This is a genomic window from Ruegeria sp. K3 (genome assembly GCF_056531845.1).
The window spans coordinates 1-55,626 of the sequence record NZ_JBQFMM010000002.1; the positions used below are offsets into that span (position 1 = coordinate 1).

Here is a 55,626-nt window from a genome sequence, read left to right on the forward strand (position 1 = left end):
CGCGTAAGTCGTAATAGGTTTCCGCCGCCGCCTGGTAGGTCGCGATTTTGCCGACATTGCTGTTGGGTGAAGCATTGCGGAACGCCGGGGCTGCTGCCTTAGACGCATTCAGGTTACGCAGCTTGTCCGCGCCATCGGGATCGGTGATCGCTGCAACAAGCGGGTCGCGATAGCGACGCTTGCTGGGCTTCTTACTGTCATAGTGCTTGGATTTATAATCTGTGCGAGCAACAGGTCGCGGGGAATACTCAACAGGAGCAACCGACGCCTTGCGATACGTTTTCGTTACGCGGTTCGCGCTTGACTTGGTTTTTACCGGCGAACGCTTGCCAAATAGTTGCTCGACATCGCGTTTAAACTCTCTTCCAAAGCCCGCCAGTGTGGTCTTTTGTACCTTGCCGTTCCGTCCCTTAGCTTTAGCAGAGGCTTTGGCTGACCGGTGGTGTTTTGCCTTTTGCTTCTTGTTAAACCCGAAAGCCTTTTCCACGCGGTGCGTTTTGGAGTTGGCCTTGCCGGCATCTTTACCCGCGCTTTTGGAACCCTTAGCTTTGCCGGATTTTCCCTTTTCGCCACTTTTGTTGCCGTCGTTGCCTTTTCCGGACTTACCCTTGCCTTTGTTACCATCGTTGCTTTTTCCAGAATTACCTTTGCCGCCGCCGCGGCCCTTTCCATTGCCATTATCATTCTTGGCATAAGCGGCGTCAGGGGAAAGTACCAATGTCACGGTCGCACCCGATGCAATTGCGAACGCTGTAATGGTCAAAACAGATGTCAGGATATTTCGTAGTTTTGAAATGGTCATCTCAGCCCCCCAGCTTCAATCCCTTTGTCGTATATCACGAATTCGAGAGAGGCAGGGAATTTTGCCGAGATTGTTTCTTTGGTGGTTCTTTTGACGCGAATATCTCTGAAAAATGGGCCTATTGTTTCCGGTTTCTGAAAAAACAAGGACTCCGACGGTGACTATCGCGTCAGTTCCCGCATACCTTGTTCTAAACCCGCCAGCGTCATGGGTACCATGCGATCTTCGAATATCTCACGGATCATGCCGATCGAATGGGTGTATTCCCAATACTTCTCTGGCACTGGATTGATCCACAGGTTCGATGTCCACTGTTCGCGTGCACGGCCCAGCCAGACTTGGCCAGATTCCTGATTCCAATGCTCATTTGCACCACCGGGATAAGCGATCTCGTAAGGACTCATCGAGGCATCGCCGACAAAGATGCATTTGTAGTCCGGCCCGTATGTGCGCAAGACCTCGTGCGTCGGAGTTTGCTGATCCCAGCGGCGGCGATTGTCGCGCCAGACGCCTTCATAGAGGCAATTGTGGAAGTAGTAGTATTCCAGATGCTTGAATTCGGTTCGGGCCGCTGAGAACAGTTCTTCGACAACCTTGATATGCGGGTCCATCGATCCGCCCACGTCCAGAAACAAAAGCACTTTGACGGCGTTGTGTCGTTCGGGTCGGGTTTTGACATCCAGATATCCGTGTTCAGCCGTAGCCCTGATCGTTCCATCCAGATCAAGCTCTTCCGCTGCACCTTCACGCGCCCAGCGGCGCAGGCGTTTCAAGGCAACCTTGATGTTCCGGGTGCCCAGTTCAACAGTGTCATCTAAGTTTTTGAATTCGCGCTTGTCCCAGACCTTTACGGCACGCTGATAGCGGCTTTCTTTCTGGCCGATGCGCACGCCTTCGGGGTTGTAGCCATAGGCACCGAAAGGTGAGGTGCCCGCGGTGCCGATCCACTTGTTACCGCCCTGATGGCGACCCTGTTGGTCCTTGAGGCGCTCGCGTAGCGTCTCCATCAGCTTCTCAAAGCCACCAAGCGCCTCGATCTCGGCTTTTTCTTCATCCGACAGGTGCTTTTCGGCCATCTTTGCAAGCCACTCGGCAGGAATATCGACCGCCTCGAGTACTTGATCGAAACTGATTTCACCCAACCCTTCGAAACTGGCGGCAAAGGCACGGTCGAACTTGTCGATGTTGCGCTCGTCTTTCACCATCGAAACGCGCGCGAGATAGTAAAACGCCTCGACATCGTATGTCGCCAAGCCCTTTTTCATCCCTTCCAGAAACGTCAGGTACTCGCGCAGAGATACGGGAATGCCAGCGTTTCGGAGGTTTTCGAAGAAGGGCAGGAACATCGTTCTATACCAGACGGACAATGACCAGTGAAATCACCAGCCCGACCAACGCAAAGGCAATGCCGTAACCTGCAGCGTATTGAGCCATATCCGCACCGCTTCCGTTACGTTTGCGTGCTGTCAACGCGCCCAGAATCGCGCCCAGAATAGCCATGCCCAGAACCACTATCATGTGACGTTATCCACCCGTGCTTGTGGCGGCTGACTGCGCGATGTCTTGTGTGACCGAGCGCACCACCAAATCCGAGCCGAAGCCGTAACGTGCCCATCCGATACTGTCCAGCCGAACGCGACGTGCCTGATCTAGTCGACCGGACTGCCGCAGTGCCTCGGATTTGAGCAGCAGCAGGGTGGCCAGAAGGGCGGCGTTCTCGGCCTTGGTCATGACATTGATTGCTTTGTTCAATTCGGGCAGGGCCTCGGTGCCCTGACCCTGTGCCAAAGCAAAGGCTGCGGTTTGTGCCGTGATATGAGCGCGCTGAATTTCCGTTCCCGGGGTGGCGTTCAGGTATTTCAGGGCAATTTCATATTGCTGCTGCGCCGCCTCGGGGTCGTCGAATTGCCCCATGCGCCCTAGCAGATAATGCGGATAGGCGCGGCGGTGGTCGGTCCAGCCTTGCTGTTGACCAATTCGCGCTGCCTCGTTCGCAGCGTTGACGCGTTTGGCCGTACCAGCGCCAGCCCCCAAAGCGCGTTGAACTGCGTTAATCCAGGCCCGAGGTGTCTCAGTAACCTGTTGTGGCGCAACCCGATCCCCTCTGGGGTTCAGCCGGCTGAGTACGCCGGGCAGAACCGCTGCCACCTGTTCGCGTGTCATGCCATTTTGCAGCTCAGGCGCATAGGCTGCGCGCAGGATCAACATGTCGAATCCGGTCAGAACCGTGTGGAAATTGTCGTCGTTGAATACTGAATCGGTTAGGCGATAGAGGTCGTTCAGAGGTCCAAGTGCCTGAGCCAATTCTTCATGCAGGCAGTCCCGAATTTCCTGTGGGCTGGCATCGTAGGGGATGAATATCCCGATCCGTTCACGTTTTCGCAGTTCGGTCCAGTTGCTTTTGCTTTTGCGCCTGTCACGGCGGTATTCTTCCAGACTTGAAGAGTTGGGCACGACGAAACAGGCGGCCTGCGGCAGGATGCGGCGGATCTGTTTCTGGCTTACAGCCTCGATCGTGATGTTCGCCTGACCCTCTGGAATCTGCCGGATGTCGATCTTCGCCTCACGTTGCAACCGGGTCAGTAGCCGACTCAGGTCGGTCTGCATCGTTGGTGGCGGTGTCCCAGTCAGACGCACCGTGATCGGTCCATCAAACCGGGTGAAGACCGGCAGTTCCGCGCCGCTTTCAAGCGCGAAATGCAGTGAGAGGAAGTCGGCAGCGATATTCTTGTTCGAACGGGCAGGCGGGCTTGGACGAGCAGCGCCGAAGGATTTAGACGGCGGCAGCGAAGCTTCAATCACCTGGGTACGGGTCGGCGTCTCGATCCGGTCGACCGTGGTGCAGGCAGACAGCGCCGCCAGAAGTAGGGTTGCGCCTAAAAGCCTCATGGTCGCTGATACTTCAGGAACGGCGACAACTTGCCGATGCGGTCATAGAGTTTGCGTGCGGTATGGTTGTTTTCCTGCGTCAGCCAATAGACTGAGGGGGCTTTCTGCCTGTCCGCTTCTTCATAGACGGCCTCAATCAGGGCGCGTCCAACTCCGGTGCCTCGCGCTTCTGGGCGGGCATAGAGATCCTGCAGATAGCAGACACTTTCTTCCTTCCAGGCGTGGCGATGAAACAGGTAGTGGGTCAGTCCAAGCAGTTGCCCATCCAAATCCGCGACTATACAGGAAAAGTCATTCGGATCATCACCTAAGAGCCGCGCAAAGGTGCTTTGGAAAGTCGAATCCGGCACTTCGGTTTCATAAAATGCCAGGTAGTCACGCCACATTTCGGCCCATTGATCCTGGTCTTCTGGTCGCAAGGGGCGAATTGTGAGGGCGTTAGTCATTTTATTATTTCCTGCTCTGGAGGCCCGATTGGCGCGGGGTCTTTCGTTGATGTAATGCTGACACCCGACCGTACCGATGACAAGCTGTGATCACCGCTTGCTACGCGCCATAAAGGCCAGCCGTTCAAACAGGTGTACGTCCTGCTCATTTTTTAGAAGCGCACCATGCAGCTTGGGCAGTGCATTCACACCGTCGCGTTTAAGGTCCTCAGCGCTCAAGTCCTCAGCCAAGAGCAGTTTCAGCCAGTCCAGCACTTCCGAGGTCGAGGGCTTTTTCTTCAAACCCTGCGTTTCGCGGATTTCGTAGAACTGGGTCAGCGCGGTGGTCAGCAGCGCATCTTTGATGCCGGGGTGATGGACTTCGACGATACGGCGCATCGTGGCTTCGTCTGGAAAGCGGATGTAGTGAAAGAAGCAGCGGCGCAGGAATGCGTCAGGTAGTTCCTTTTCGTTGTTCGACGTGATTATGACGATCGGGCGGTTCTTAGCACGGATCGTCTCGCCGGTCTCGTAGACGTGGAACTCCATCTTATCGAGTTCTTGCAATAAATCGTTGGGAAATTCGATATCAGCCTTGTCAATCTCGTCGATCAGTAGCACAACCTTTTCATCCGCATCGAATGCCTGCCATAGCTTCCCCTTGCGAATATAATTCGAGACATCGTGCACGCGTTCATCACCTAGCTGACTGTCACGCAAACGGCTGACCGCATCGTATTCATACAGTCCCTGCTGCGCGCGCGTTGTGGATTTCACGTTCCACTCAATCATCGTCAGCCCCAGCGCGCCTGCGACCTGTTTCGCCAGCTCGGTTTTGCCGGTACCGGGTTCGCCCTTGACAAGCAGCGGGCGTTCCAGCGTGACGGCAGCGTTCACGGCAATGTTCAGATCGTCGGTGGCAACATATTCTGCGGTGCCTTGAAAACGTGCGGTCATGGGACCCCTCATGTGGTTTCCGCGGAATGCGGGCTGGGTTTGCTCTGCTCGGGTTACAGAGCGGCAAGGTTATTTACAAGCCGGGCCGCAGCGTCGCGAAAGGATGGGATGGGCTGTAAGTCCAATCTGTTTTGGGCGATTCGTTCGGGGCGGGGTATCGCAGGGGTTGAAGCTGCCTGAAAAACGCCTTGCGAGAACCACAGAAAAACAAGGTTTTGTTGTTACAAGTCTCAATATTAGAGCAGTCGGAGTGACGCGGCGGCGAGGCATACGTTTGTGTAGTGACAATCTCTGCCCCGTCGGATAAACGCTCCGCAGAAGGGGGTGCCGAATGTCAGGTAATACAATCGCAACCGACGTTTCAGGCCATACCGAGGGAGCAAATATGAAGCAGGAAGTTTTTCTGCCGGAAGATTACCGTCCGGCTGAAGATGAACCTTTCATGAATGATCGCCAGCTTGAGTATTTTCGCCGCAAGCTGATGGATTGGAAGACAGAACTACTCGCAGGCAGCCGTGATACGATCGAAGGTCTGCAGGACAACACCCGAAACATTCCCGATGTCGCTGACCGCGCAAGCGAAGAGACCGACCGTGCGCTGGAACTGCGCACCCGGGATCGTCAGCGTAAGCTGGTGGCAAAAATCGACTCGGCCCTACGCCGGATCGAAGAAGGGGAGTATGGATATTGCGAGAAGACCGGTGATCCGATCTCGCTCAAGCGCCTAGATGCGCGTCCTATCGCGACTATGACGCTTGAGGCGCAAGAGCGTCACGAGCGCCGCGAAAAGGTCCACCGCGACGATTGATCGCTGGGAAATTGCAACAAAACAACTGCGCCGGGGCCTGTCGCCTCGGCGTTTTTGCGTTATGGCAGGTCCATGAATATCAATGGTCTGAATTTCTGCGTCATTGGCGGCGGCATTGGGGGCATGGCGGCGGCCCTCGCACTGCGAAGTCAGGGTGCTCAGGTGACGGTTCTGGAGCAGGCCCCAGAACTGACCGAAGTTGGTGCTGGATTGCAAATCAGTGCGAACGGGATGGCGGTACTGCGTGCGCTAGGCGTTGCTGGTAAGGTCCCGGAAGCTGGACAAATCTCGGGTGGGACCGTTCTGCGCGATTACCGTAATGGGCGCGTGATCAGTCGGGTCCCGGTCCCTGCCGCTGGGTCGACTTACTATTATCACCGGGCAGATCTGCTGGACCTGTTACACAAAGCCGCCTTGCGCTCTGGGGTGGATATTCGGCTGGATGCACCTGTCGCGAAGGTTCATAAACACCCAAGCGAAGCCGAGATCGTTCTGGAAAGCGGCGAAAGGCTGCGTGCGGAATGCGCGATCGCCGCAGACGGTGGGCGCAGCGCTATCCGCCCGATCTTGAATGGCCCCGAGGTCCCGGTGTTCACCCATCAGGTTGCCTGGCGAGCAACGATCCCCTGGACCCAGCCAGAAGAACTGCCATGCGCGTCCTTGACGATGGGGCCAGGCCGGCACGTGGTAACCTACCCGCTGCGCGATCAACGCCTCGTGAACATCGTGGCCATAGAAGAGCGTTCCGACTGGCAAGAGGAAGGCTGGCGACGTCAGGGTGATCCCGACGACCTGCGAACCCGGTTCGCCGATTTTGGCGGACCGGTTGGTGACATATTGTCAAAGATTGACGAGGTTCACCTTTGGGCTCTGTTTCTGCGCCCCGTGGCGCAAATCTGGCAGAATGGGCGATTGGCCTTACTTGGGGATGCGGCGCACCCGACGTTGCCTTTTATGGCCCAAGGAGCTTGCCTGGCACTGGAAGATGCCTGGGTCCTGACACGCGCGTTCCAGGACAACTCAGGCGTCGCCCGCGCATTGGCTACCTATGAAGCCACTCGACGACCGCGTGCCAGGCAAGTGGTTGGCGCCGCAGGCGCAAATGCGCGTAATTTCCACCTTCGTGGGCCAATGAGGCTGGCCGCGCAGGCCGCCTTAATGGCGGTTGGTCCACGCTTGGCACGGCGCTACGAGTGGATCTATAGCTACGACGCGACCGCGTAAGCGTTCACAGGTCGAGATCAACCCAGACCGGCACATGGTCCGAAGGTTTTTCGTGCCCCCTCACTTCGGCATCGATCCTGCAATCACGCATCAAATCTGCAGCTTGCGGCGTCAGAAGAAAGTGATCGATGCGAATCCCGTCGTTTCTGTTCCACGCGCCGGCTTGATAATCCCAGAATGAGTAATGACCGGGGCCTTGCGTTCGTGCGCGAAAGGCTTCGGTGAAGCCCAGATTCAATACCTTACGGAATGCAGCGCGACTTTCGGGTCGAAATAGCGCATCCTCGCGCCAGGCGTCGGGGCGCTTGGCATCTTCGGCCTGCGGGATGATATTGTAATCCCCGGCCATCAACGCGGGTTCCTCTGATGCCATCAAATCGCGGGCACGATCATAGAGGCGCTCCATCCACTCAAGCTTGTAGTCATATTTCGGCCCCGGCACCGGATTGCCATTTGGCAGATACAATCCGCAGATGCGCAGTGCTCTCTTTCCTATGACAGTAGCTTCGATCCAGCGCGCCTGCTCATCACTTTCATCACCGGGCAACCCACGGGAGACATCCTCAAGCGGCAATTTCGAAAGGATTGCAACGCCGTTGAAGCTCTTTTGCCCGTGGGTTTCAACGTTATATCCGCGCTCCTCGAAAATCTCGCGGGGGAAATTCTCATCAATAGATTTGATTTCCTGCAGCAACACAACATCGGGCTGCGCCTCATCCAACCAGCGAGGTAACGCCTCGGCCCGTGCCTTGATACCGTTGATGTTGAATGTGGCGATTTTCATGCGTGATCCTCCGGTGCCATTGGCAACCTATCGCGCAGAATACACGCTACGGCAAGTTGCCGAACAAGTAAGCGAGGCTCTGCCTCGCGCTCCGAGGTATTTTGGGCCAGATGAAGAAACGGATTCTTAACCATATTCGTCAAAACTGAGTATGCGGTACAGGCGGAGGCGCCGATGACCGCGCCAGGTGAAGTTCTCTGACTTTGACTGTCAGAGAGCGGATCCCTCTTCATCTGGCTAAAAATACCTTGGGGGTGTGGGGGCAAAGCCCCCACTTGGCGCTACATCGAGAACGATGTGCCGCAGCCGCAGGAAGACGTGGCGTTGGGGTTCTCAATCACGAAGCGCGCGCCGATGAGTTCCTGTGTGAAATCAATTACCGCGTTCTCCAGAAACGGCAGAGAGATCGAGTCGACGATGACCTTTTGGCCTTTGCCCTCTAGCACCAAATCGTCCTCTTTCGGCTCATCCAGGGCGATCTCGTATTGAAAACCGGAACATCCGCCACCCTCCACAGCGACACGCAGGGCCTGGCCCTGATCTGCGGCACCGATTTCGGCCAGGCGTTCAAAGGCGCGTTCTGTGACTGTTGGGGGCAGATTCATGCCGGTCTCCAAAGGTTTATTTCCTTAGCATCGTACAATATATGGAACCTAACGACAGGCGACAAGGACAAGACCTTTGGACAGAGCGGGTTTTGCCTCGGACCCAGGCCGCGCAAGGGGGCGGCTTGTACCTGAGGAGGAAAGCAGTTTTCGGTCATGCTTTCAGCGCGACCGGGACAGGATTATTCACGCTAGCGCATTTCGGCGGCTCAAACACAAAACCCAAGTGTTTGTTGAGCATGAGGGTGACAGTTATCGAACCCGCCTGACGCATTCCATAGAAGTGGCTCAGGTGGCCCGAACGATTGCCGGGGCCTTAGGCCTGAACGGCGAATTGACCGAAGCGGTCGCGTTGGCGCATGACCTCGGGCATACACCGTTTGGTCACACGGGCGAGGACGCTCTGCATGCGTTGATGGAGCCATATGGTGGCTTCGATCACAACGCGCAGGCCATTCGGATCGTAACCAAACTTGAGCGTCACTACGCCGAGTTCGATGGGTGCAACCTGACCTGGGAATGTCTGGAAGGGATAGCCAAGCACAACGGGCCGGTCACTGGTGCATTGCCTTGGGCATTGGCCGAGTGTAATCGGGGCTTTGACCTCGAACTTCACACCCATGCGAGCGCCGAGGCGCAAGTCGCGGCGTTGTCAGACGACATTGCCTACAACAACCACGATCTGTTTGACGGATTGCGGGCGGGATTGTTCAGAGATGAAGACATTCAGCAGCTTCCCATAATTGATGCCTGTTTCGCCGAAGTGGATGCCAAATTTCCGAGTCTTGACCCTTATCGCCGTCGGCACGAGGCGCTCAGACGGGTATTTGGCGTCATGGTTTCGGATGTTATCGACACCTCACGCGCGTTGATAGCGGTCTCGGGGGCGCAGTCGGTCGAGGATATCCGCCATCTGGGTTATCCGGTCATTCAATTCTCGGATGATCTTTGGGCGAAGCTCAAACAGATCCGCGCCTTCCTGTTTTCGCGCATGTATCGCGCACCGAGCGTGATGGAAGTGCGCGTCAGTGTCAGCAAGGTGGTTGAGGAACTGTTTCCGATTTACCTGTCCGATCCCAAACAGATGCCGCGCCATTGGCACAGCGATATCAAGGCGGCAACGGATGAAACCGCGCTGGCCCGCATCGTCTCGGATTATATTGCGGGCATGACCGACAGGTTTGCGCTGCAAGACCATGCCCGGCTGACCGGAGATCACTCGATCGCAATATAGGCGATGGCCCAGACCTGTTGGCTGGCTTGTGTTTGAGCCAGTTCAGCATCATCCGTGGGCGGGAAAACGATCATCGTGGGGCCGTAACTACCAATGCCCATCGGCACGCCATCCGCGTGGGTGGCCACGATGGGTTGATGTGTCTCGATGCTTTCCCATGGAATTTCAGCCTGATAGCCATCCATAGCCATGGGCAGAGCAGATTTGCCCCTCGCACCTGCCATCGTCATCACGTCAGATAACAGCGGACCAGCGAAGGTATAGTCGCGCTGGTTCTCTGGCGGGCCATAGCGGATGGTTATTTCGATCTGATCCAACCCGTCCAGCATGGCAGCGTCAAAGCCTGCTGCACCGTCATGTGTGACTTCGAGAAAACCCAACAGCCCACCGTCATTCTCAGCGCGCGCGGGCAGATTGGTTTCGGTGATGGCGCCACCGAGCGTCAGCAATACGTGGCCTTGAGGTGAGGGCATCTCGGCCCATGTGGGCAGGGCGGTGGTCAGCAGCAAGGCGAAGGGCAGGGTAAGGCGCATTCAGGGGCTCCGGTCACGGTTTTCCCCGACCTTAGCCCTGATAGCGGTTAATCCAAGCGCAAAATTTAGGCGTCCATTGACCTTGGCGCTTTGCGTGGTAAACCCCGCGGCAAGCAAAAGGACATCCGAAATGAACCTGTTTTCCGAGATCCGCGGCCTGGTACTGGACGCGCTGGCGCAGATGCAGTCCGAAGGCGCGCTGCCTGAGGGGCTGAGCTTTGACAACGTGGCGGTTGAGCCTCCGCGCGATGCGGCGCATGGCGATATGGCGACCAATGCGGCGATGGTACTGGCGAAACCAGCGAAGATGAAGCCGCGGGACATTGCGGATGTGCTGGCAGGCAAGCTGTCTGCGGACGGTCGGATCACCAGCGCCGAGGTGGCAGGTCCGGGCTTTCTAAACCTGCGGCTTGCGCCTTCGGTTTGGCAGGGAGTGTTGGCTGCGGTGCTGGAAAAGGGCACCGATTATGGCCGTTCGACCATGGGACATGGTCAGAAGGTGAACGTGGAGTATGTCTCGGCCAACCCGACCGGCCCGCTGCATGTGGGCCACACGCGGGGGGCTGTGTTCGGTGATGCGCTAGCAAGCTTGCTGGCCTATTCGGGCCATGAGGTGACCCGCGAATACTACATCAACGATGGCGGCGCGCAGGTGGATGTGCTGGCGCGGTCGGCATATGAACGGTATCGCGAGGCTAACGGGCTGAGCCCCGAGATCGCAGAAGGTCTCTATCCCGGCGATTACCTGATCCCGATCGGTCAGGCGCTGAAAGAGAAATACGGCGACAGCCTGATCGACAAGCCTGAAAGCGTATGGCTGGAAGAGCTGCGCGAGTTCTCGACCGGCGCTATGATGGACCTGATCCGCGCCGACCTGAAGGCGCTGGGTGTTGAGATGGATGTGTTCTTCTCAGAGAAGTCGCTCTACGGCACAGGGCGGATCGAGGCTGCGCTTCAGTCGCTAACCGACAAGGGCCTGATCTACGAAGGCGTTCTTGAGCCGCCCAAGGGTAAGAAACCCGAGGATTGGGAACCGCGCGAGCAGACCTTGTTCAAGTCGACCGAACACGGGGATGACGTCGACCGCCCGGTCAAGAAATCGGACGGCAGCTGGACCTATTTTGCCCCGGATATCGCTTATCATTATGACAAGGTGAGCCGTGGGTTTGACGCGCTGATCGACGTATTCGGTGCGGACCATGGCGGCTATGTCAAACGGATGAAGGCGGCCGTTTCGGCCCTTTCCGATGGTAAGGTGCCGCTGGATATCAAGCTGACCCAATTGGTGAAGCTGTGGAAGAATGGCGAGCCGTTCAAGATGTCCAAGCGGGCAGGGAACTTTGTCACGTTGCGCGATGTAGTCGATCAGGTCGGGCCTGATGTAACCCGTTTCGTGATGCTGACCCGCAAGAACGACGCACCGCTGGATTTCGATTTCGACAAGGTGTTGGAACAAAGCCGCGAAAACCCGGTGTTCTACGTCCAATACGCCCATGCCCGCGTCATGAGTGTGCTGCGCCGCGCCGCTGAGGCCGGGATTTCTGCCGATGATGCTACGCTATCTGGGGCAGATCTGGGCAAGATCGACCACGCCTCTGAGCTGACCGTTGCCAAGAAGCTGGCAGAATGGCCACGTCTGGTTGAAATCACCGCTCGCACAAATGAACCGCACCGGGTTGCCTTCTATCTCTATGAATTAGCAGGAGATTTCCACGCGCTGTGGAACAAGGGCAATGACGAAACCCAGTTGCGCTTCATTCAGGATGGCGATGTTGCCACAAGCCAATCGAAAATCGCACTGGCCCGGGCTGTTTCTGTTGTGATTTCAGCGGGCTTGGGTATTCTTGGCGTTACTCCGGCGCAGGAGATGCGATAACAAATATCGCCCGAACCGCCGGTCTGAGGCAGACAAGAAATGACCCGCGCGCCACTTTTTACGGCGCAATCGGGCGGTGAGGCGGAAATGGCACGTTACGATTACTCGGGGCAGCATAGCCCCGAGCAGATGCATTACTCGAATCAATCGCATCCTGAAGATGCGTATGATTATCCAGATGAAAGCTATAGCTATGATGACGCCCCGCGCGCAGGCGCTGGGCTGGGCCGCATTGTCAACGTGCTTGGGGCGGTTGCGTCTTTGGCGCTGGTCGCCGGAGTCGGCGTTTGGGGCTACCAACTGATCATGCGCGACGTCAGCGGGGTACCGGTCGTGCGTGCCGCCGAAGGACCCATGCGCGTGCAGCCCGAAAATCCCGGCGGGACGCCTGCTGATCATCAGGGCCTAGCGGTGAATGCAGTTGCCGCTATCGGGACTGCTGCACCGCCGGCAGATCGTCTGATCCTTGCACCGCGCCCCGTGTCTCTGACTGATGAAGACACGCCCATGACCGCGCTTGAGGCCACAAATGCAGTGCAAGTGATTGAGGAACCCGCCACTGATCAGGCGATCGTGAACGCTCTGGCCGAAGGGCTCGCCGCCGAACCTCAGCTCGAACAGACGCCTGAGCAGGGCGTGCAATTGGCTTCCCTGGTCACGCCCGAAGAAGAGCCCGCGATTGATCCGGCTGATTACGCAGCGCAACAGCCCGACCCTAAGATTGCTGCACTGCCTGGTGTACGCCGGTCGCTGCGTCCGCATGTGCGTCCAGCCCGCGCTACGCCAAGTTCTATTTCGTCCAACAGCGCTACGGAAGCTGCGATCAATGCTGCAGTAAAGGCTGCTGTTGGTCTGGATGTTGATCCCGATACATTGACCAAAGGCACGCGACTTGCTCAGCTTGGGGCATACGAAAGCGCCGATGTGGCGCAGGCCGAATGGGCACGTTTGAATGGTCGATTTGGAGAATATATGGATGGAAAACAGCGTGTTATCCAGAAGACCTCAAGCGGAGGGCGAACCTTCTATCGCCTGCGTGTCATGGGGTTTGATGATCTGAGCGAATCGCGCCAGTTTTGCGCGGCCCTAGTCGCGCAGGGTGCAGACTGTATCCCGGTCGCCGTCCGGTGAGATTTGGCGCGGTTATCACCGATGCCGAAGGGCTGCGCCTGACGCCGGATGAGAAAGCTCTGTTCAAAGAGATGAACCCGTTCGGGTTCATTCTGTTTGCCCGCAACATCGAATCCGCTGATCAGACCCGCGCCTTGTGCGAGGAATTCCGCGAGGCGGTTGGCCGAAATTGCCTAATCACCGTCGATCAGGAGGGGGGCCGCGTACAACGTCTGCGCGCACCTTTAGCCCGTGAATGGTTGCCCCCTTTGGATCATGTCGCGCATGCCGGAGATCAGGCCGAGCGCGCGATGTATCTGCGCTATCGTCTGATCGCGCATGAACTGCTGGGATTGGGCATCGACAGCAATTGTGCGCCGATGGTCGATCTGGCCCGCGAGGGTACTCATGCGTTCCTGAAGAACCGCTGCTATGGGTCCGATCCCGAAAAGGTTTCCGCGATTGGTCGAGCCGTTGCCAACGGACACTTTGATGGCGGAGTGTTGCCGGTAGTAAAGCACATGCCCGGCCACGGTCTGTCGACGCTCGACAGTCATCACGAGTTGCCGCATGTGGATCTTTCTCTAAGTGCACTGGAAGCAGCAGATTTTGCACCATTCCGCGCGCTGAACGACTTGCCGATGGGGATGACGGCGCATTTGGTTTATGACCAGATCGATCCACGGCCCGCAACGATTTCTGCTGGAATGATGACGTTGATTAGGGAGTGCATCGGTTTCGACGGTCTGATTATGACCGACGATATCACGATGAAAGCCCTGAACGGCGCGCCCGCCGACTTGGCCCGACAGGCACTGGACGCTGGATGCGATGTTGCTTTGCACTGCAACGGGGCCTTTGAAGAGCGTGCTAAGGTGCTCGAAGCCGCTGGTGAGATGTCGGATGCGGCACAAGCCCGTGCAGATCGGACGCTGGCCCGGAGACAACCGCCACAGGAACTTGACATCCAAGCCGCCGAGGCGGAACTATCTGCCCTAATGGGCGGGCAGGTATATGCAGGATAACCTTTTCAGCGAAGACCCGGTCTCGGTTGCCGATCGGCTGGCCGCCGAGGCTTTGATTGTGGACGTCGATGGGTTTGAGGGTCCGCTCGATGTGCTTTTGACACTTTCGCGTACGCAAAAAGTGGACTTGCGCAAAATCTCGGTTCTGGCGTTGGCGCAACAGTATCTGACCTTTGTCGAAAAAGCGCGGCAGTTGCGGATTGAGCTGGCGGCAGATTATTTGGTGATGGCGGCCTGGCTGGCCTTCCTCAAATCACGCCTGTTATTGCCTCCGGACCCGGATGACGAAGGCCCATCGGGCGAGGAACTCGCCGCGCACCTCGCATTCCAATTGGAGCGTCTGCAGGCCATGCGTGATGCCGCCGCTCGGTTGATGGCGCGTGATCAATTGGGCCGCGATTTTTTTAAACGCGGGCAGGGTGAGGATGTTACGCGTATCCGCACCGTGACCTATTCCGCCACACTGCTGGACCTGATGCAGGGCTATGCGCGTATCCGCACGCGCGACGAGTTCCGCCCCTTCGTCATGGATCGCGACGCCGTTTTCACCATGGAACAAGCGCTTGAGCGGATGCGGCCCTTGATAGGCTTTGCCGGTGCGTGGACGGATATGGAGACCTACCTGCCCGAAGGCTGGGATGCCGATCCGGTGCGGCGACGCTCGGCCACGGCTGCAACCTTCGCAGCCTCGCTTGAGCTGGTGAAAGAAGGACATATGGAGATCAAGCAAAGCGAGACCTTTGCGCCGATCCATCTGCGTAAGAGGACTGAGACACGTGACTGACGCCAACGAAGAGACAGGCACACTGTTCGAAGCGCCACCCTTGGCGGAACAGGAACGTATGGTCGAGGCCGTGCTGTTTGCCAGCGCCGAGCCGGTGACGATTGGTGATCTTGAAGCGCGGATGCCCCATGGCAGCAATGCCGCGCAAGCTGTTGAATCGCTTCAGAAACGGTACGAAGGGCGCGGGGTGCGTGTGGTGCGCGTTGGTGAGGCTTGGGCGATCCGCACAGCCCCCGATCTTGGCTTCCTGATGCAGAAGGAAACGGTTGAGACCCGCAAGCTTAGCCGGGCTGCAATCGAAACACTGGCAATCGTGGCCTATCACCAGCCCTGCACCCGCGCCGAGATTGAGGAAATCCGGGGCGTGTCCGTTTCGCGCGGCACCATTGATCAACTGCTTGAGATGGAGTGGATCCGACTGGGCCGCCGTCGCATGACACCAGGCCGTCCGGTGACATTCGTCGTAACGCCTGAGTTTCTGGATCATTTCGGGCTGGAAAACGCCCGTGACCTGCCGGGCCTGAAGGAGTTGCGCGCAGCCGGACTGTTGGAAAATCGCCCACCCCCTGGTGCTGTGCCGCTGGGCGAAGGGCAGGGTGATGACGAGGACGAAGATCAAACCGAGCTGTTCGAAGAAGAGTGATCGGACGGCCCTTTTACTGCCGCAGATCGCACCTATCCTAGGGTGCACATAACGGAGTTGAGCCAATGAATGCCAATCGGATCATCGATATGATCGTGCGCCGGGTGATGCGTCGCCTGGTGAACCACGGTGTGGACAAGGGTATTGATATGGCCAGCAAGGTGGGCCGCAAACCGGGTCAGTCTGATGTTGAGAATGGCCCCGAGGCGGATCGCCAGATGCGCGATGCGACCAAGCGCCAAAATCAAAGCGCAAAGCAGATGCGGCAGGTGTCGCGTCAGATGCGTCGGTTCATGAAGTTCTGAAACTCAGCCCACGGCTTTGAAATGCTTGGACAGTTTCAGGCCTTGACCCTGATAGTTCGAGGCAATCCCAGCTCCATATAGCTGTGTCGGCATTTCGGCCATCTTCTCATAAACCAGGCGCCCGACGACTTGTCCGTGTTCCAACACAAATGGCGCTTCGTGGCAGCGCACTTCCAGCACCCCGCGTGATCCGGCACCGCCTGCTTCGGCATGTCCAAAGCCCGGGTCAAAGAATCCGGCGTAATGTACCCGGAACTCGCCGACCATAGCGAGATATGGGGCCATTTCAGCAGCATACATTGGCGGGATATGCACCGCTTCGCGGCTGACGAGAATGTAGAACGCGCCGGGGTCGAGGATGATGCGACCGTCCTTGGTATGCACCTCTTCCCAGTATTCCTGCGGGTCGTATTCGCCGATCCGATCCAGATCGATCACCCCGGTATGGGGCTTGGCGCGATAGCCGACCAGATCGGTATCGGGCAGTTGCAGATCGACCGAAAACCCCAACCCGTCCTGAATGACGGCTGGCCCATCAACCAACGGCGTTTGACCATGCAACGCGGTCAGCTCGGCGTCGCTGAGTACCGCCTGACCTTTGCGGAAACGGATCTGATTCAGACGCATTCCGGGGCGCACCAGAACCGAGAACGATCGCGGGCAGATCTCGGCATAAAGCGGACCTGTGTAGCCTGCGGGAACCCGATCAAACTCGGTTCCGCCATCGGTGATCGTGCGCGTGAGCAAGTCGAGCCGCCCGGTCGAGCTTTTGGCATTGGCCACCGCACTGACGTCATCGGGCAGGGCGAGTGATTCCATCAGCGGCACCAGATAGACACAGCCCTTTTCCAGAACAGCGCCTTCAGTGATGTCGATGCGGTGCATCTCAAACTCGGCCAGCCGGTCTGCGACAGAACGCCCTTCGCCCGCCAGAAAGGACGCGCGCACCCGGTAAGCCACTGTGCCCAAACGTAGATCAAGGCTTGCCGGCTGCACTTGTGCAGGGATGATATCCGGGCTTGCGGCGATCTCAGCGCGTGCAATCATCACCTCAAGCTGTTGGTTTGGGCAAACACCTGTCATCTCGATCCCCTCTGCTGCCAGAGCGGGATCTGGCCTATGTGCCATAAACGTCGGTGTGATTTGGTCGGGCTAGCAGGACTCGAACCTGCGACCTTCCGTCCCCCAGACGGACGCGCTACCAGGCTGCGCCATAGCCCGACGTTGAGGTGTTCATAAAGACTTTCCCGGCGGGGGCAAGAGGAAATCATCGCCTTTTTTGCTATCCCGCCGTGTGGTGTTCGACGCGATCCAGCCACCTGCGCAGGTCCTTGGCGATGGGTGCAATCTGGTGCAACAGCTCATCGTCATACTCGTCACGATTCCATGCCAGCGAGGCAATACCACCCATCAGCGGCGCTGCATCCAGCTCAGCCGGTATCGGGTTGGGTTCGGGGGTTGCGACGGGTTTCGGAGCCCTCGGGGCAGGGGAATGGGCGGGTTCGCCCAAATCCATGTCGATCTGGTTTGCGGATGGTTCCGGCGCTGAAGCAAACGGAACCACAGTATCGTCGATGCTGGGTACGGGCGCGTTTTCATCCAGGCTAGGTGACAGCGAAGCAACATGCGCAACGCCCTGTTCCCGAAGGATACGCTGAACACCTTTGATGGTAATCCCGTCCTCGTGCAGCAGTTTCTTAATACCGCCCAGCAGACGCATATCATTGGGGCGATAATATCGCCGTCCACCGGCGCGTTTGACGGGTTTGACTTGGGCAAACCGGCTTTCCCAGAAACGCAGCACATGAGCATGAACTCCGAGCCAGTCCGCAACTTCACTTATGGTGCGAAAGGCATCGGGGGACTTACTCATAACCTGGATGTCCTGAACTTACTTGCGGTTCCCTGCGGCGACGCGATCCTTCATCAGGTGCGACGGACGGAATGTCAGTACACGACGGGGCTGGATCGGAACCTCTTCACCGGTTTTAGGGTTGCGACCGATACGGGCAGTTTTGTCCCGAACGCTGAAGGTGCCGAAGGACGAAATCTTGACCTGTTCGCCACGCACCAGCGCGTCAGACATGTGGTTCAGAACGCTTTCGACCAGCTGTGCGCTTTCATTGCGTGACAGGCCAACCTCACGAAAGACGGCCTCGCTCAGATCCATTCGGGTCAGTGTTTTGTCGCCCATGCTTTTTCCCCTGTTGATGTCTGAGCATATGGCTATGCAAAATTCGCTGTCAATATCAATGAATTGCAGGAGGCTCTGTAAGCCGGATTGTGCCGGTCACCAACGCAGTGCGACCGCACCCCAGGCCAGACCGCCACCAATCGCCTCTGTAACGATCAGATCGCCGGTTTTGATCTGGCCGTTTTGCTTGCCCACCGACAGGGCCAGAGGGATGGAGGCTGCCGATGTGTTGCCATGGTCCTGAACGGTGACCACAACGTTATCCATCGGCAGGCCCATCTTCTTGGCGGTGCCCTGAATAATGCGGATATTGGCCTGATGCGGCACGATCCAGTCAACATCGTCGCTGGACAGACCTGCACGCTCCAGCGCGACTTCTGCGGTTCGGGCCAGTTTTTCGACCGCATGACGGAAGACCTGATTGCCCTGCATCCGCAAGTGGCCGGTGGATTGGGTCGAAACCCCGCCATCAACATAGAGAAGGTCTTTGTAGCGTCCGTCCGAATTCAAGTCGGTCGCAAGAATACCGCGATCATCCGAAGTGCCCTGACCTTCTTGCTCTTCCAGAACCAGTGCGCCCGCGCCATCGCCAAACAGCACGCAGGTCGAGCGGTCGGTCCAGTCCATGATTCGTGAAAAGGTCTCGGCGCCGATCACCAGTACGCGCTTGGCCTGACCGGACAGGATCAGGGCGTTGGCGTTGCTGAGGGCAAAGACAAACCCAGCGCAGACCGCCTGTACATCGAAGGCAAAACCTTTGGTCATGCCCAACCGGGCCTGTACCATGGTTGCCGCCGAAGGAAAGGTCAGATCAGCTGTGGAGGTTGCCAGTACAATCGCGTCGATATCATCCGCCGTCAGTCCGGCATCAGCCAGTGCAGCTTCGGCCGCTTTGGTGGCCAGATCGGATGTGGTTTCGTCCTCGGCCGCGAAATGTCGCCGCTCGATCCCGGACCGGGTGCGAATCCATTCGTCCGTTGTATCCAGCGTTTTCTCGAACTCAGAGTTCGGTACAACGCGCTCTGGCAAATAATGCCCGACACCTACAACAACTGAGCGGCCTGCCATGCTGGGGTACTGCCTTTTTTGTTATTATTCCGATTGAGACACGGAATGGGCCGCATCTTGTGCAAGTGCGGCTGTTGATGCAACCCGTGCCGCCAATTTTTCGGCGAAACCGGATTCAGCCAGAGTGAAGGCCAGCTTAACCGCTGCGGAAACGCCGGTTGCGTCCGCTCCGCCGTGGGATTTCACCACGGTTCCGTTGAGTCCCAGGAACACGCCGCCATTGACTCGGCGCGGGTCTATCCGCTTTTTCAGACGATTCAACGAGGTGATTGCCAGGATCGAGGCCAGCCGGGATAGGGGCGAGTATTTGAACGCTTCACGAAGCAAATCACGGATAAGGTTCGCGGTGCCTTCGCCGGTTTTAATGGCGACATTTCCAGTGAAGCCGTCGGTCACGATCACGTCAGCTTTGTCGCCGGGGATATCGCTGCCCTCGACAAAGCCCACGAACTCGAAATTCGCCTGATCGGCAAAGTCCGAGATCATCGCGTGGGCTTCCTTCAGTTCAGCGCGGCCCTTGTGTTCTTCGGTGCCGACATTCAGCAACCCGATCCTAGGGCGGCTGAGCGCCATACCGTTGCGCGCGTATGAAGCCCCCATCAGCGCGTATTGCAAAAGGTCCTTGGCATCAGCGCGCACATCTGCGCCGACGTCCAGCATCACGTTGAACCCATGCGGATTGCGCGAGGGCCACAGGATCGCGATGGCAGGGCGGTTCACGCCGGGCAGCTTGCGCAGCCGCAACATGGACATGGCCATCAGCGCGCCCGTATTGCCGCAGGACACTGCGCCGTGCGCTTCACCTGCACGCACCGCTTCCAGAGCGGACCACATCGACGTGCTCTTGCCGCTGCGGACAACCTGGCTTGGTTTGTCTTCCATCGTGACCACGTCCGGGCAATCACGAAAAACGACGCGCCCATCAAGGACACGCCGTTTGGCAACCAGCTTGCGTAGTTCCTGTTCCTGACCGTGCAGGATGAACCCGATCTTCGGGTTCTTGTCCGCAGATTTTGCAATGCCCGCCACAACGACGGCAGGGCCCGAATCTCCGCCCATAGCGTCAACCGAGATGATGATCCGTCCGGTCTGCGTGGGCTGATCCGTCATGCCTTGGCCTGCGTCCAATCAGGCTTAGGCCGCGTCTTCGTCCAGGTCGATTTCGTCGGCCTGAGCGACGACTTCACGATCGTCATAGTGGCCGCAAGATGCGCAAACGTGGTGTGGGCGCTTCAGCTCGCCGCAGTTCGGGCATTCGTTCGGGTTTGCAGCAACCAGAGCGTCGTGTGCGCGGCGGTTGTTGCGACGCGACTTGGAAACTTTGTTCTGTTGGACGGCCATGGTCTCAACCTTTGTCTGATATGGGCTGACAGATTCGCTGTCAGCCGGGTTACGTACTTTGTTTTCTCGTGGTTTGACGCGCGTTTAAGGGGCTTGCCCCGCAATGTCCAACCCAAATTCCAATGAGCGCGCGAAAATACTGCGATTCTCGTCATGTTCAAGCGGTTTTTCTGACGGCCTGCTATGACAGGAAATCCCTCGCCTGTCACTCGTCTTTTTTCATCGCATCCCGCAGCCTCGCCAAACCAGCGAAGGGTTTTACATCCTCATCTGTGAGGGCCTGTTTGCCCGGTTCGGTATAGTCTATCTGGCCCAGCTCAACTCCATCCTTCCGTGGATATTGGGGCAGGGCCAGCGACAGCGCTTCAACCATGATCAGCGCAGGATCGATCTCGGGGCCAAGCGGTTCGGTCTCGTCATCCTCGGGGATTTCGAACTCGGGCTCTTCCGGATCGCTCCAATCGGCCACAAAAACGCGACTCACCGGGGTGTCGATGCGTGTGGTCACAGGTTCCAGCGTCACGACACAAGGTTGGATCACCGTTGCGCCCAGCTTGCCAGAAAGCATCCAATCCCGTTTGCCCTGCGCGCGCAATTCGCCGACAAAGCTGAGCTTGCGCAGGCCAAGCAGTCCGAGCTCTTGTTTTATGGCCTCCAGCGCGTCGCCGGTCGGGCGCAACTCAAACGGGGTCGGAGCGTTTTGCGGCAGGTCTGCGACGCGTAAAGATGTCTGGTTGCTCATTCGTGAGGTTTTCCTGTGTTGAACCGGAGCCTTGGTTTCTGTAATCGGATAGGGTCCGCAAGGGGCCATGGCAAGAGGATGTGCATGTTGAAGGGTTTGAACAGGTTGAAACCAGCGTCGAAAACGCTTGTCTTTGCGGCCTGTCTGGCGGTCGCGGGCGCATGTTCACCAATCTTCAAGAATCACGGCTACGTGCCTCCGCCAGAGGACCTGGCCAAAATCAAGGTCGGCGTCGATACCCGCGATAGTGTTGAAGAAACCATCGGCGCGCCCAGCTCGGCGGGCGTGGTGCGGGATTCGGGCTATTACTATGTCGCCTCGCGCGTCCGTCATTATGGGCCCAAACGACCCGAGGTCGTTTCACGTGAACTGGTCGCGATCAGCTTTGATCAGCGCGGCGTCGTTCGCAATATCGAGCGGTTCGGCCTGGAAGACGGCTATGTCATCGTGCTGGATCGTCGCGTGACCGATTCCAACGTGGAAGACAAAGGCTTCCTGCGTCAGCTTCTGGGTAACATCGGTAACTTCAACCCGGCAAATATTCCTGGCGCAAACAACTAAAGCGACCAATTCTCTTGCAGTGGTCACAGGACAGTCACACATTCTGTAGTAAGGACCAGACAGATGTGACCGGTCAGCAACCGCAGGAGGATGCGACCATGGCGGTTTTGTTGGACAAGGGCCGATATCGCGCCCGCTTGGCGCAAACCGAGCAAGACGTGGCGGCGGCGCAGACGCTGAGGATGCTGACCTTTGCTACTGATGGTCAGGATTGTGATGCTTTTGACGAACGCTGCGCCCATGTTCTGGTCGAAGATCTGCAGGCCGGTGGGGCGTTGGTGTGCTGTTTCCGTATGCTGACAATGCAGGGCGGCTTTGAAATCGGACTCAGCTACTCGGCACAGTTCTATGACCTGTCGGCGCTACGCGATTTTACCGGACCAATGGTCGAGATGGGCCGGTTCTGTATTCACCCGGACTACAATGATCCGGATATCTTGCGTGTCGCGTGGGGCGCAATGACGGCGTATGTCGATCAGAACGGGATCGAAATGCTGTTTGGTTGTTCGTCATTCGCTGGAACAGAAACTGCCGAATATCTTGACGCTTTTGCGATGCTCAAACACCGACATCTGGCGCCAAGGCGTTGGTTGCCACGAGTCAAGGCGCCGGATGTGTTTCGCTTTGCGGCGCGTTTGCGCCGACGCCCTGATGTAAAACAGGCGATGCTTCGGATGCCGCCCTTGTTGCGTACCTATCTGATGATGGGGGGGTGGGTCAGCGATCATGCGGTGGTAGACAGGCACATGAACACCCTGCATGTGTTCACCGGCCTTGAAATCGGAGCAATTCCCCCAGCTCGTAAACGGTTGCTGCGCGCGGTGGCAGGGTGATTTGAGTATCTGGGAAAAGGTGAAGTTGGGGCGTTGACGCCTTGCTTTGGCCGGTTTAGCTGGCGGGTATGGCGAGAATTCCTTTATTGCAGATGTCCGGTATCTCTCTGACGTTCGGGGGTGATCCGGTGTTTTCCGATCTGGAGCTTGTGGTTCAACCCGGTGATCGCGTCGCGCTGGTCGGGCGGAACGGGTCTGGCAAATCCACCTTGATGAAAGTGATGGCCGGGCTGGTCGAGGCCGATCAGGGTGAAATCGTCATCCCTCCTGGTAAATCAGTCGGTTATATGGAGCAGGATCCCGGAATGCAGGGATTCGCGACGCTTGGAGACTATGCCTCAAGCGGGTTGGAACCGGGTGAGCTGTATAAGGTCGAACGCGCGGGCGAAGGGCTGAAATTCGACCCTGAGCGTGCGGTCGAAACCGCTTCGGGTGGGGAAAGGCGACGCGCCGCCTTGGCCAAGCTGATGGCCGAAGCGCCGGACCTGATGTTGCTGGACGAACCGACGAACCACCTGGATATCGAGGCGATTGCGTGGTTGGAGCGTGAGTTGGGCTCGACCCGTGCAGCCTATGTTCTGATCTCGCATGATCGCGCATTCCTGCGTGCGTTGACCCGTGCGACGCTGTGGATCGATCGCGGAGTTGTGCGGCGGCAAGAACAGGGCTTTGCGGCCTTTGAAAGCTGGAGGGACAAGGTCTGGGAAGAGGAGGATCAGCAGCGCCACAAGCTGAACCGCTTGATCAAGTCCGAGGCGCGATGGGCCGTCGAGGGTATCAGCGCCCGCCGCAAGCGCAATCAGGGTCGTGTTCGGGCGCTACAAGCCTTGCGCGCCGAGCGTGCAGCGCAGATCAAACGTCAGGGATCGGCTGCCATGACGTTGGAATCCGGTCCGAAATCAGGCCGCAAGGTCATCGAGGCTACTGGCGTTTCAAAGGCATTTGACTCTCAGCAGATCGTGCGCAATTTCGATCTTCTGGTTCAGCGCGGCGACCGTGTGGCCTTTGTTGGGCCTAACGGTGTGGGCAAAACGACGTTGCTGAAAATGCTGCTAGGTCAGGTTGAACCAGACGAGGGTTCGGTGGTGCTGGGCACTAACCTTGAGATCGCCGTGTTCGATCAGGCGAGGGCACAGCTGGACCCGGAAATGAGCCTGTGGGACAGCTTGACCGGCGATCCCGAGATGCGGGTCTCGGGCAAGGCCGATCAGGTGATGGTCGGCGGGCAGCCCAAGCATGTGGTGGGCTATCTCAAAGAGTTTCTGTTTGATGATGCGCAGGCAAGAGCGGCTGTTAAGTCATTGTCCGGAGGGGAAAAAGCCCGGTTGCTGTTGGCGAAACTGATGGCAAAAACCTCTAACCTGCTGGTGCTGGACGAACCGACCAACGATCTGGATGTCGAAACGCTGGATCTGCTGCAGGAATTGCTGGACGACTATGATGGCACGGTGCTGCTCGTTAGCCACGATCGGGATTTTCTGGATCGTGTTGCGACCACAACCATCGCCATGGAGGGCAACGGGCGCGCGACCGTCTATGCTGGTGGTTGGTCCGATTACATCGCTCAGCGAGGTGATGTGATTGCGAAAAAGGAAGAAAAACCAAGGCCTTCAAAGCCGAAAGTGAAGCAAGAGGCGAAGCAGAAGGCGGGGCTTTCATTTTCGGAGAAACACCGACTTGAGAAGCTACCAGCAGAGATCGCGCGCCTTGAAGCCGAGATCGCCAAGCTCGAAGATCTGATGTCTGATCCTGAGCTGTTCACACGCGAACCGATCAAGTTCCAGAAGGCAACCGATGCCCTGGTCGAACGGCAGGTAAAACTGTCAGCGGCTGAGGAAGAGTGGCTGATGCTGGAAGAGAAGGCCGAAGCCGGTTGAGTCCGAGTTGTACAACCTCAATCGACTAGATTGTCTGAGTTGTACAAACCTATGCACCGGTTTGCGCGTGCTCAAATGGGGCGGGCGGGGTTACCGGCAACAGTTGCTCCGGCGGGGACGTCCTTCGTGACGACACTGCCCGCGCCGACGATGGCGCGGTCTCCGATAGTGACGCCGGGCATGATGATCGCGCCGCCGCCGATCCAGACGTTTTCGCCGATTGTCACCGGGTGGTCGATTTCCAGACCCTGTGCGCGCAGGGCTGGGTCTTTGGCGTGTTGGGCGCAATAGATCTGTGCCGTGGGGCCGAGCATCGAGTCACTGCCGATGCGAACAGGCGCGGTGTCGAGAATGACACAGCCCGCATTCAGATAAACCCGGTCGCCCAGCGACAGGTTCATTCCATAAGCGCAGTGGAACGGAGCCTCAAAATAGCAATCTTGCCCGATCCCCGCAAAGAGCGCCGCCAATTCGGGAGCTATAGCCCCTCGGTCATCGGGCGGGCAGGTGTTGTGGGCATGGACCGCGCGGCGTGCTTTCATACGAAGCACTTCCAGTTCGGGGTCGAGGCAGCAATACCACTCGCCTGCCGCCATTTTCTGCCGCTCGGTCATGAAACCCGTCTTAGCGCATCCGCAGGGCACCGTCGATGCGGATGACCTCTCCGTTCAGGTAGCCCATCTCGACGATGAACCCGGCCAGACGACCGTATTCGCGCGGGTCGCCGAGGCGAGCAGGGTTGGGGACGTCCGCCGCAAGCTGTTGCTGCACCTCTTCAGGCAGGCCGGCCAGCATCGGGGTCATGAAGATGCCCGGTGCGATGGCCATCACACGGATACCAGTCGAGGCCAGATCGCGCGCCATGGGTAGCGTCATGCCGACCACGCCGCCTTTCGAGGCTGCATAGGCCGCCTGACCCTTTTGCCCGTCAAAGGCCGCGATCGAGGCGGTGTTGATAATCACGCCGCGCGCGCCATCCGGTTCGGGGTCATTCTTTGCCATCTCTGCGGCAGCAAGACGCGAGACGTTGAAGGAACCGACCAGATTGATGTCGATGGTACGCTGGAACGCCTCCAGAGGGTGGGGGCCGTCTTTGCCCACAGTCTTAGCTCCAATCGCAATTCCGGCGCAGTTCACTGCGGCGGTGATGCGACCCATCTTGTCCATCGCATGTGCAATCGCTGAAGCGACCGAGGCCTCAACCGTCACATCGGTTTGTGCGAAATGTCCGCCGATTTCAGCCGCGACCTGCGGGCCACGCTCGGCGTCGCGGTCAAGGATTGTGACCTGCGCGCCGTTCTCGGCAAAGTGACGGGCTGTGGCTTCACCCAGGCCGGAGGCTCCGCCGGTGATCACCGCAGCTATGGTTGAGAGTTGCATGGCGGGTTCCTTCCTGATCTGAACACTTGTTCAGATAATCCCAACCATGGCCCTCTGTCCAGTCACAGCTTTGATCAATCAAGCCTGCTGCGCTGCTGCATCGGCGTGACGCCAAACGCAGCCCGGTACACACGCGAGAAATGGCCGGCGCTTTCGAAACCGCAGGCAAAGGCGACCTCGGTCACCGAAGATTCGGTCTGCAACAGCAGATTGCGGGCGCGGTCCAGCCGCAATTCCATGAAGTATTTCTTAGGCGAGGTGTTCAGGAATTTCCCAAACAGGCGCTCCAGTTGCCGGGTTGAGATGCCGATATCGCTGGCAATGACCGAGGGGGACAACGGGCTTTGGATATTGTCGGTCATGATGTGGATTGCCTTGGCCAGATGCGCGTTCCGCATCCCGTTGCGCGATTGCAGCGAAACGCGCTGATCGGCGGTGGCGTTGCGCACGGCGTTATAGACCATTTGATCGGCCACTGCGACTGATAGATCGTGACCGTGGTCGCGTTCGATCAGGTGCAGCATCAGATCGGCGGTTGCGGTGCCACCCGAGGCGGTCATGTGTTTTTCGTCGGCGACAAAGACGCTGCGAACAAGGTTTATCTCGGGGAAGGCCTCCATGAAAGCATCATGGTATTCCCAATGGATCGCTGCCTGCATCCCATCCAAAAATCCGGCCTCGGCCAGCAGCCATGCACCGGAACACAAGGCGCTGATATTGGTGCCCCGTGCCCGCTCTCGGCGCAGGGTTGCGAGCAGCGGACGCGAGACGTGATTGCGCATGTTTATTCCTGACAGAACAAACAGTTGGTCACATTTTGGGATAGATCCCAATCCGCCATGCACCAAAGTGACCGATCCGTTTGAACAGACCGCATGCTCTGCGTGTTCGGACAGGAAGGACCATCGATAAAGATCTTCCTCGGCCAGCAAATTTGCGATCCGCAATGGCTCGACCGCGCAGGAGAAGGCGAGATGCGAGAATTCCTCGACCAGTATGAAGGCGTAGTGCTGTGTTTGGCTCATCGATAGGACCGGAATCAGGGCGTTCTGACAGTTTTCTGCATGCTGCACGAAAACTAACTGTATACAACATGTATTTTTATACGATACCAGAGGGCAAGCTATCGATTCGCGGGATCGTGATGAAGGGGATCGGATGAGGGACGAAGGGAAATCACCAAAAGAGGCGTTGGCTGAGCATCTGAAGATGTCGGTTCTGACCCTGCGTTTGCGTCCCGGAGAGGATTTGGACGAGGCGCAGCTGTCGCAGGCCTTTGGCCTGTCGCGCACGCCATTGCGCGAAGTGTTCCGGCAGTTGGCCGGTGAGGGGTATCTGGACCTGCGCACCCATCGCGGGGCGCGGGTGTCAGAGATGTCTCATACCACGCTACGCGATTTCTTTCTGGTTGCGCCGATGGTCTATGGCGCGGTGCTGCGTCTGGCCGCGGCGAATGCGACGCACGATCAGATCGATCAGTTGAAAGAGGCGCAAGAGACGTTTCGGCAAGCCTTGCGTACAGGCTCGGCTGAGGAGCGGACGCTGGCCAATACCCGGTTTCACGAGGTGACCGGAGAGATGGCGGGGAATGTCTATTTATCCCCATCGTTCAACCGGTTGCTGATCGATCACGCGCGGATCGGGATGACATTTTATCGCCCGCAGACCGCACGAATGGCTGAGAACCTTTCAGAGGCGAGCGACCAGCATGACGCCATCATCGCCGCCATCGAGACGGGCGATGAGGCGGCTGCTGCGCAGCTGGCCGACGACCACTGGACCCTGTCACGCGATCAGATCGAGCTGTTCGTGATGCCCGAGGGGTTGGATTTTCCGCTGGGGCAGGTCCCCGGTAAGACTTCTGCATGAGGGACACATGACTCCGATCTTCAGATTTGAGGGTATTTATACGCCGGTGGTGACACCCTACGCGGCGGATGGTGGCGTGAACTGGGACGCGTTGGCCGAGGTGATCGAGTACCTGATCGCGAATGGTGTGCACGGGCTGATCTCGGGCGGGTCCACCGGCGAAAACTATGCGCAGACCGTCGATGAGCGGCTGGAACTGGCGCGCTTTACGCATGAACAACTAAAGGGGCGTGTGCCTCTGGTTGTGGGAACGGGGGCGATGCTGACCGGGGATTCCGTCGCTTTAGCCTCAGGTGCGCGAGACCTAGGCGCAGATGCGATCTTGTTGGCCAGCCCGCCGTATTCGGTGCCCACCGACCGCGAGAATGCGCTGAATGCGCTGGCAATCGACAAGGCGGCTGACCTGCCGGTGATGCTGTACAACTATCCGCACCGGACCGGCACGATGATGGGGGAAGAGTTCCTGGACCGCGTAGGCCGCAGCCGGAATTTCTGTGGCATCAAGGAAAGTTCGGGCGATATCAACCGGGTGCATCTGCTGGCGCGGGACTACCCGCATATCCAACTTGGTTGTGGCATGGATGATCAGGCGCTGGAGTTCTTCGCCTGGGGAGCGCCGTTCTGGGTCTGTGGTGGGTCGAACTTTCTGCCTGCCGAACACGTGGCGCTGTATCAGGCTTGTGTGATCGAGGGCAACTTTGCCAAGGGCCGTCGCATCATGAGCGCGCTGATGCCGCTGATGCGGGTGCTGGAGCAGGGCGGCAAATTCATCCAGACGATCAAGCATGGCGTCACCATGAACGGGATCGATGCAGGCGTGGTGAGGCCGCCTCTGAAAGGTTTGAACAAAGATGACAAACGCGCGCTGGAACAGGTGACGCGCGTTCTGAAACGCAAAATCGCAGATATTTTGGCGGAGGGTTAAGGCATGGGCTTGTTGACGAAAGACGAATACGAATCCATCGCTGCGCATCTGGATCTGCCGACGGGCGCTTTCATCGATGGCGGCTACCGCCCGGCGACCTCAGGGCAGGTGTTCGAGACTATCAATCCAGCCACCGGGGCTGTGCTGACCAGCATTGCTGCCTGCGGATCGGAGGATGTGGATTTTGCGGTCGAAAAGGCGCGAGAAGCCTTTGACGACGGGCGTTGGTCAAAGATGCACCCCTCGGATCGCAAGGACATTCTGATCCGCTTGTGCAAGCTGCTTACCCGCAACGCGCGGGAACTGGCGGTGATGGAGAGCATCGACAGCGGCAAGACGATCTTTGATTGCGAAACTGTTGATGTTCCCGAGACGATCCACTGCCTGAAATGGCATGCCGAGGCGATCGACAAGATCTATGATCAGGTCAGCCCGGCCAGTGATGACCACATCGCCATGGTCGTGCGTGAGCCCATTGGCGTGGTTGGGCTGGTCCTGCCGTGGAACTTCCCCTTGCTGATGCTGGCGTGGAAGATCGGGCCGGCGCTGGCGGCGGGGTGTTCAGTGGTGCTGAAGCCGGCGGCCGAGACTTCTCTGACCGCTTTAAAGGTGGCGGAGCTGGCGTCTGAGGCCGGGTTGCCGCGCGGTGTGCTGAACGTGGTACCAGGTGGTGGCGCCGAGGTGGGCGAACCCATCGGGCGGCATATGGATATCGACATGGTGTCCTTCACTGGCTCGACCGTGACGGGCAAGAAGTTCCTGAACTATTCCGCTGAAAGCAATGCCAAGGAGGTGGTGCTTGAGATGGGCGGCAAGAACCCGGCCATCGTGATGGAGGATGCGGAAAATCTGGACCGCGTGGCGGCGCATGTCGTCAATGGTGCGTTCTGGAACATGGGCGAGAATTGCTCGGCCTCGTCGCGGTTGATTGTGCATAAGGACGTGAAGGCAGAGTTGTTGGAACGGATCGCGCATCATGCGAAGCAATGGAATGTCGGCGAACCGCTGGACCCGGAAACTCGTATGGGCGCGCTTGTTAGTGAAGGGCATTATTCCAAGGTTTGCGGATATCTGGACAAGGCCGAAAACGTGCTGATTGGCGGAAAGGCCGAGAATGGATTCATCGAGGCCACGGTGGTCGAAGTGCCCGGAAACGATGCCACGCTGGCGCGCGAGGAAATCTTTGGCCCGGTTCTGTCGGTGATCGAAGTCTCTGGCTTTGACGAGGCGATCAGCATTGCCAACGACACTGAATATGGCCTGTGTGCTTCGATCTTCACAGCCAACGCCAAACGCGCCATCCGAGGCGCGCGGGCGATCCGGGCGGGTACCGTCACGATCAACAGCTTTGGTGAAGGGGATATCACCACACCCTTTGGTGGCTACAAGCAGTCCGGGTTTGGTGGCCGGGACAACTCGATTCACGCCCATGATCAGTATACCCAACTGAAAACCATCTGGATTGATCTGGCCGATGACGAAGATGAGGCGGTAGATTGACGATCTACACCGCCAAACGTTTACCCCGGCAAACCGGCGTGGCAGGATGGAATGCCATCCTGCCTCTGCAGCAGGACCTGCCTCGGCTTGAGCAAGACCAGACCGCAGATGTGACCATCATCGGCGGTGGTTTTGCCGGGCTGTCCGCAGCGCTGAGGCTGCATCAGCTTGATCCGGCGCTGAAGGTTGTGGTGCTTGAGGCTGGGCGCTTTGCGGAAGGCTCTGCCGGGCGCAACTCGGGGTTCATGATCGATCTGCCGCATGACTTGGCCTCGGACAATTACGCCAGCGATGGGCTGGAGGCAGATCGGGCCACAATCGCGCTGAATCGCCAGGCGATTTCCTTTGCGACCCGGGTAGCCGCTGAGTGCGACCTGTCGCCGGAGATGTTCGACCCGTGCGGCAAGATCAACGCTGCTGCGACCGCAGCGGGTGATCGGCACAACGCAGACTACGCAGTGCATTTGGCACGATTGGGAGAGCCCCACGAGCTTTATGATGCACAGCAGATGCAGGCGCTGACGGGCAGCCCGCATTACACATCTGGTCTGTTTGCGCCCGGGACGGTGATGATCCAGCCTGCAGCCTATGTGCGGGCTCTCTCAACGCATCTGGCTGGGCGGATCGGTGTTTATGAAAACTCTGCCGTGACCGGGTTTCGCAAACAAGGCGGTGGCTGGGCGGTCGAGACCGAACAGGCGCGGGTTTCGACGGGGCGGATCGTGATGGCAACAAATGGTCACCTGGAGAGCTTTGGGTTTTACCAGCGGCGTCTGATGCACATCTGCCTCTACGCGTCGATAACGGAACCGCTGACGCCAGATCAGATCGCCACGCTGGGCGGACAGCCACGCTGGTCAGTAACGCCAGCGGATCCGATGGGCACTTCGGTCCGGCGGGTTTCGGGCAGTTATGGGGATCGCATTCTGATCCGGACCTGTTCAAGCTTTCATCCTGAAATCCACAGCAGCGATAGCCATTTGAATCGGGCAGGCGCGGTGCACGATCGTAAGTTTCAGGAGCGATTTCCCAACTTGCCAAATGTACAGATGCAGCACCGTTGGGCTGGGATGCTGTGCCTCAGCCGCAATGGTTCGGCCGCGTTCGGTGAGATCGAGCAGGGTGTATATGCCGCCTGCTGTCAAAACGGATTGGGTATAGCGCGAGGAACACTGCAGGGAATGGGCGTGGCAGAGCTTGTACTGGGGAAAGACTCCCAGATTGCAGATCATTTTCTGGCGCAACCGATGCCACCGCGTTTGCCACCCGAGCCCTTCGCATCGGTTGGGGCCAATGCGTATCTGCGCTGGAAAGAGTGGCGATCAGGGGCGGAATAGCTTGCAGGCTGGTCAGGGCAGGCTGAGCTTTGCCATCCGTCCGCCATCGATCGTGTAAATTTGACCGGTGACAAAACCCGCTTCCTCGGCTGCCAAGAAAGCGACCAGTGCGGCGACTTCTTTCGGGTCGCCGGTGCGGCCAACGGGATGAATGCGGGCGATATCCCGGCGGAATGCGCCGGGGTCGTTCATGCTCTCGATGAAATCGATGTTGAGGTCTGTGTCGATCCAGCCCGGTGCCACCGCATTGCAGCGAATGCCTTCTGCTCCGTGATCCACGGCAACCGCGCGGGTCAGCCCATGCAGCCCGGCCTTAGAGGCGCAGTAGGCGGCGTGGCCGGGGTTGCTGCCCAACCCCTCGACCGAGCCGATATTGACGATGCTGCCCTTGGTTTTGCGCAGATGTGGCAGTGCAGCCTGGATCAGCAGGAACGGGGCGGTCAGGTTGACCATGAGGTTGCGTTGCCAATCTTCAAGCGGCATGTCGTTGACAGAGGCCTCCTGCATCATGCCTGCGTTGTTGATCAGTACGTCCAGCTGGCCCGCGCTGTCCACAACCTGCTTGATGATCTGCACCGGGCTTTCCGGGTTTGCAAAATCCGCCGGGATAGAGGGGAACTCATCATCTTTACCGCGCTGCGCAGTGTAGACATTAGCCCCTTCTTCGCGCAGCCGCCGGGCGATGGCTTGTCCGATGCCACTGCGGCCACCGGTCACGAGCGCTGTTTTTCCTGCGAATCTTTTCATTGCACCGGCTTGCCCCCATTCACTTCGACCAGAGCACCACACATGTAGCGCGCCGAATCCGAGGCGAGAAAAAGGATCACTTCGGCTATATCTTCGGGTTCGGCGATACGCCCTAAAGGCACCGACTTCCCAAGCTCGGCAATCGCCGTATCAGGATCGAACCCACGATTGGCAAAGCCCGAACGCAGCATCGGTGTGTTCACCTCGTTCGGGCAGACGGCGTTGATGCGGATGCCCTGATGGGCGTGATCGTGCCCCATGCATTGGGTGAGGCTGGCAATGGCCGCTTTGGTCATGCAGTACACCGCATGATCCGGGCCAGGTCGAAGGCCCCAGCACGAGGCAGTGTTCACAATAGCACCGCCACCCGCCGCCGCCATGATTGGAATCGCAGCGCGGCAGATACGGAAAGGGGCCTCGACATTCACTCCGACGGACAGGGCCCAATCCTCATCGGATGTTTCAGTCACCGGGCCGCGGGTGATCACGCCTGCATTGTTGATCACGATATCAAGACCATCCAGCGCCTGATGCGCGGCCAAGGCCAGCCCGTCGCAATAGTCGGGATCGCGCAGATCGCCGGGCAGATGCGCCTCGGCTTCAAGGCTGCCCACATCGCGGTCAGCAACAGCTACACGCGCGCCTTCGGCCCGCAACTGGCTGACGATGGCGCCCCCGATCCCGCCCGACGCCCCCGTGACGAGTGCGGTTTTTTCAGCGAACCTCATTCGTGTACCTCCCCGGGATTTAGTAGGACTGGTTCAGCTCATCCGCAGCCGGTATTTCACGCTCGCGCCGGGCGATGTAATCCAGCAGCTCTTCGTTCTTGGCGATATCGAGCGTTGGTTCCTGATACTCGGCCAACAGCTTGCGGGCGTGTTTGAGCGCGCGTTCGGTGATTTCAACACAACCCTCAGCCTGCCATTGTTCGATCGAGTTGTTGTCGAACATATCCGGCATGAAGAATGCGCTCTGGAAATTGTCCTGCGTATGCGGATGCCCAAGGTAATGCCCGCCCGGACCGATATCACCGACTGCCGAAACGGCCTGATCGAAATCGCCCCATTTCGGGCCCTCGGCCATGCGATAGGCCATGGCGCATTGTTCCGCGTCAACGATGAACTTGGCGGTCGAGCAGTGCATCCCGGCCTCGTTCCAGCCTGCCGAGTGCCAGATGTAGTTCGCACCAGCATGGATGACCGCCTGCAAGGTGGTGGCAGATTCATAGCCTGCCTGCGCGTCGAACGTCTTGGCTCCGCCCAGAGTGTTTGAGGTACGCCAAGGCACTTCGTAGTGCCGCGCCATCTGGCCGATCATGAAGTTCATTAGACTGATCTCGGGCGTGCCTGCCATCGGTGCGCCGGATTTCATCGAGACGGTCGACAGGTAGTGCCCGTAGATCGCGGGCGCGCCCTTGCGGATCACCTGCGTATAGGCCAGCGCGCTGAGCGCCTCGGCATTCAGTTGCGCCACCGTGGCGGGGACGCTGGCGGGCGTATTGGCCCCGCCCAGAACGAAGGGCGAGCACAGCACGGGCTGCTTCCGGCGACAGAAGGCGCGCATCGCGCCCAACATGGTTTCATCCCAGACCAGCGGCGAATTGCCGTTGCAATTGCCAGTGGTGACCGGGTGATCTTCAAGGAAATCCTCGCCGAACAGGATGGCACACATCTCCATGACATCTTCGGCATTCTTGGGGCTGGTGGTCATGCCCATGAAGGTTTTGTCAGAGTGCTTCATTGACGAATAGGTAATCCGCAGATGCCGCTGACTGATCGGGTGATCATAGGGCTCCACGATGTGATGGGCCGAGGAATGCAGCGCGGGCAACATATGGCTGAGCTTGTGGAACATCGCCAGATCGTCCAGCGTCGGGTTGCGGCGCACATCTTCCAGATCGCGCAGGAAGGGCGCTCCGGTCATCGGCACGAAGATCGAGTGTTTACCGCCCAGCCGCACGTTCTTTTTCGGATCGCGCGCGTGGTAGGTGAAATCTGACGGAATGGTCGCGATCAGCTCACGCACCAGACCGCGATCCAGATAGACGAGCTCACCTTCGACCTTGGCACCAGCCTTCTTCCAGTCTTCCAGCGCGATGGGATCACGGAACTGAACGCCTACGTTTTCCAGAATATCCATCGAGGCCGCATCAATGCGTTTTACCTGTGCGCCGTCCATAACCTCGCATAACGGAATGCCGCGGGTCAGGCCCGGCAACATCTCGAAGTTTGGAGCGGTGCGCATGGCGCGCCGGGCAGAGCGCCCTCCGGTACGTGTGGCTGTGGCAGTTCTGGTCATATGGTGCCTCCTTCCGGTTCAGAGTGGAACGGAAAGGGTGAGGTCCACATGCAGGAATGCGAAAGACTGTTGCGAAATGCGACGCCGAAATATCACAAGTGTAAATAACCACTCGAAGTCAGCCCATAGAGTAGTATTGTTAGTCTTACGCCCATTTGGGTTTCAGTACCATCAGACAAAAACGATTCCGAAAATGCCTTTGTCAGGACATTCGTGTATGACATTGCTCAATGTCTGCTCAGCGGACAAAGCTACCCTTCACTTGTTTGGTTTCAATGAACACTCGCAACCAAATGCGGACATACCCGATCCGCAGTTTGTACAGGGAGCAACTATGGCCGCTTAGGTAAACAAACGTTGGGCATGCGATGAAGTGGGCTTTTGTTCGCAGCCTATTCTACGCGGTTGCACCTGCATCCGGTCAATTTGCGCGCTTCGCAATTGACTAGTGCCCTGAGCCGATCTACCACCTCAACGATACCGAGGTTTAGCGCTTTAGAACCCACTTATGCGTTCTATGAGCCAGTACATCGATACCGACCCGATGCCATAAGCGGCAATCACAGTCGCCCTTTGGCTAACTGGACATGCCATCAATCGCCAGATCGCGACAGGAAGCGCCAAAGCTCCGACAAAGCTCAACTGACCAGCTTCGACGCCTAGGTTGAAGGCAAACAAGGCTGCAGGAATATCGTTGGAGGGAAGTCCTATCTCGGACAAAGCGCCTGCAAAACCAAGGCCGTGCAAAAGCCCAAATCCGAAACAAACGATCCAGGGCTTTTGTTTTGAAAGTCGAAAACGCCCGTCACCGCCCTTAACAATTTCCATTGCCAAAAAAACGATAGAAAGCGCAATGACGGCCTCGACCGGCGGGCCGGGGACATTCAGAAATCCCAGCGTTGCCAGTGCCAGTGTTATTGAATGTGCCAAGGTGAATGCCGTGATTGCTCCCGCCAGTCTCCACGGATCAGGGACCAAAACAAACAGTGCAAAGACAAACAGCAGGTGATCCCAGCCTTCTAGTATGTGTTCATAACCCAACTGAAAATAGGCTATGAAAACAGACCATGTTGTCTGTTCAAAAGGTATGTTTTGGATGGCAGCATCCGGGGTGAAACGAAGCGTGGCAGGCTCGGAGTGCAGAGGATGCACACGGACCAAAACGTCGTTCTTTTGTGCCGCCAGTCCGTCGACCTCGATGGATTGGCCCGCGATCTCAGCACGGCATTCGACAACCCAGGAAGAAACCCACGCTCGCCCATCGGAGATTGGGTCAGGGCCGTGTGAGGGTGTACAGCCATCCGGTAACACCGCATCAATCGCCATTGGTTGACCATAAACATCTGGTTTTCGCCAATGAACACTCCAAGTGTCCGTAGTGATTTGTCGAATTTCCAAGTATCCCGGATCAAGCGCATGCGCGTTGGCGTATCCCGTGGGCCACGTGAACAACAGAGCAAACATCAAGCCGAAGATGAAGTTCATTTGACCTGACCTGTGAGATCGGGTGCTGTGATCTCATAATTGTCGGCAAGAGCCTCGTATTGCGCCTGCGCCAAATCTTCGCTCATGGCGCGACGCCAATCACGAAGCACCACACTGTGGATCTCTTGCAAGCGAGGTATCCGGCTTGGTTCAATGGCAAGCACTTTCACCAGATGGATGCCGTAACCTGATTGGACCGGCCCCATCCACTGACCTTTTTCGAGATTGGAGAGACCATTGGAAAATCCGGTTCCAAAGACCGAGTCGATTACCCGTGTCGCGGTTAGGGGCATTGATGCAGGCAGTAGTGTCGCGCTTTCCAAGCCGGAAGTCTCCTGTTCCGCACGCAAGGCGGCCAGTGCCCTTTCAATCTCGGTCTCACTTGGTCCTTCACCAAGAAAAACTTGAGTGAACGCGACCTTATTGGGTGTCGCGTAGCGGTCCGTGTTTTGTTGGAGAAAAGCCTCTAGATCTTCGTCTTCTGGAATAACTGAAGCGGCGATGGCTTCGGTCAGAAAATCCATCTTTTGGCTCAGCCGCGACCTGATCACGCTATCTCCGCGTTCCAAGCCAAGCTTTCTTGCTTCCCTAACTAAAACTTCTTCGCGAATTGAAGCGTCGACCAACGCTTGTAGCTCGGAACCGCTAGGCTGGCGTTTCCACCTTGCTTCGAACTGTGAAGCTAACAGCGCGGCATCACTTTCGCTTATAGCTATCGTCTCCGGATCTGCAGCGGCGTCGTTATCTGGTGATATTATGTGGAACCAAATGAATATGGCAGCTCCGATCAAGAAGAAATGGAACAGAGGTTCTTTCACTATTCGCATGAAGGCTCCTGCGTGAAACGCGATACGGCATTATGTTTTATGCTGGCATCAGGCAGTTGAATAACACAAGGAATTGCAACTCAAGGCGCGCCGCTTATCATAAGAGCGTCCCGAGTTAGTGATTGCGACCTGGGTCCCCAAATCTGCACGAAGTAAGGTCACTCTGCCGGCGTGTACCAAATCGGCGAGGAATACGCGCGCTCCTGATGCGTAAGTACCGCATCTTCTGGCAGCTCCGCACCAAACCTCAGTTTGTCGTACAACACCCAGCGTGGGGTTGGGATTTCGAGCGCACGTACGTAATAGAATGCCCGCGCATTTGGATCGAAATCAGGATCAGACCAAACGGTTACCAGTTCGGCGGTTCCAATTGTATTGGTCCAGCTGGCGGTTTCCAGATCCACGGTATTCCCAACCGCAGGGATCTTGCCGTTTTGATCGGCAACACGGTTGTCCGACCATGCCACGTCATAAACGCTTTCCTGCAAAGCACCTTCGGAATCGAGCCATCCCTTTATCACCTGTACGCGATCCAGGTTGGCCCCGACCGGGTCGCGCAGAGCAGCGATCAGGAATGTGGGCGGACCTTCACCCTCGCGAGGTCGCAAATCCGAACCCATTGGAACACCTTTTGTGTAGCCCACATCTGCAAGAAAGCGAGTTTCAACATCAGCGTCGAGGAAATCCCATCCGCCAAAGAACCGTAGACCAATCCGCGGTCCAGTGCTCGCGTAGGTTTCGCGCCGCTTGAACGCATCGAAGATCGCAGCGCGAGTATTGTCGGTCGCCCAAACGGCCGTGTATCCAGAAGCTACAAGGAGGTCGCCAGGAATTTCGCCAAGATCGTTGGCGATGAAAGGATGCTTTATTCTCGTGGCCGAAGGTTCAACGCTGACGGATTTTCCGAAGAAGTTATCTTCCTCAGCAGTTGCTAGAGACGTATGGCTGTCCGTCGCGCCACCCATGCCAAACTTATATGGGTTCACGCCGAACTTCTCTTCCAACAACAAACCGCGCTTCAAGGCTTCTCGGGCGTACTCGCCGGCCAGCATGTCATCGGTTTTCAGCTCGGTTATGTCGAGATTGCCAACGTCCCAGTTTTCGTAATCCGCGAATTCGTCGTCGGGGCTCAGATAGGGGTGCGCTTCGCCGTCGCCCTTGATCTGAGTGACTTCGTAATGGGGCTCCCATTTTGCGCGGGCAGCCACATATTCCTCGTCGACCTTGCCACCGTGATAGGTGTCTTCGGTCGGGAACATCCATCCGTTCGAAAGGTTGCCGTTATGGGCGAAAGCTACCGCGCGACCACCCGTTTTTTCTTGATAGTCATCTAGCCATGCATACAGCGTTCTTGGGTCGGTATCACCAAATGGCGGTTGCGTGACTGGCGGCACCATCTGAAGCGCCCTGATGGGCCCATCGCGCAGCATAACATTCCGGTGCAGGTTGAAGCCCTTGGGTACAGAAGTCCACTCGAACCCTATGAACGCCGTGAAATTGCCGGGGTCGTTGTGTTCTTCCGCAGCCAGAACGATTTGCTCCCATGTAAAAGCAAAAGCGTCAGCACCCGGGCTGTAGGAGTCCAGAAGGACTTCTGGCAGGGTCATTTGCGAGAAATTGGTAATGATATCGAACGCCGCTTTGCCGGCCTCTTCGCCGCCTGCCTTGTAACCTTCGTACCATTCCAAACCTTTCGGATCGGCAAGAACGCCTGGCTTGCCAGCCTGAAGGTCAGGGGCGAATCCCATTAGGTCAGTGTGATCCGTAAGAACCATCCAGTCCAGGGGCCGGGCCAGTCTTACTGGTTGACCCGTTGAAGAAGTAACCTGTTCACCTTTTGCAAAACGCCATGCTTCATCAGGCAACAGAGTGTTCCCAAAAGCACCTGCGTCCAGCGAAAGCCCGGTGTGAAGATGCGTGTCTCCCCACAGCGGTCGCTCGGGGAAAGTGCGTTCGGCATACGGGGAATACGGTTGATCTGAGAACAAGCCTGCCGCGGCTTCTTCACTTGGAACAGCATCTGCAAGGACAGTCGATGATGCCAGCCCTAGTGAGATAGAACAAACAAAAGCTCGAAGCATATGGAACTCCTAAATCAAGATAGCGCGGTGGTGCCGATGACCTACAACTCAAGAATTAATATTCCTATTTCTCTATATAACATCAATTTTCCGTTTGTGGGGATATTCCGCTCTTGGCATTGTCACGATGGTACACTTAGGAGTTTGTCTGAAGAAGTTGGTCTAACGATAACTCCATAAGCCATCTCCTAGATTGTTGTGCTCAACATCGAGAAAGGAAGCTTTAGAGAAATTGCGACTCAGCACCGTTTGGATTGGCGAATGCCCATCGTCTGCCTGTATACACTTTGCAAAGTTGGCATTGCGGCGATGAGATGACATCCCGGGCTATCGCGACATGGATCATTATAGGCTCGAAGCGGAATCTCGCAGGATGTAGGCCAAAGTTGTTGCAGTTCGAGTTACTCGACGTGCAACATCTGCCATATATCGCTGGTGCCCGCAGGTGGCCGTCCGATTGTATCAACCCAATTGAACCAGTGCGTGACGCTTCTTGCCCGCGCTCAGCTTGATCGGCGATGACAACGCGCCTGCGTCGATCATCAAGCCCGCATCTGTCAGCGGGGCATCGTCCAGTTTGGCGCCGTTTTCGGCGATCAGGCGCTTGGCCTCTTTGCCGGATTTGGCGAGGCCGGATTTGACGATCAGCTGGACGATGGACATGCCGTCACCCAGCTCTGATGCGCTGAGGGTCAGGGTCGGGAGGTCTCCGCCAACGCCGCCCTTTTCGAACACCTCGCGCGCGGTCGCCTCGGCGGTTGCAGCGGCTTCTGCACCGTGCAGCAGAGTTGTGACTTCGTTGGCGAGGCGGATTTTGGCCTCGTTGATTTCGGACCCTTGCAGCGCGGCCATGCGGTCGCATTCGTCCACCGGAAGCTCGGTGAAGATTTTCAGGAAACGGCCCACATCGGCGTCGGTGGTGTTGCGCCAGAACTGCCAGAACTCATAGGCGCTCAGCATGTCGCCGTTCAACCAAACCGCACCGCCCTGTGATTTGCCCATCTTGCGGCCATCGCTGGTGGTCAACAGGGGGGTGGTGAGGCCATAGATCTCGTGATCCAGCACCCGGCGGGTTAGGTCGATGCCGTTGATGATGTTGCCCCACTGGTCCGAGCCGCCCATCTGCAGAACGCAGTTATACCGGCGGTTCAGTTCGAGGAAGTCATAGGCCTGCAGGATCATGTAATTGAATTCGAGGAAACTCAGCGACTGTTCACGATCCAACCGCGATTTCACCGATTCAAAGCTGAGCATCCGGTTGACCGAGAAATGCCGCCCAATATCGCGCAGGAAATCGAGGTAGTTCAGGCTATCCAGCCATTCGGCATTGTTCAGCATCAACGCGCCGGTCTCGCTGTCATCGTAAGACAGGTATTTCGAGAACACCTGTTTCATGCCTGCGATATTGGCGTCGATCTGTTCAGGGCCCAGTAGCGGGCGTTCGTCTGAACGGAACGAGGGATCGCCCACCTTGGTGGTGCCACCGCCCATCAGGGTGATCGGTTTGTGCCCAGTCTTTTGCAGCCAGCGCAGCACCATGATGTTCATCAGGTGACCCACGTGTAAAGACTGCGCCGTGGCGTCATAGCCGATATAAGCAGTCTGCACCCCAGAAATCAGAGCGTCGTCAAGGCCCTGATAATCGGTGCAGTCGGCGAGAAAGCCGCGCTCGATCATCGTGGCGATGAAATCCGATTTGGGGTGGTAGGTCATGACGCTCAACAGGCCTTGTGTTCTGGCCCTCTCTGCAAGGGCTGGTGTAAGTCATAGGTCAGTAGTTTCAAAACCAGACCCGCTTGGTCGCACGACGGAAGGTACATTCATGCGACTGGCTTTCTAATTCCCTAAGTCTCGCGGAATGTCCAGTCATTGGCGAGCAAGTGCAGTCCGCACAAAAAGAATCTTGCGGATAAGCTTTATGAGGGAAACGCGAAGAAATAACGCATAGCGAAACACAGAATTTCGCGTCAGTTTTTGAAGCGTACCAAGTCCTGCCGGATAACCTCTGGTTCTAGCGTGCAGTGTGTCTGGACAGAAGCGGCTTTTCATTCTTGATGTGGCGTTCAATCAGTTGCTTTTGCAGCTTCCCGGATGGGATCGGGCAGGCGGGCTTGGGGGCAAATTCCAGTTCTGCTATCTCGGGGAATATGCTCAGGATTTCTGTTCGTGCTTCTGGACTGATGGCCTTGAGCACTTCCGGTCCGGTAAACAGGCTTTCCGATGGTGCGCCTTCGGCATAGACTACCTCGTGCTGTCCAAAAAGAAGGTGAAAATACTCGACGCTCTGGGCATCCTGGTCGATGAAAATACCGGGCAGCGAAGTCAGATTGACGGCGGGTACCAGAACTTCGGAAGTCCTGAACATACGCTCGACAATCTTTGAAGACACCAGCATCCGGTGCTGCCGGGACACCACAAGATCACGCTGAGGCAAGCCCAGACCTAACGCTCCGGCGCTGATACGAACCGGGCGCAGTTTGGGGTTTGCAGCCAGTTCCGGGGCAGATATCGTACGGCGAAACACCCGCAGCAGGGTGGCAAATCCGGGCCCATCACCTGTGGGATCAAACACTTCGACGTCATCGCTGGCTTTCAGATCCTCGACCGCCTTATGACCACCCCTTACCCGAATATTCGTGCCACTGGTGAAACAGGGAACAAAGTCGTCAACGGGCAGATTAACGACTGGACTGGCGAAGGCACCGTCACCCAGCGCCGTGATCGTTAGTGTTGTGTTGAGCGGGGGGACATCCCCCAAAAAGCCGATGAAAAACCCTTGCTCGGCTCCGCCGCCAAACGCGCCGTTGCCGCTGGAATCATAATCGAAAACGCCAATCGTATAGGTATTGGTGCCATCCGTGACTATGTAGTTGTAGTCCCAGGCAATTGCATTCCCCAGATAGGTTTGCGTGGGGTCGTCGGGGAATTCGTTGGTTACACCGTCTCCTTCGATGGTGCCGGGGTCAACGCCATCGGTAATTTCGATCGTATTATATGCGGAGATCTCAAATGTCGTTCCAACGCCGCCGAATTGGGCCTGGTTCGTGGTCAGAGTCGTGTCCGTCCGAAATGCACCGTATATGTTTGGCATAAACCCTGTTCAGGCCAATTCACTGCCGCTTTTTACTAAGCGGTATGAACCTACTCACCCGTCCTCAATTTGTTGTCTGTGCTTTGCTGCATATTAATATCTCATCTATAAGCATTGGCGCAACATTTGCGAATATCCGGGGTTTTGAGCCTGCGCTTTTATTGCACTCAACATCCCAAAATACCTGCCATTATTCAGTCGCTTTGTTTCAATGAAAATCTGACGAAGCTGAGCTATATGGAATGATCGTAGGTGCTTCAGATCAAGTGGAACACTGAAACCGGCGACGGGCATTCTTGGGAGAGCTTGGCACCTGCTGTAGCGATCTGCGAACATGTGGTAATGGACTTTGTACAGCTCTTTCATGAGCACTCGGAACTGCGCTGCGTTTGGGAACGCCTTGTCGCCTTCATTCGCGGTCTCGTACCTTTCGGAATTCTGTAGCGGCGCACGGTACAGGCGGGGGCAGAGGCAAGGAAAAGGCACCTTTTCCAAGAAAAATGAAGCTCGCGCATGATGTGTCTTGCCTTGGCTTTGCATTACCGTGCAGGTTGTGCTCAGAACCCGGCGAAACGGGTGGAGAGACGCAATACGAGGTCGGCGTGGGCAGGGTCATCAGCAAATCGGGGGCGATCAGAGCGTTGGGGGCCATGTCGGGCACATCGCTGGACGGTGTGGACGCTGCGGTCGTTGAAACCGATGGGCAGCAGATATTCGGCTTTGGTCCCAGCGGGTATCGCGCTTATTCCGAAGAAGAGCGTGCCACACTGCGCGCGGCGCTGGGGCTTTGGCATGGACCAAAGGTTGATGTTTCGGCTGAATTGGTGACCCGGGCACATGCCGAGGTTCTTTCAGAGTTCGAAGAGGTCGACCTGATCGGCTTCCACGGTCAGACATTGGCACATGAGCCGCGTGGGCGTGGCACGTTGCAGGTGGGTGACGGGCTGGGTCTGTCGCAGGCTTTGGGGCTGCCGGTGGTCTGGGATTTTCGCAGCGATGATGTGGCGCTGGGCGGAGAGGGTGCGCCTCTGGCCCCGTTCTTTCATTTCGCCTGCGCCAAATGGATCGGGGCGGAAGAGCCGCTGTGTTTCCTCAATCTGGGCGGTGTTGGGAACCTGACCTATGTTGACCCGTCTTTTGACGGGCCTGAAGCGCCAGGGGCGTTGCTGGCTTTCGACACCGGACCTGCCAACGCGCCGGTTGACGATCTGATGCAGGCGCGGTTGGGGTTGCCGATGGATCGGGACGGCGCGCTGGCCCGAGAGGGTACGGTCGAGACCGGCGCACTGGAGCTGTTTCTGGCCGAGCCCTATTTCAACCGAATGCCGCCCAAATCGCTGGACCGGAATGATTTCTCGGAAATGATTGGTCTTGTGACCGAGCTGAGCGATGCGGATGCGGTGGCCACGTTGACCGGGATGAGCGCTGCGGGTGTGCTGCAGGGGATGGAGCATTGTCCGAAGCCGCCTGTGCGCATGCTGGTTACCGGTGGCGGACGTCACAACCCAGTGCTGATGGAAATGCTGCGCGTGTCGCTGGATTGCCCGGTCGAGCCGGTTGAGGCGGTTGGGCTGGACGGAGACATGCTGGAAGCGCAGGCCTTTGCCTACCTTGCCGTGCGTGTGGCGCGGGGATTGCCGACCTCTTGCCCGGGTACCACCGGGGTAAGTGCGCTGGTCGGGGGCGGTGTCGTGTCGTCTCCGGCGAGGGGTGTCGTGGTGAGCGGGTAGGGGGCTCTGCCCCCGTCGCTGCGCGACTCCCCCGAGGTATTTTTGGCCAGATGAAGAGGCGGATCTAGCGATTTAGGGCGCGGGCGTAATCCAGGGTGAATTCGGTGTAGCCGTCCGAGGTGGATTGCAGGTGTGCTTGGGTCCAGCGGTGGAAGGCTGGAAGGTGGTGGAAAGGCACGTTTGGAAAGGCGTGGTGCTCCGCGTGGTAGGGCATGTTCCAGGCCAGAAATCGGATCATTCGATTGGTAAAGGTGGTACGGGAGTTTTCGAGCATGTTTGCCACCGGCGGGCAGAGGCCGTGTTCGGCGAGCAGGTATAGGCGCAGGAAAGGCTGGCCGATAAGGGCGGGCAGAAGCCAGAGCCAGAACAACAAAGGGCTGAAGAACAGGCTGAGTGCGGCCAGGGCATATAGTGTGGACAATATTCGGGCTTCGGTTCGTATGGCGTGGTGCTGGCGGGTTGGCAGGTAAGCGGCGCCAATCCTGCCGCGCGCGTTGTCGGTCAACACACGGGCCATACCTGTCCAATATGGCCAACCGCTGAGATAGATCGCAAGGCTGCGCCAGTTTTCGGGGCGGGGTTTGCCGCCAAGTTCCGGGTCTTTGGTTGGGTGGTTTGTCCATTTGTGATGGGCAAGGTGAAAGTAGCGAAACCATGTGAACGGCAGGCAGATAGGAATTGAGACAAGGTGCCCAACCGCTTCGTTGATCCAAGGGGTTTTGAACGGCGTCTTGTGGGTGCACTCGTGGCTGAGCGTAAAGAGGAAAACCAGCAATAGGCCTTGCGGCAGGAGCAGTAGCGGCCAGAGGGGAACCTGTAGGATGATACCGGTGCTGGTTGCTGTCAAAGCGCCGAAATAGATCGCTAGATGTCTGAGACCTGCCATTTCTGACCGCTGTTGCAGCCTGTCCTTGGTCTCGGGCGGGATCGCGGCGATCAGGGCGCGGTGGTCCATGGAATTACACTCCTGGAATATCAAAGCCGGGTGGCGCGAGTTCAAACCCGTCAAATTCAAATCCCGGTGAAACAGTGCAACTGACCAGCGTGTAGTCTCCACTGCTGCGCGCCGCCTGCCAATGGCCCTTAGGTACAATAAGCTGCGGTGCGCCTTGGGTCAGATCAGGTGTGAGGGTGTGGTCTTTGGCAGGGCCTGTATCGGAGGCGCTGAGCGAGAGGATCAGCGGAGCGCCGGAATGGTAGAGCCAGATCTCGGTCGCATCTACCTTGTGCCAGTGGCTGCGCTCACCCTCTGCCAGTAGGAAGTAGATGCAAGTGCCGGTGGCACGTCCGGGATTGTCGGCGCGCCAGGTCTCTTTGAACCAGCCGCCTTCGGGGTGCTGCTGCAGGTTCAGGTGTTGGATGATGTCTTGCGCGGTCATGGAAGCCTCGGGTCTGTTTGTGGGATTATGCACGCACGCGCACGATCTGCTATGGCAATTGTGTATGCAGAGCATATGTTTGCCGCATGACTTTGACGATCCCGTTTGACAACAGCTATGTTCGCCTGCCGGACACCTTCTTTGCGCGGCAGGGGCCTGTGCCTGTGCGTGCACCGAAGCTTGTTGCCTTCAACAGTGATCTGGCGCGACTGTTGCGGATTGCGCCGGGCGACGTAGAAGAGATGGCGCAGGCTTTTGCGGGCAATACTGTGCCCGAAGGGGCCGAGCCGCTGGCGCAGTTATATTCCGGGCATCAGTTTGGCACCTATAACCCTCAACTAGGAGATGGGCGCGCGGTTTTGTTAGGTGAGACGGTCGGAACCGACGGGATTCGGCGGGATATTCAATTGAAGGGCTCAGGGCAGACACCTTTCTCGCGCCAGGGAGATGGACGTGCCTGGCTGGGGCCGGTTTTGCGCGAATATGTGGTTTCCGAGGCGATGCATGCGCTGGGCATTCCCACCACGCGCGCCTTGGCAACGGTTGAAACCGGAGAGATCGTGCTGCGCGAGGGTCCGATGCCCGGGGCGGTACTGACACGTGTGGCGCAGAGCCATTTGCGGGTAGGCACGTTTCAGGTGTTTGCAGCGCGAGGGCAGTTAGAGAGCCTGCAACGGCTAACTGAATATGCCATTCAGCGCCACTATCCTGAGGCGGACGGGGCCATGGGTTTGTTGCGCGCGGTTCGGGATGCGCAGGCCGGGTTGATCGCCCGATGGATGAGCGTGGGTTTCATTCACGGGGTCATGAATACTGACAACAGCTCGATCGCCGGTGAGACGATCGACTATGGCCCATGTGCGTTCATGGACAGCTATCACCCGAATACAGTCTATAGCTCGATCGACCGGATGGGGCGGTATGCCTACTCGAACCAGCCTGAGATTGCGGTTTGGAATCTGGCGCAGCTGGCAACTGCCCTAATTCAGCAGTTTGAGGACAAGGATGCAGCTGTCGAAGAGGCCACCGAAATTGTCCATGCCATGCCTGCGTTGATGCAGGCACATTGGCTGGAACGTTTCAGGGCCAAGATCGGATTGGTTCGGGCAGAGGAGGGGGATCTTGAAATGATCTCGGATCTTTTGACGCGGATGGCGCAGAATCAGTCGGACTTCACAAACACGTTCCGCGCGCTGGGCAGCGACCGCGCGCGAGACCAGTTTGCCGACCCGGCGGCTTTTGACGAATGGGCAAAGGGGTGGCAGGAACGCTTGGCGCGTGAGGATGCGCCTTTGGACGTGATGGATGCGGCCAATCCGGCCTTCATTCCACGCAATCATCGGGTGGAGCAGATGATTCAGGCTGCGGTGCAAGGCGATTACGCACCGTTCAATCGGCTGAATGAAGTGCTGTCACGGCCGTATGAGGATCAACCAGATTCAGCTGACCTGATGCGCCCTCCGGCGAAGAACGAGGTCGTACACGCGACATTCTGCGGTACGTAACAAAGAGACGGTTTCTTATGAAGAAACCGAGCCTGAAACTTTTGAAGTTTCAGGTTTCGAGGCTATCGGGGCGTGTCTGCAAAGGGCTCGGCGATCACCTGACACGCATCTTCATAGACAATGTAGCCGATCCGGTCTGATCGCAGAGTATCGATCTGATATCCGTTTTCTTTGAGCAGTGCGACCATCTCATACGACTTGCCCAAAACCTCATTGGCTTCGGGTTTGAACCAGCTGAGGCCTTTGGTGTTGCGCTGAAAGGCGCTTTTAGATTTTGTCCTGTTGAAACGATAGGGGATTTCAAGGTTTTCCCGGAACCAAACCAGCAGCGCCTCAATTCGATCGAATGTGTATTTATCCAGCGCGGCAGTGTCGCGCAGGTCGTAGGCCGCGCAGAAGAACCCCTGACGCGCGTCCATATCTTCTATCTTGATCGGGTGGACAAACCTTATGAACATGATCGTGAAGGTGGCCGAGGGGCTGCGCGGGCTCAAGGCCGTTTTGCACAAATGTTAGCGGAGCAGGCGGCGCGTTGCCATTCAGCGCTGGGTTCAGCTTGCACTTGTCCGACCAGTTGGCGATCTTGGGTTAAATCAGTTTAAGTGTGCCGATGACCTACCGCTCGACCTTGCGCCTTGCCAGTTACAACATTCAGAAATGCGTGGGACTCGATTTCCGGCGGCAGCCGCAGCGGATATTGCAGGTCATCGAAAGCATGCAGGCCGATATCGTTGTTCTGCAGGAGGCGGACAAACGATTGCCGCCCCGTCCTGCCGCTTTGCCACATTTCATGTTGGATGAGGCCGGGTGGCAGATCGTGGACCTGGGCGGTGCCGGTAGTCTTGGTTGGCATGGCAACGCGGTGATCTGGCGTGGGGACGCCATTCAGGTGCGTCAGGCAGGTCATCATGATTTGCCGGGTCTGGAGCCCCGCGGCGCCGTGCGGGTCGAGTTTGATACGCAGATCGGGCCTTTGCGGGTGATGGGGATGCATCTTGGGCTTTTGCCGGCGTCGCGACGTCAACAGATCAGTCATATCCGTCGATGTGATTCTGATCTGGAACACATGCCCACCGTCTGGGCCGGGGATTTCAACGAATGGTCACGCCAGCCTGTTCTAGATCATTTGGCCCCGGACATGCGGTTTCTTCCTCCGGTTCCAAGCTTCCCGGCCGCGCAGCCATTGGGGGCACTGGACAGAATCGCGGTGGGGCAGGGGCTTGAGGCTGCACTGCACGGGGTGCATGATGCGCGGCCCGCGCATATCGCCTCGGATCATTTGCCGGTCTGGGCCGATCTGCGGCGCATCGCCTGACCGCAAAATCGTCTGTGGCGCAGGGCGCGTAGACATATTAAGACAGAACACCGAACAGTCCCGGGGGTCACCATGTCCGACACGATTATCGCCCGTTGCGAAGCCAAGGGCCTGCGCATGACCGGCCAGCGGCGGACCATTGCACAGGTCTTGCAGCAAAGCGAAGATCACCCGGATGTAGAAGAGCTTTATGCCCGTGCTTCAGCCGAAGATGCGGGAATTTCGATCGCGACAGTCTATCGTACCGTGAAGTTGTTCGAAGAGGCCGGGATACTTGAGCGGCTCGAGTTCGGCGACGGGCGCGCGCGATACGAAGATGCAGAGCGTGATCACCACGACCACCTGATCGACATGCAGTCAGGCGAGGTGATCGAGTTTGTCGACCCTGAGATAGAAGCGCTGCAAGAAAAGATTGCGGCCAAGCTTGGCTACAGGCTGAAAGGCCATCGCCTTGAATTGTACGGCGTACCGTTAGAAAAAGACTGACACATCACGAAAATCGATCGGTCGGTGAACGCGATTTCATCGAACATGTCGTAATACTGCTTGCGACGTCGCAAAGGTTGCGGTTTTGCTGCCGGAAAGGTCCGCCTGTCAGCGGCCTGTTCCAATGGAAACGCGCATGAACAACGTAAACGGCATTTTGCTGATCATCGGCTCGATGGCGGCCTTCGCGCTTGAGGACATGTTCATCAAGCATCTCTCGGTCAGTGTGTCGATCGGGCAGATCATGATCGCATTGGGCCTGTTCTGCGGGGCTGTGTTTACGCTTATGTCTATGGCAACACGCAAACGCATCTTCGACCCGGTCGCGTGGCAACCTTTGCCGCTGATCCGTGCCGGAACCGAAGCCTTTGGTGCGCTCAGCTTCGTGACCGCGCTGTCACTTGTTGATCTGTCGACTGTGGCGGCGGTTTTTCAGGCGATGCCTCTATTTGTCACGATGGGGGCAGCACTGTTTCTGGGCGAGCAGGTCGGTTGGCGCCGTTGGAGCGCCATCGGGATCGGCTTTGTCGGCGTCTTGATGATCATCCGCCCCGGGTTCGAGGGATTCCAGCCGGAATCATTGTTTGTTTTGGTATCGGTCGTTGCGATCGCGGCACGTGATCTGATCACACGCAGGTTGGATGTTCGTGTGGCCTCGTCGGTCGTCGCATTGCAGGCCTATATCGGAGTGGCGCTGGCTGGTGCGGCCCTTATGGCGTTCACAGCACAGCCCGTTGTGCCGCTGCAAGCTGCGCAGATCGGGCCTTATCTGGGTGCCATCGGGTTCGGCGTTTTGGGCTATTACGGCATCGTAACCGCGATGCGGATCGGCGAAGCCTCAGCGCTGACGCCGTTTCGGTATACCCGGTTGGTGTTCTCGATCACGGCTGGGATGCTGATGTTTGGCGAACGCCCCGACAGCATGACGTTGGCCGGTGCCGGTCTGATTATCGGATCAGGTCTGTATACTTTCATTCGAGAACGCCAGCTGGCGCGGGCATTGGCAGTGGCCTAAGCGCCCGCGACCTGTTGGCGCAAACAGCAAACTGTTAGCCCTAAAGGCTGAAAAATATAATTGTTAGCGATAACGGAAACGGTTTACTTTTCGCCGCGTGCTGGTATGAGGCATGCAACCGTTGGCATCATTGGGACCCGTATCATGAGCACGATCATCGACATCCACGCACGCGAAATACTGGACAGCCGGGGCAACCCGACGGTCGAAGTGGACGTGATTCTGGAAGACGGCACCATGGGCCGCGCCGCTGTGCCTTCAGGGGCGTCGACCGGCGCCTACGAGGCGGTGGAAAAGCGCGATGGTGACAAATCCCGTTACATGGGAAAGGGCGTGCTGGAAGCGGTCGCTGCCGTTAACGGTGAGATCGCCGAAGAACTGGTGGGCTTTGACGCGACCGAGCAGGTGGCCATCGATCAGGCGATGATTGAACTCGACGGGACCGAGAACAAGGGCCGTCTGGGCGCGAATGCTATCCTGGGTGTCTCGCTGGCGACGGCCAAGGCGGCGGCGGATTTCACCACGCAGCCTCTGTACCGCTATGTTGGCGGTACCTCGGCGCGCGTGCTGCCGGTGCCGATGATGAACATCATCAATGGCGGCGAACACGCCGACAACCCGATCGACATTCAGGAATTCATGATCATGCCGACCTCGGCCGCGAATATCCGCGAAGCCGTGCGCATGGGGTCGGAGGTGTTCCATACGCTCAAGCGTGAACTGTCGGCTGCCGGACTGGCCACCGGAGTGGGGGACGAAGGTGGTTTTGCCCCTAACATCGCTTCGACCCGTGAGGCACTGGATTTCATCCTGCAGGCGGTCGAAAAAGCGGGCTACAAACCCGGCGAAGAGATCCATCTGGCGCTGGACTGCGCCGCGACCGAATACTATCGCGACGGAAAATATGTTCTGTCGGGTGAAAACATCTCGCTGACCTCAGAGGAAAACGCAGAGTATCTGGCGACCTTGGTCAAAGATTACCCAATTATCTCGATCGAAGACGGCATGTCCGAGGACGATTGGGATGGCTGGAAAGCGCTAACTGATGCCATCGGCAACGAAGTACAACTGGTCGGCGACGACCTGTTCGTAACCAACCCAGAGCGTCTGGCAGAGGGGATCGATCGTGGCTGTGCCAACTCGATGCTGGTCAAGGTGAACCAGATTGGATCACTGACCGAAACTCTGCGCGCCGTCGATATGGCCCACCGTGCACGGTATACCAACGTGATGTCGCATCGCTCGGGCGAGACCGAAGATGCCACCATTGCCGATTTGGCTGTGGCGACCAACTGCGGGCAGATCAAAACCGGCTCGTTGGCGCGGTCGGACCGGTTGGCCAAATACAACCAGCTGATCCGCATCGAGGAATCGCTGGGTGAGGTCGCAGAATACGCCGGCGCGTCGATCCTAAAGCGCTGAGTTTGGCGTACTTGGTAAAACCAGATCAGGCCCCGGCAGAACGCCGGGGCCATTTTTTTTCTTTGCGTCATTGCCGATCCGTCTAAGCTGGGCATCGAAGGCCAACATGGGAGAGGGCGATTTATGACAACATCAAACGCATCGTTGGCGCTGGGGCGCTATTGATCCTGCCTCAGCTTGCAGGGGCTGATCGTCCGCCTCAGGCAGTGTGCCAGAAAATGGTGGAAGGCGATCCCAGCGGGCAGGTCACGATGGAGGAATGCCTGTGCACCTATAACGTCGCCAACACGGTTTTGGACGATGACATCAAAGAATTATTGTTCGAGTCCTGGTACACTGGTGAGAACATAACTGAACAATTGAATGCGCTGCCCAAATCCAAACGCGTGCCCCGGCAGTTCAAGACCATGGAGCAGACGTTCAATAAGAACTGCCGCTGATCGTTAAGCTAAACAAACATAAATGTCGTTATGTGTGAACTTGTTCCTATTGCGGCGCTGTGACTCCCGATAGTCTGCAAACATTGCAGAAAGGGGGACGATATGTCTGCTTCAAAGGTCTTTCTCGTAATTTCAATGCTTTGCGCGGGGATGCTGGCCGCATGTTCAGAGCCTGGAACCTATCCGATCACAGGGATGCAGGTTTCGCAGGATGATCCGGTGCAGGAAATGGCAAATCCGGCGGTAATCTTCCGGGGGGAATCGCGCTAAAGCGATTTGCTCATCAGCATGTAGCGATCGCGCGGTTTAAAACCTGACCGCAGATATAGTTTCTGCGCGGTTTCGTTGGTCCGATCGACCTCAAGATGCAGGGCGGTCAGACCGGCCTCGGCCAGCGCCTTGGGGAGATCATGCAGCACTTCGGTGGCGATACCGCGTCCGCGAACGGCGGGGCGGATGTAAATCTCATCCACAAAGGCATCCATGCCACCAAACTCGACCGACCAGCCGAAGGTGAGGATGACATAGCCCAGCGGCGCGCGGCCCGGACCGATCAGATATATGCACCCATGGGGTATTCCATCCAGCAGAGGGGCCAGCGCATTGCGACGTTTGTCGTCATCCTGCGCGATGCCGGATTCCGAGTGAAACGCTGCGACCAGCGCCATCAGTCGGTCCAGATCGTCGGGGCGGGCAAGGCGGAGTGCGGCGGTCATAGGCGGGCAAGTCTTTCTGTGAGAAGGTCGAAGAAACCTTGGGCATCCACGTCACCCATGAACATGGCGTTTGGTGCGCGATCAGTGACCCGCCACCAGTCGGCCACTGTCATACCCAACGTCAATTCTGATTGGGTTTCGATCTCAACATTGATGTGGCGGCCCGAGAACAGATCGGGCCGGATCAGATAGGCGGTGACGCAGGGGTCGTGCAGCGGTGCGCCCTCCGAACCGTATTTTTCCTTGTCGAAACGTTCGAAGAAATCGGTCATCTCTGCCACTGCATGACCAACCTTGCTGTCCAATGCCCGGAATGCATCGTTGCGATGGGGCGTGACAAGCGCATCATGTGTGACATCCAATGGCATTACGACGATATGAACGCCGGATTTAAACACAATATCAGCGGCTTCTGGGTCGACATAAATGTTGAATTCGGCTGCTGGTGTGATGTTTCCAACCTCAAAATACGCACCACCCATCAGCACGATTTCCTGCACCCGGTCAATAATATCGGGAGCTTTTTTGAACGCTGTTGCGATGTTGGTCAGCGGCCCCAGAGGGCAGAGCGTCACAGTGCCGGGCTCATGTGCGCGTAGGGTATCGATGATAAAATCGACCGCGTGACCTTCGGCCAGAGGCATTTCAGGATCTGGCAAAACAGGGCCGTCGAGCCCTGTTTTACCATGCACATGCTCGGCGGTGACGAGCGGGCGTTTCAGGGGGCGATCGCATCCGGCGTAGACGGGGATATCGGTGTGCCCCGCCAACTCGCACACGACGCGGGCGTTTTTGGCGGTCAGCTCCAAAGGCACGTTTCCAGCGACGGCGGTGATACCCAGAACCTCGATCTCTTCGGGGCTGGCAAGCGCCAGAAGAATGGCGACGGCGTCGTCCTGTCCGGGATCGGTGTCGATTATGATCTTGCGGGGCATAGGGGTCTCCGGGGGCGGTGAAGGTCGGACACTCGCAAGTGTCGCGGGACTTGTCTAGCCGAATTACGTGCCTGCCGGAGCATCCACCGGCGGGAGTTTGCCGTTGGCGCGGTGTTCCTCGATTTTCACCTCGTCCCACAGTGCGTCCATTTCGGCCAGATCACTTTGGGTGGGCGTTTTTCCGCGTTCGGCCAGCCGGGCTTCGACCTTCTCAAAACGACGAGTAAACTTGGCGTTTGTGCGGCGCAGGGCGGCCTCGGGTTCGATGCCTAAGTGGCGGCCGAGGTTGACAATCACGAACAGCAGATCGCCGAATTCATCCTCAAGCGCGTCGGCATCCATGCTGTCGCGCGCCTCTTCCAGCTCAGCGGCTTCCTCGGTGATCTTGGCGAGCACATGGCTGGCGTCAGGCCAGTCGAACCCTACGCGCGCGGCACGTTTCTGCAGCTTATGTGCGCGTAGCAGGGCGGGCAGGTTGGCGGCGACACCGTCTAGTGCACCTTTTTGTTCTTTTCCCGCACGTTCGGCGGCTTTGATGGTTTCCCAGTCCTTTGTCTGTTGATCCGCCGACTTGTCTCGGGACTCATCACCGAAGACATGTGGGTGACGGTTAACCATCTTGTCCGACATGGTGCGCACCACGTCCTGAAAGGTAAAATGCCCAGCCTCTTCAGCCATTTGCGCGTGGAAGACGGATTGGAACAGCAGGTCGCCCAGCTCTCCCTTCAATTCGTCATAAGCCTCGCGTTCGATGGCATCGGCGACTTCATAGGCTTCTTCGATCGTATAGGGCGCGATGGTCGAAAAATCCTGTTCGATATCCCACGGGCAGCCGGATTGAGGGTCGCGTAAGCGGCGCATGATTTCCAGCAAACGCTCGATACCTGCGTCCGTGTCGTGGATCAGAGGATTTTCGGCCATTGCGAACCCTTTCGTTCCGGTGTCAGATGCATCCATCCCGCAGTCAGGATCAGGAGTCCACCCCAGATGCCCGTCGTCAACCGAATTGCCGATTACGCCGCTGATATGGCCAAGTGGCGCCAGCACCTTCACACCATCCCCGAATTGGAGTTCGAATGCTATGAGACCGCCGCCTATGTGGCCGAGCGTCTGCGCGAGTTTGGGGTAGATGAACTGCATGAGGGAATCGCCAAAACCGGCATGGTCGCGATCATCAACGGGCAGGGCGAGGGACCGACTATTGGTCTGCGCGCTGACATGGATGCTCTGCCGATTACCGAGGAGACGGGCGTGGACTACGCCTCGAAAAACCCCGGTAAGATGCATGCCTGCGGTCATGACGGGCATACAACCATGCTGCTGGGTGCTGCGCGCTATCTGGCCGAAACGCGGAATTTTGCGGGCCGGGTTGCGCTGATCTTTCAGCCTGCCGAGGAAGAGGGCGGCGGCGCGGGCGTGATGGTTGAAGAAGGCATTATGGATCGGTTCAATATCTCTCAGGTTTACGGCATCCATAACACTCCGGGTCGGCCCGAGGGGCTGTTCGAAACCACGCCGGGGCCGCTGATGGCCGCAGTAGATACGTTTGAGATCCATATTCAGGGCGTGGGCGGCCACGGGGCAATGCCGCATGAGACGCGCGACCCAGTGATGGCAGCTTGCGGGATGGCGCAGGCGATCCAAACTATCGTCAGCCGCAACCACTATGCGCTGGACGATCTGGTGGTGTCGGTGACGCAGATACACACCGGAACAGTGAATAACGTGATACCTGATACCGCTTATCTGAACGGCACCGTTCGCACCTTTGATCCGGCCGTGCAAAGGATGGTCAAAGAGAGAATGGCGCAGATCGTGGCGGGGCAGGCGGCCTCGTACGGTGTTGAAGCCAAACTGGACTATCAGGAGGGTTATCCCGCCACTATCAACGACGCCGACAAGGCGGCATTCGCGGCTGAAGTGGCGCGGGATGTATCCGGCGCGGAACGCGTGAAAGATGATGCTGGGCGTGAGATGGGGGCAGAGGATTTTTCCTACATGCTGCAGGCCCGACCCGGTGCTTACCTGTTCATGGGGCAAGGAGATGGCGCGGGGCTGCACCATCCGAAATACAACTTCAATGACGACGTCGCGCCGATCGGAGCGTCCTTCTTCGCACGGATCGTCGAAAAGGCACAGCCGTTGGGCTGACAGGGAAAAGACATGGCACTGGAAGATGCAAAGAACCAGGTGGATGAGGCATTCACCAACCCCGATCTTAAGGGGCTGTCCTATGAAAACACCTTTGGCGGCGCGACTTCATTCCTGCGGCGGCTTTATACCAAAGACCTGACTGGTGCGGATATTGCTGTAACCGGCGTGCCTTTCGATCAGGCGGTGACAAACCGCCCCGGAACCCGGCTTGGCCCTCGCGCGATCCGTGAGGCGAGCGCGCTGCAATCGCCGGATGCGCCTTATGGCTGGCCTTTTGATGCTCTGAGTGAGCTGGCCATCGTGGATTATGGCGACATGGCCTATGACTACGCCAATATCCCGGCCTTTCCCGACACGCTGACCGACCAC

59 protein-coding genes and 1 tRNA gene (1 of these 60 only partly in view) are annotated in these 55,626 nt (G+C 57.7%); 26 read left to right on the forward strand and 34 right to left on the reverse strand.

Translation table 11 applies throughout. The annotated features are described in order from the left end of the window. The 6 genes from ACR0MP_RS03740 to ACR0MP_RS03765 form a co-directional block, all read right to left on the reverse strand. On the reverse strand, positions 1-802 hold an 802-nt coding region (locus ACR0MP_RS03740), incomplete at its 3' end, for a hypothetical protein (protein ID WP_480886911.1). Between the two features lie 161 nt (positions 803-963). Then, complete coding sequence (locus tag ACR0MP_RS03745; RefSeq protein WP_170406394.1) at positions 964-2,148, reverse strand: vWA domain-containing protein; 1,185 nt, start codon at positions 2,146-2,148, stop codon at positions 964-966. A gap of 4 nt (positions 2,149-2,152) precedes the next feature. Further along, positions 2,153-2,320, reverse strand: a complete 168-nt coding sequence (locus ACR0MP_RS03750; RefSeq protein ID WP_170396648.1) for a hypothetical protein — start codon at positions 2,318-2,320, stop codon at positions 2,153-2,155. A gap of 6 nt (positions 2,321-2,326) precedes the next feature. Beyond that, positions 2,327-3,691, reverse strand: a complete 1,365-nt coding sequence (locus ACR0MP_RS03755) for a DUF2927 domain-containing protein (RefSeq protein WP_480886913.1) — start codon at positions 3,689-3,691, stop codon at positions 2,327-2,329. Further along, complete coding sequence (locus tag ACR0MP_RS03760) at positions 3,688-4,137, reverse strand: N-acetyltransferase family protein (protein ID WP_480886915.1); 450 nt, start codon at positions 4,135-4,137, stop codon at positions 3,688-3,690. The genes ACR0MP_RS03755 and ACR0MP_RS03760 overlap by 4 nt, the downstream gene beginning before the upstream one ends. Before the next feature lie 90 nt (positions 4,138-4,227). Next, positions 4,228-5,073 carry an AAA family ATPase gene (locus ACR0MP_RS03765; protein WP_170406386.1) on the reverse strand — a complete coding sequence of 282 codons (846 nt, stop codon included), beginning with the start codon at positions 5,071-5,073 and terminating at the stop codon, positions 4,228-4,230. A gap of 385 nt (positions 5,074-5,458) precedes the next feature. Here ACR0MP_RS03765 and dksA point away from each other — a divergent pair, with 385 nt between their 5' ends. Both dksA and ACR0MP_RS03775 read left to right on the forward strand, forming a co-directional pair. After that, a complete protein-coding gene (gene dksA, locus ACR0MP_RS03770; RefSeq protein ID WP_074736317.1) occupies positions 5,459-5,881 on the forward strand; it encodes an RNA polymerase-binding protein DksA in 423 nt (140 codons plus the stop codon). A gap of 72 nt (positions 5,882-5,953) precedes the next feature. Beyond that, complete coding sequence (locus tag ACR0MP_RS03775; RefSeq protein ID WP_480886917.1) at positions 5,954-7,105, forward strand: FAD-dependent monooxygenase; 1,152 nt, start codon at positions 5,954-5,956, stop codon at positions 7,103-7,105. A gap of 4 nt (positions 7,106-7,109) precedes the next feature. On the opposite strand, the gene xth is transcribed toward ACR0MP_RS03775, so the two are convergent. Both xth and ACR0MP_RS03785 read right to left on the reverse strand, forming a co-directional pair. After that, a complete protein-coding gene (xth, locus tag ACR0MP_RS03780) occupies positions 7,110-7,889 on the reverse strand; it encodes an exodeoxyribonuclease III (protein WP_170406381.1) in 780 nt (259 codons plus the stop codon). 281 nt (positions 7,890-8,170) lie between these two features. Continuing rightward, positions 8,171-8,494 carry a HesB/IscA family protein gene (locus tag ACR0MP_RS03785; protein ID WP_170406378.1) on the reverse strand — a complete coding sequence of 108 codons (324 nt, stop codon included), beginning with the start codon at positions 8,492-8,494 and terminating at the stop codon, positions 8,171-8,173. A gap of 76 nt (positions 8,495-8,570) precedes the next feature. Between ACR0MP_RS03785 and ACR0MP_RS03790 the strand changes: the two genes are divergently transcribed. Continuing rightward, positions 8,571-9,728 carry a deoxyguanosinetriphosphate triphosphohydrolase gene (locus ACR0MP_RS03790; RefSeq protein WP_170406375.1) on the forward strand — a complete coding sequence of 386 codons (1,158 nt, stop codon included), beginning with the start codon at positions 8,571-8,573 and terminating at the stop codon, positions 9,726-9,728. Here ACR0MP_RS03790 and ACR0MP_RS03795 read toward each other — a convergent pair. Next, positions 9,710-10,261, reverse strand: a complete 552-nt coding sequence (locus ACR0MP_RS03795) for a molybdopterin-binding protein (protein WP_170406372.1) — start codon at positions 10,259-10,261, stop codon at positions 9,710-9,712. The two genes, ACR0MP_RS03790 and ACR0MP_RS03795, sit on opposite strands and share 19 nt — an antisense overlap. Positions 10,262-10,391: 130 nt before the next feature. On the opposite strand from ACR0MP_RS03795, the gene argS reads away from it, so the two are divergent. From argS to ACR0MP_RS03825, 6 genes are all read left to right on the forward strand, one after another. Then, complete coding sequence (gene argS, locus ACR0MP_RS03800; RefSeq protein WP_480886920.1) at positions 10,392-12,137, forward strand: arginine--tRNA ligase; 1,746 nt, start codon at positions 10,392-10,394, stop codon at positions 12,135-12,137. A 39-nt stretch (positions 12,138-12,176) separates the two neighbouring features. Then, positions 12,177-13,268 (forward strand): SPOR domain-containing protein, encoded by a 1,092-nt coding sequence (locus ACR0MP_RS03805; protein WP_480886922.1) that lies wholly within the window; start codon positions 12,177-12,179, stop codon positions 13,266-13,268. After that, a complete protein-coding gene (gene nagZ / locus ACR0MP_RS03810; RefSeq protein ID WP_480886924.1) occupies positions 13,265-14,272 on the forward strand; it encodes a beta-N-acetylhexosaminidase in 1,008 nt (335 codons plus the stop codon). The genes ACR0MP_RS03805 and nagZ overlap by 4 nt, the downstream gene beginning before the upstream one ends. Next, the gene (locus tag ACR0MP_RS03815; protein WP_170509855.1) at positions 14,262-15,056 is read left to right on the forward strand and encodes a segregation and condensation protein A; all 795 of its coding nucleotides are present in this window, start codon (positions 14,262-14,264) and stop codon (positions 15,054-15,056) included. The genes nagZ and ACR0MP_RS03815 overlap by 11 nt, the downstream gene beginning before the upstream one ends. Next, complete coding sequence (gene scpB, locus ACR0MP_RS03820; protein ID WP_170396671.1) at positions 15,049-15,699, forward strand: SMC-Scp complex subunit ScpB; 651 nt, start codon at positions 15,049-15,051, stop codon at positions 15,697-15,699. Before ACR0MP_RS03815 ends, scpB begins: the two co-directional genes overlap by 8 nt. A gap of 65 nt (positions 15,700-15,764) precedes the next feature. Further along, positions 15,765-16,004 (forward strand): hypothetical protein, encoded by a 240-nt coding sequence (locus ACR0MP_RS03825; RefSeq protein ID WP_170396673.1) that lies wholly within the window; start codon positions 15,765-15,767, stop codon positions 16,002-16,004. Positions 16,005-16,007: 3 nt separating this feature from the next. Here ACR0MP_RS03825 and ACR0MP_RS03830 read toward each other — a convergent pair whose 3' ends face one another. The 8 genes from ACR0MP_RS03830 to ACR0MP_RS03865 all read right to left on the reverse strand — a co-directional run bounded on the left by ACR0MP_RS03830 (position 16,008) and on the right by ACR0MP_RS03865 (position 21,349). Beyond that, entirely contained in the window at positions 16,008-17,087 is a 1,080-nt protein-coding gene (locus ACR0MP_RS03830) for a 2'-deoxycytidine 5'-triphosphate deaminase (protein ID WP_480887045.1), read from the reverse strand. 61 nt (positions 17,088-17,148) lie between these two features. After that, positions 17,149-17,225 (reverse strand) — tRNA-Pro (locus ACR0MP_RS03835). A gap of 61 nt (positions 17,226-17,286) precedes the next feature. Continuing rightward, positions 17,287-17,877: a MerR family transcriptional regulator gene (locus tag ACR0MP_RS03840; RefSeq protein WP_480886925.1), complete on the reverse strand. Its 591-nt coding sequence runs from the start codon at positions 17,875-17,877 to the stop codon at positions 17,287-17,289. Positions 17,878-17,895: 18 nt separating this feature from the next. Further along, the gene (ihfA, locus tag ACR0MP_RS03845; RefSeq protein ID WP_008755922.1) at positions 17,896-18,198 is read right to left on the reverse strand and encodes an integration host factor subunit alpha; all 303 of its coding nucleotides are present in this window, start codon (positions 18,196-18,198) and stop codon (positions 17,896-17,898) included. 96 nt (positions 18,199-18,294) lie between these two features. Then, positions 18,295-19,266 carry a beta-ketoacyl-ACP synthase III gene (locus tag ACR0MP_RS03850; protein WP_170406350.1) on the reverse strand — a complete coding sequence of 324 codons (972 nt, stop codon included), beginning with the start codon at positions 19,264-19,266 and terminating at the stop codon, positions 18,295-18,297. A 24-nt stretch (positions 19,267-19,290) separates the two neighbouring features. Then, positions 19,291-20,376, reverse strand: a complete 1,086-nt coding sequence (gene plsX, locus ACR0MP_RS03855) for a phosphate acyltransferase PlsX (protein ID WP_480886927.1) — start codon at positions 20,374-20,376, stop codon at positions 19,291-19,293. Between the two features lie 24 nt (positions 20,377-20,400). Next, positions 20,401-20,607 (reverse strand): 50S ribosomal protein L32, encoded by a 207-nt coding sequence (gene rpmF, locus ACR0MP_RS03860; protein ID WP_008756996.1) that lies wholly within the window; start codon positions 20,605-20,607, stop codon positions 20,401-20,403. Between the two features lie 205 nt (positions 20,608-20,812). Continuing rightward, complete coding sequence (locus ACR0MP_RS03865) at positions 20,813-21,349, reverse strand: YceD family protein (RefSeq protein ID WP_480886928.1); 537 nt, start codon at positions 21,347-21,349, stop codon at positions 20,813-20,815. 84 nt (positions 21,350-21,433) lie between these two features. Here ACR0MP_RS03865 and ACR0MP_RS03870 point away from each other — a divergent pair, with 84 nt between their 5' ends. From ACR0MP_RS03870 to ACR0MP_RS03880, 3 genes are all read left to right on the forward strand, one after another. Continuing rightward, positions 21,434-21,910: an outer membrane protein assembly factor BamE gene (locus ACR0MP_RS03870; protein ID WP_170396685.1), complete on the forward strand. Its 477-nt coding sequence runs from the start codon at positions 21,434-21,436 to the stop codon at positions 21,908-21,910. A gap of 98 nt (positions 21,911-22,008) precedes the next feature. Continuing rightward, entirely contained in the window at positions 22,009-22,743 is a 735-nt protein-coding gene (locus ACR0MP_RS03875; RefSeq protein WP_170406340.1) for a GNAT family N-acyltransferase, read from the forward strand. A 68-nt stretch (positions 22,744-22,811) separates the two neighbouring features. Then, a complete protein-coding gene (locus ACR0MP_RS03880) occupies positions 22,812-24,620 on the forward strand; it encodes an ABC-F family ATP-binding cassette domain-containing protein (protein ID WP_480886929.1) in 1,809 nt (602 codons plus the stop codon). A 71-nt stretch (positions 24,621-24,691) separates the two neighbouring features. Here the strand turns inward: ACR0MP_RS03880 and ACR0MP_RS03885 are convergent, their stop codons facing one another. The 3 genes from ACR0MP_RS03885 to ACR0MP_RS03895 form a co-directional block, all read right to left on the reverse strand. Then, positions 24,692-25,234, reverse strand: coding sequence for a sugar O-acetyltransferase (locus ACR0MP_RS03885; RefSeq protein WP_170662771.1), 543 nt, complete (start codon positions 25,232-25,234; stop codon positions 24,692-24,694). 10 nt (positions 25,235-25,244) lie between these two features. Further along, a complete protein-coding gene (locus ACR0MP_RS03890) occupies positions 25,245-26,000 on the reverse strand; it encodes a 3-hydroxyacyl-CoA dehydrogenase (RefSeq protein WP_170734890.1) in 756 nt (251 codons plus the stop codon). Positions 26,001-26,074: 74 nt separating this feature from the next. Further along, on the reverse strand, positions 26,075-27,025 hold the full coding sequence (locus ACR0MP_RS03895) for a GlxA family transcriptional regulator (protein WP_170396693.1): 951 nt from the start codon (positions 27,023-27,025) through the stop codon (positions 26,075-26,077). Positions 27,026-27,158: 133 nt separating this feature from the next. Between ACR0MP_RS03895 and ACR0MP_RS03900 the strand changes: the two genes are divergently transcribed. Genes ACR0MP_RS03900 through ACR0MP_RS03915 form a run of 4 tightly spaced genes read left to right on the forward strand, consistent with a single transcriptional unit; the run spans position 27,159 to position 31,631 of the window. Further along, positions 27,159-27,869 carry a GntR family transcriptional regulator gene (locus tag ACR0MP_RS03900; protein WP_170734892.1) on the forward strand — a complete coding sequence of 237 codons (711 nt, stop codon included), beginning with the start codon at positions 27,159-27,161 and terminating at the stop codon, positions 27,867-27,869. A gap of 7 nt (positions 27,870-27,876) precedes the next feature. After that, on the forward strand, positions 27,877-28,794 hold the full coding sequence (locus tag ACR0MP_RS03905; protein WP_480886930.1) for a dihydrodipicolinate synthase family protein: 918 nt from the start codon (positions 27,877-27,879) through the stop codon (positions 28,792-28,794). A 3-nt stretch (positions 28,795-28,797) separates the two neighbouring features. Continuing rightward, a complete protein-coding gene (locus tag ACR0MP_RS03910) occupies positions 28,798-30,294 on the forward strand; it encodes an aldehyde dehydrogenase (protein ID WP_170406323.1) in 1,497 nt (498 codons plus the stop codon). Then, positions 30,291-31,631 (forward strand): NAD(P)/FAD-dependent oxidoreductase, encoded by a 1,341-nt coding sequence (locus ACR0MP_RS03915; RefSeq protein WP_170406320.1) that lies wholly within the window; start codon positions 30,291-30,293, stop codon positions 31,629-31,631. Before ACR0MP_RS03910 ends, ACR0MP_RS03915 begins: the two co-directional genes overlap by 4 nt. Before the next feature lie 12 nt (positions 31,632-31,643). Here ACR0MP_RS03915 and ACR0MP_RS03920 read toward each other — a convergent pair whose 3' ends face one another. From ACR0MP_RS03920 to ACR0MP_RS03955, 8 genes are all read right to left on the reverse strand, one after another. Then, positions 31,644-32,378, reverse strand: coding sequence for an SDR family oxidoreductase (locus tag ACR0MP_RS03920; protein WP_170406318.1), 735 nt, complete (start codon positions 32,376-32,378; stop codon positions 31,644-31,646). Continuing rightward, positions 32,375-33,106 carry an SDR family NAD(P)-dependent oxidoreductase gene (locus ACR0MP_RS03925; RefSeq protein ID WP_480886932.1) on the reverse strand — a complete coding sequence of 244 codons (732 nt, stop codon included), beginning with the start codon at positions 33,104-33,106 and terminating at the stop codon, positions 32,375-32,377. The genes ACR0MP_RS03920 and ACR0MP_RS03925 overlap by 4 nt, the downstream gene beginning before the upstream one ends. Before the next feature lie 19 nt (positions 33,107-33,125). After that, positions 33,126-34,676, reverse strand: coding sequence for a trimethylamine methyltransferase family protein (locus ACR0MP_RS03930; RefSeq protein WP_480886934.1), 1,551 nt, complete (start codon positions 34,674-34,676; stop codon positions 33,126-33,128). 495 nt (positions 34,677-35,171) lie between these two features. After that, on the reverse strand, positions 35,172-36,161 hold the full coding sequence (locus ACR0MP_RS03935) for a HupE/UreJ family protein (RefSeq protein ID WP_170406309.1): 990 nt from the start codon (positions 36,159-36,161) through the stop codon (positions 35,172-35,174). Continuing rightward, positions 36,158-36,988 (reverse strand): peptidyl-prolyl cis-trans isomerase, encoded by an 831-nt coding sequence (locus tag ACR0MP_RS03940; protein WP_480886938.1) that lies wholly within the window; start codon positions 36,986-36,988, stop codon positions 36,158-36,160. The genes ACR0MP_RS03935 and ACR0MP_RS03940 overlap by 4 nt, the downstream gene beginning before the upstream one ends. Before the next feature lie 158 nt (positions 36,989-37,146). Next, entirely contained in the window at positions 37,147-39,069 is a 1,923-nt protein-coding gene (locus ACR0MP_RS03945) for a DUF3604 domain-containing protein (RefSeq protein ID WP_170406303.1), read from the reverse strand. Positions 39,070-39,531: 462 nt separating this feature from the next. Further along, positions 39,532-40,782 (reverse strand): tyrosine--tRNA ligase, encoded by a 1,251-nt coding sequence (gene tyrS, locus ACR0MP_RS03950; RefSeq protein ID WP_170406300.1) that lies wholly within the window; start codon positions 40,780-40,782, stop codon positions 39,532-39,534. Between the two features lie 298 nt (positions 40,783-41,080). Then, positions 41,081-42,160, reverse strand: coding sequence for a Hint domain-containing protein (locus ACR0MP_RS03955; protein ID WP_170406297.1), 1,080 nt, complete (start codon positions 42,158-42,160; stop codon positions 41,081-41,083). 650 nt (positions 42,161-42,810) lie between these two features. On the opposite strand from ACR0MP_RS03955, the gene ACR0MP_RS03960 reads away from it, so the two are divergent. Further along, entirely contained in the window at positions 42,811-43,890 is a 1,080-nt protein-coding gene (locus ACR0MP_RS03960) for an anhydro-N-acetylmuramic acid kinase (protein WP_480571101.1), read from the forward strand. A 64-nt stretch (positions 43,891-43,954) separates the two neighbouring features. Here the strand turns inward: ACR0MP_RS03960 and ACR0MP_RS03965 are convergent, their stop codons facing one another. Together ACR0MP_RS03965 and ACR0MP_RS03970 are read right to left on the reverse strand one after the other, a co-directional pair. Next, positions 43,955-44,845, reverse strand: coding sequence for a fatty acid desaturase (locus tag ACR0MP_RS03965; RefSeq protein ID WP_480886942.1), 891 nt, complete (start codon positions 44,843-44,845; stop codon positions 43,955-43,957). Between the two features lie 4 nt (positions 44,846-44,849). After that, on the reverse strand, positions 44,850-45,269 hold the full coding sequence (locus ACR0MP_RS03970) for a cupin domain-containing protein (protein WP_170422068.1): 420 nt from the start codon (positions 45,267-45,269) through the stop codon (positions 44,850-44,852). Positions 45,270-45,355: 86 nt separating this feature from the next. Between ACR0MP_RS03970 and ACR0MP_RS03975 the strand changes: the two genes are divergently transcribed. Next, positions 45,356-46,774: a protein adenylyltransferase SelO gene (locus ACR0MP_RS03975; protein WP_480886945.1), complete on the forward strand. Its 1,419-nt coding sequence runs from the start codon at positions 45,356-45,358 to the stop codon at positions 46,772-46,774. 62 nt (positions 46,775-46,836) lie between these two features. Here ACR0MP_RS03975 and ACR0MP_RS03980 read toward each other — a convergent pair whose 3' ends face one another. Beyond that, a complete protein-coding gene (locus ACR0MP_RS03980; RefSeq protein ID WP_480886947.1) occupies positions 46,837-47,268 on the reverse strand; it encodes a hypothetical protein in 432 nt (143 codons plus the stop codon). A 116-nt stretch (positions 47,269-47,384) separates the two neighbouring features. Here ACR0MP_RS03980 and ACR0MP_RS03985 point away from each other — a divergent pair, with 116 nt between their 5' ends. From ACR0MP_RS03985 to ACR0MP_RS04010, 6 genes are all read left to right on the forward strand, one after another. After that, positions 47,385-48,089: an endonuclease/exonuclease/phosphatase family protein gene (locus ACR0MP_RS03985; protein ID WP_170396721.1), complete on the forward strand. Its 705-nt coding sequence runs from the start codon at positions 47,385-47,387 to the stop codon at positions 48,087-48,089. 72 nt (positions 48,090-48,161) lie between these two features. Beyond that, entirely contained in the window at positions 48,162-48,575 is a 414-nt protein-coding gene (locus tag ACR0MP_RS03990; RefSeq protein WP_170396723.1) for a Fur family transcriptional regulator, read from the forward strand. Between the two features lie 136 nt (positions 48,576-48,711). Continuing rightward, a complete protein-coding gene (locus tag ACR0MP_RS03995; protein ID WP_480886948.1) occupies positions 48,712-49,590 on the forward strand; it encodes a DMT family transporter in 879 nt (292 codons plus the stop codon). Positions 49,591-49,734: 144 nt separating this feature from the next. Continuing rightward, positions 49,735-51,012: a phosphopyruvate hydratase gene (gene eno, locus ACR0MP_RS04000; protein ID WP_170406273.1), complete on the forward strand. Its 1,278-nt coding sequence runs from the start codon at positions 49,735-49,737 to the stop codon at positions 51,010-51,012. 161 nt (positions 51,013-51,173) lie between these two features. Further along, positions 51,174-51,452: a hypothetical protein gene (locus tag ACR0MP_RS04005; RefSeq protein WP_170406271.1), complete on the forward strand. Its 279-nt coding sequence runs from the start codon at positions 51,174-51,176 to the stop codon at positions 51,450-51,452. 102 nt (positions 51,453-51,554) lie between these two features. Continuing rightward, entirely contained in the window at positions 51,555-51,722 is a 168-nt protein-coding gene (locus ACR0MP_RS04010; RefSeq protein WP_170396730.1) for a hypothetical protein, read from the forward strand. On the opposite strand, the gene ACR0MP_RS04015 is transcribed toward ACR0MP_RS04010, so the two are convergent. The 3 genes from ACR0MP_RS04015 to mazG all read right to left on the reverse strand — a co-directional run bounded on the left by ACR0MP_RS04015 (position 51,719) and on the right by mazG (position 54,024). Next, entirely contained in the window at positions 51,719-52,168 is a 450-nt protein-coding gene (locus ACR0MP_RS04015; RefSeq protein ID WP_170734901.1) for a GNAT family N-acetyltransferase, read from the reverse strand. The two genes, ACR0MP_RS04010 and ACR0MP_RS04015, sit on opposite strands and share 4 nt — an antisense overlap. Further along, positions 52,165-53,103 carry a nucleoside hydrolase gene (locus tag ACR0MP_RS04020; protein WP_170406263.1) on the reverse strand — a complete coding sequence of 313 codons (939 nt, stop codon included), beginning with the start codon at positions 53,101-53,103 and terminating at the stop codon, positions 52,165-52,167. The genes ACR0MP_RS04015 and ACR0MP_RS04020 overlap by 4 nt, the downstream gene beginning before the upstream one ends. Positions 53,104-53,166: 63 nt before the next feature. After that, positions 53,167-54,024 carry a nucleoside triphosphate pyrophosphohydrolase gene (mazG, locus tag ACR0MP_RS04025; protein ID WP_170465284.1) on the reverse strand — a complete coding sequence of 286 codons (858 nt, stop codon included), beginning with the start codon at positions 54,022-54,024 and terminating at the stop codon, positions 53,167-53,169. Between the two features lie 66 nt (positions 54,025-54,090). Here mazG and ACR0MP_RS04030 point away from each other — a divergent pair, with 66 nt between their 5' ends. Then, a complete protein-coding gene (locus ACR0MP_RS04030) occupies positions 54,091-55,254 on the forward strand; it encodes a M20 aminoacylase family protein (protein ID WP_170422051.1) in 1,164 nt (387 codons plus the stop codon). 12 nt (positions 55,255-55,266) lie between these two features. Next, positions 55,267-55,626, forward strand: the 5' portion of a protein-coding gene (gene speB / locus ACR0MP_RS04035) for an agmatinase (protein ID WP_480886950.1). The gene runs 609 nt beyond the window's last position; the window shows 360 of its 969 coding nt (coding positions 1-360); it begins with the start codon at positions 55,267-55,269; its stop codon lies off the right edge, out of view.

Bases quoted from the DNA above. Each gene is read 5' to 3' on its own strand.
- ACR0MP_RS03925 (WP_480886932.1), bottom strand. From the start codon at position 33,106: ATGAGGTTCGCTGAAAAAACCGCACTCGTCACGGGGGCGTCGGGCGGG.
- ACR0MP_RS03830 (WP_480887045.1), bottom strand. From the start codon at position 17,087: ATGACAGGTGTTTGCCCAAACCAACAGCTTGAGGTGATGATTGCACGC.
- ACR0MP_RS03880 (WP_480886929.1), top strand. From the start codon at position 22,812: ATGGCGAGAATTCCTTTATTGCAGATGTCCGGTATCTCTCTGACGTTC.
- dksA (WP_074736317.1), top strand. From the start codon at position 5,459: ATGAAGCAGGAAGTTTTTCTGCCGGAAGATTACCGTCCGGCTGAAGAT.
- ACR0MP_RS03970 (WP_170422068.1), bottom strand. From the start codon at position 45,269: ATGACCGCGCAAGACATCATCCAACACCTGAACCTGCAGCAGCACCCC.
- rpmF (WP_008756996.1), bottom strand. From the start codon at position 20,607: ATGGCCGTCCAACAGAACAAAGTTTCCAAGTCGCGTCGCAACAACCGC.
- ACR0MP_RS03975 (WP_480886945.1), top strand. From the start codon at position 45,356: ATGACTTTGACGATCCCGTTTGACAACAGCTATGTTCGCCTGCCGGAC.
- mazG (WP_170465284.1), bottom strand. From the start codon at position 54,024: ATGGCCGAAAATCCTCTGATCCACGACACGGACGCAGGTATCGAGCGT.
- ACR0MP_RS03745 (WP_170406394.1), bottom strand. From the start codon at position 2,148: ATGTTCCTGCCCTTCTTCGAAAACCTCCGAAACGCTGGCATTCCCGTA.
- ACR0MP_RS04030 (WP_170422051.1), top strand. From the start codon at position 54,091: ATGCCCGTCGTCAACCGAATTGCCGATTACGCCGCTGATATGGCCAAG.
- ACR0MP_RS03905 (WP_480886930.1), top strand. From the start codon at position 27,877: ATGACTCCGATCTTCAGATTTGAGGGTATTTATACGCCGGTGGTGACA.
- ACR0MP_RS03965 (WP_480886942.1), bottom strand. From the start codon at position 44,845: ATGGACCACCGCGCCCTGATCGCCGCGATCCCGCCCGAGACCAAGGAC.
- ACR0MP_RS04015 (WP_170734901.1), bottom strand. From the start codon at position 52,168: ATGACCGCCGCACTCCGCCTTGCCCGCCCCGACGATCTGGACCGACTG.
- ACR0MP_RS03960 (WP_480571101.1), top strand. From the start codon at position 42,811: ATGTCGGGCACATCGCTGGACGGTGTGGACGCTGCGGTCGTTGAAACC.
- ACR0MP_RS03865 (WP_480886928.1), bottom strand. From the start codon at position 21,349: ATGAGCAACCAGACATCTTTACGCGTCGCAGACCTGCCGCAAAACGCT.
- ACR0MP_RS03805 (WP_480886922.1), top strand. From the start codon at position 12,177: ATGACCCGCGCGCCACTTTTTACGGCGCAATCGGGCGGTGAGGCGGAA.
- ACR0MP_RS03825 (WP_170396673.1), top strand. From the start codon at position 15,765: ATGAATGCCAATCGGATCATCGATATGATCGTGCGCCGGGTGATGCGT.
- ACR0MP_RS03795 (WP_170406372.1), bottom strand. From the start codon at position 10,261: ATGCGCCTTACCCTGCCCTTCGCCTTGCTGCTGACCACCGCCCTGCCC.
- ACR0MP_RS03850 (WP_170406350.1), bottom strand. From the start codon at position 19,266: ATGGCAGGCCGCTCAGTTGTTGTAGGTGTCGGGCATTATTTGCCAGAG.
- ACR0MP_RS03840 (WP_480886925.1), bottom strand. From the start codon at position 17,877: ATGAGTAAGTCCCCCGATGCCTTTCGCACCATAAGTGAAGTTGCGGAC.
- ACR0MP_RS03885 (WP_170662771.1), bottom strand. From the start codon at position 25,234: ATGACCGAGCGGCAGAAAATGGCGGCAGGCGAGTGGTATTGCTGCCTC.
- ACR0MP_RS03890 (WP_170734890.1), bottom strand. From the start codon at position 26,000: ATGCAACTCTCAACCATAGCTGCGGTGATCACCGGCGGAGCCTCCGGC.
- ACR0MP_RS03920 (WP_170406318.1), bottom strand. From the start codon at position 32,378: ATGAAAAGATTCGCAGGAAAAACAGCGCTCGTGACCGGTGGCCGCAGT.
- ACR0MP_RS04020 (WP_170406263.1), bottom strand. From the start codon at position 53,103: ATGCCCCGCAAGATCATAATCGACACCGATCCCGGACAGGACGACGCC.
- ACR0MP_RS03870 (WP_170396685.1), top strand. From the start codon at position 21,434: ATGTTGAAGGGTTTGAACAGGTTGAAACCAGCGTCGAAAACGCTTGTC.
- ACR0MP_RS03895 (WP_170396693.1), bottom strand. From the start codon at position 27,025: ATGAGCCAAACACAGCACTACGCCTTCATACTGGTCGAGGAATTCTCG.
- ACR0MP_RS03765 (WP_170406386.1), bottom strand. From the start codon at position 5,073: ATGACCGCACGTTTTCAAGGCACCGCAGAATATGTTGCCACCGACGAT.
- xth (WP_170406381.1), bottom strand. From the start codon at position 7,889: ATGAAAATCGCCACATTCAACATCAACGGTATCAAGGCACGGGCCGAG.
- ACR0MP_RS03775 (WP_480886917.1), top strand. From the start codon at position 5,954: ATGAATATCAATGGTCTGAATTTCTGCGTCATTGGCGGCGGCATTGGG.
- ACR0MP_RS03785 (WP_170406378.1), bottom strand. From the start codon at position 8,494: ATGAATCTGCCCCCAACAGTCACAGAACGCGCCTTTGAACGCCTGGCC.
- ACR0MP_RS04010 (WP_170396730.1), top strand. From the start codon at position 51,555: ATGTCTGCTTCAAAGGTCTTTCTCGTAATTTCAATGCTTTGCGCGGGG.
- ACR0MP_RS03935 (WP_170406309.1), bottom strand. From the start codon at position 36,161: ATGAACTTCATCTTCGGCTTGATGTTTGCTCTGTTGTTCACGTGGCCC.
- ACR0MP_RS03875 (WP_170406340.1), top strand. From the start codon at position 22,009: ATGGCGGTTTTGTTGGACAAGGGCCGATATCGCGCCCGCTTGGCGCAA.
- eno (WP_170406273.1), top strand. From the start codon at position 49,735: ATGAGCACGATCATCGACATCCACGCACGCGAAATACTGGACAGCCGG.
- tyrS (WP_170406300.1), bottom strand. From the start codon at position 40,782: ATGACCTACCACCCCAAATCGGATTTCATCGCCACGATGATCGAGCGC.
- ACR0MP_RS03940 (WP_480886938.1), bottom strand. From the start codon at position 36,988: ATGCGAATAGTGAAAGAACCTCTGTTCCATTTCTTCTTGATCGGAGCT.
- ACR0MP_RS03945 (WP_170406303.1), bottom strand. From the start codon at position 39,069: ATGCTTCGAGCTTTTGTTTGTTCTATCTCACTAGGGCTGGCATCATCG.
- ACR0MP_RS03990 (WP_170396723.1), top strand. From the start codon at position 48,162: ATGTCCGACACGATTATCGCCCGTTGCGAAGCCAAGGGCCTGCGCATG.
- ACR0MP_RS03815 (WP_170509855.1), top strand. From the start codon at position 14,262: ATGCAGGATAACCTTTTCAGCGAAGACCCGGTCTCGGTTGCCGATCGG.
- ihfA (WP_008755922.1), bottom strand. From the start codon at position 18,198: ATGGGCGACAAAACACTGACCCGAATGGATCTGAGCGAGGCCGTCTTT.
- plsX (WP_480886927.1), bottom strand. From the start codon at position 20,376: ATGACGGATCAGCCCACGCAGACCGGACGGATCATCATCTCGGTTGAC.
- ACR0MP_RS03955 (WP_170406297.1), bottom strand. From the start codon at position 42,160: ATGCCAAACATATACGGTGCATTTCGGACGGACACGACTCTGACCACG.
- ACR0MP_RS03760 (WP_480886915.1), bottom strand. From the start codon at position 4,137: ATGACTAACGCCCTCACAATTCGCCCCTTGCGACCAGAAGACCAGGAT.
- ACR0MP_RS03995 (WP_480886948.1), top strand. From the start codon at position 48,712: ATGAACAACGTAAACGGCATTTTGCTGATCATCGGCTCGATGGCGGCC.
- ACR0MP_RS03910 (WP_170406323.1), top strand. From the start codon at position 28,798: ATGGGCTTGTTGACGAAAGACGAATACGAATCCATCGCTGCGCATCTG.
- ACR0MP_RS03930 (WP_480886934.1), bottom strand. From the start codon at position 34,676: ATGACCAGAACTGCCACAGCCACACGTACCGGAGGGCGCTCTGCCCGG.
- ACR0MP_RS03755 (WP_480886913.1), bottom strand. From the start codon at position 3,691: ATGAGGCTTTTAGGCGCAACCCTACTTCTGGCGGCGCTGTCTGCCTGC.
- ACR0MP_RS03900 (WP_170734892.1), top strand. From the start codon at position 27,159: ATGAGGGACGAAGGGAAATCACCAAAAGAGGCGTTGGCTGAGCATCTG.
- ACR0MP_RS03985 (WP_170396721.1), top strand. From the start codon at position 47,385: ATGACCTACCGCTCGACCTTGCGCCTTGCCAGTTACAACATTCAGAAA.
- argS (WP_480886920.1), top strand. From the start codon at position 10,392: ATGAACCTGTTTTCCGAGATCCGCGGCCTGGTACTGGACGCGCTGGCG.
- ACR0MP_RS03750 (WP_170396648.1), bottom strand. From the start codon at position 2,320: ATGATAGTGGTTCTGGGCATGGCTATTCTGGGCGCGATTCTGGGCGCG.